49 protein-coding genes and 1 pseudogene (1 of these 50 running past the window's edge) are annotated in these 57671 nt (G+C 60.6%); 27 read left to right on the forward strand and 23 right to left on the reverse strand.

The annotated features are described in order from the left end of the window. Nucleotides 1-55 precede the first annotated feature (55 nt). On the reverse strand, nucleotides 56-517 hold the full coding sequence (locus tag RCH09_RS14050) for a hypothetical protein (protein ID WP_326941745.1): 462 nt from the start codon (nucleotides 515-517) through the stop codon (nucleotides 56-58). A 13-nt stretch (nucleotides 518-530) separates the two neighbouring features. Continuing rightward, nucleotides 531-1708, reverse strand: a protein-coding gene (locus tag RCH09_RS14055; RefSeq protein WP_326941746.1) for an IS3 family transposase whose coding sequence is annotated in 2 segments (ribosomal slippage) — nucleotides 531-1441 and nucleotides 1441-1708 — 1179 coding nt in all. Because the reading frame shifts where the segments join, the coding sequence is not laid out codon by codon here. A 389-nt stretch (nucleotides 1709-2097) separates the two neighbouring features. Between RCH09_RS14055 and RCH09_RS14060 the strand changes: the two genes are divergently transcribed. The 3 genes from RCH09_RS14060 (at nucleotide 2098) to RCH09_RS14070 (ending at nucleotide 6212) form a co-directional block, all read left to right on the forward strand. Beyond that, nucleotides 2098-2496 (forward strand): DUF2946 domain-containing protein, encoded by a 399-nt coding sequence (locus RCH09_RS14060; RefSeq protein ID WP_326941747.1) that lies wholly within the window; start codon nucleotides 2098-2100, stop codon nucleotides 2494-2496. Nucleotides 2497-2595: 99 nt separating this feature from the next. Then, complete coding sequence (locus RCH09_RS14065) at nucleotides 2596-4905, forward strand: TonB-dependent receptor (RefSeq protein ID WP_326941748.1); 2310 nt, start codon at nucleotides 2596-2598, stop codon at nucleotides 4903-4905. Further along, nucleotides 4905-6212: a PepSY-associated TM helix domain-containing protein gene (locus tag RCH09_RS14070; RefSeq protein WP_326941749.1), complete on the forward strand. Its 1308-nt coding sequence runs from the start codon at nucleotides 4905-4907 to the stop codon at nucleotides 6210-6212. The genes RCH09_RS14065 and RCH09_RS14070 overlap by 1 nt, the downstream gene beginning before the upstream one ends. On the opposite strand, the gene RCH09_RS14075 is transcribed toward RCH09_RS14070, so the two are convergent. Both RCH09_RS14075 and RCH09_RS14080 read right to left on the reverse strand, forming a co-directional pair. Further along, on the reverse strand, nucleotides 6206-6850 hold the full coding sequence (locus tag RCH09_RS14075; protein ID WP_326941750.1) for a general secretion pathway protein GspB: 645 nt from the start codon (nucleotides 6848-6850) through the stop codon (nucleotides 6206-6208). The genes RCH09_RS14070 and RCH09_RS14075 overlap by 7 nt on opposite strands. Nucleotides 6851-6853: 3 nt before the next feature. Continuing rightward, nucleotides 6854-8515: an AAA family ATPase gene (locus tag RCH09_RS14080; RefSeq protein WP_326941751.1), complete on the reverse strand. Its 1662-nt coding sequence runs from the start codon at nucleotides 8513-8515 to the stop codon at nucleotides 6854-6856. 377 nt (nucleotides 8516-8892) lie between these two features. Here RCH09_RS14080 and RCH09_RS14085 point away from each other — a divergent pair, with 377 nt between their 5' ends. The 3 genes and pseudogenes from RCH09_RS14085 (at nucleotide 8893) to RCH09_RS14095 (ending at nucleotide 13673) form a co-directional block, all read left to right on the forward strand. Further along, complete coding sequence (locus RCH09_RS14085) at nucleotides 8893-11094, forward strand: sensor histidine kinase (protein WP_326941752.1); 2202 nt, start codon at nucleotides 8893-8895, stop codon at nucleotides 11092-11094. Nucleotides 11095-11193: 99 nt separating this feature from the next. Then, nucleotides 11194-12622 (forward strand): annotated as a pseudogene (locus RCH09_RS14090) (FAD-binding oxidoreductase). Between the two features lie 64 nt (nucleotides 12623-12686). Beyond that, entirely contained in the window at nucleotides 12687-13673 is a 987-nt protein-coding gene (locus RCH09_RS14095) for a Gfo/Idh/MocA family protein (protein WP_326941753.1), read from the forward strand. A 154-nt stretch (nucleotides 13674-13827) separates the two neighbouring features. On the opposite strand, the gene RCH09_RS14100 is transcribed toward RCH09_RS14095, so the two are convergent. Beyond that, nucleotides 13828-14223, reverse strand: a complete 396-nt coding sequence (locus RCH09_RS14100; protein ID WP_326941754.1) for a PRC-barrel domain-containing protein — start codon at nucleotides 14221-14223, stop codon at nucleotides 13828-13830. 196 nt (nucleotides 14224-14419) lie between these two features. On the opposite strand from RCH09_RS14100, the gene htpG reads away from it, so the two are divergent. Together htpG and RCH09_RS14110 are read left to right on the forward strand one after the other, a co-directional pair. Continuing rightward, nucleotides 14420-16333: a molecular chaperone HtpG gene (gene htpG / locus RCH09_RS14105; protein WP_326941755.1), complete on the forward strand. Its 1914-nt coding sequence runs from the start codon at nucleotides 14420-14422 to the stop codon at nucleotides 16331-16333. A gap of 147 nt (nucleotides 16334-16480) precedes the next feature. After that, on the forward strand, nucleotides 16481-17815 hold the full coding sequence (locus tag RCH09_RS14110) for an OmpP1/FadL family transporter (protein WP_326941756.1): 1335 nt from the start codon (nucleotides 16481-16483) through the stop codon (nucleotides 17813-17815). Here the strand turns inward: RCH09_RS14110 and RCH09_RS14115 are convergent. The 3 genes from RCH09_RS14115 to RCH09_RS14125 all read right to left on the reverse strand — a co-directional run bounded on the left by RCH09_RS14115 (nucleotide 17812) and on the right by RCH09_RS14125 (nucleotide 20108). Then, nucleotides 17812-18834 (reverse strand): 2-dehydropantoate 2-reductase, encoded by a 1023-nt coding sequence (locus RCH09_RS14115; protein ID WP_326941757.1) that lies wholly within the window; start codon nucleotides 18832-18834, stop codon nucleotides 17812-17814. The genes RCH09_RS14110 and RCH09_RS14115 overlap by 4 nt on opposite strands. After that, the gene (locus RCH09_RS14120; protein ID WP_326941758.1) at nucleotides 18835-19284 is read right to left on the reverse strand and encodes an Mpo1 family 2-hydroxy fatty acid dioxygenase; all 450 of its coding nucleotides are present in this window, start codon (nucleotides 19282-19284) and stop codon (nucleotides 18835-18837) included. 62 nt (nucleotides 19285-19346) lie between these two features. Beyond that, complete coding sequence (locus RCH09_RS14125; protein ID WP_326941759.1) at nucleotides 19347-20108, reverse strand: YoaK family protein; 762 nt, start codon at nucleotides 20106-20108, stop codon at nucleotides 19347-19349. 320 nt (nucleotides 20109-20428) lie between these two features. On the opposite strand from RCH09_RS14125, the gene RCH09_RS14130 reads away from it, so the two are divergent. From RCH09_RS14130 to RCH09_RS14140, 3 genes are all read left to right on the forward strand, one after another. Continuing rightward, nucleotides 20429-20926: a DNA-deoxyinosine glycosylase gene (locus RCH09_RS14130; protein WP_326941760.1), complete on the forward strand. Its 498-nt coding sequence runs from the start codon at nucleotides 20429-20431 to the stop codon at nucleotides 20924-20926. 16 nt (nucleotides 20927-20942) lie between these two features. Then, nucleotides 20943-21770, forward strand: coding sequence for a spermidine synthase (locus RCH09_RS14135; RefSeq protein ID WP_326941761.1), 828 nt, complete (start codon nucleotides 20943-20945; stop codon nucleotides 21768-21770). A 115-nt stretch (nucleotides 21771-21885) separates the two neighbouring features. After that, the gene (locus RCH09_RS14140) at nucleotides 21886-23688 is read left to right on the forward strand and encodes a GspE/PulE family protein (protein ID WP_326941762.1); all 1803 of its coding nucleotides are present in this window, start codon (nucleotides 21886-21888) and stop codon (nucleotides 23686-23688) included. Nucleotides 23689-24003: 315 nt separating this feature from the next. Here the strand turns inward: RCH09_RS14140 and pstS (RCH09_RS14145) are convergent, their stop codons facing one another. Next, nucleotides 24004-25047, reverse strand: a complete 1044-nt coding sequence (pstS, locus tag RCH09_RS14145; protein WP_326941763.1) for a phosphate ABC transporter substrate-binding protein PstS — start codon at nucleotides 25045-25047, stop codon at nucleotides 24004-24006. Between the two features lie 676 nt (nucleotides 25048-25723). On the opposite strand from pstS (RCH09_RS14145), the gene RCH09_RS14150 reads away from it, so the two are divergent. Next, nucleotides 25724-25927 (forward strand): recombinase family protein, encoded by a 204-nt coding sequence (locus RCH09_RS14150; protein WP_326941764.1) that lies wholly within the window; start codon nucleotides 25724-25726, stop codon nucleotides 25925-25927. 344 nt (nucleotides 25928-26271) lie between these two features. Beyond that, nucleotides 26272-26769, forward strand: coding sequence for a hypothetical protein (locus RCH09_RS14155; RefSeq protein WP_326941765.1), 498 nt, complete (start codon nucleotides 26272-26274; stop codon nucleotides 26767-26769). 79 nt (nucleotides 26770-26848) lie between these two features. On the opposite strand, the gene pstS (RCH09_RS14160) is transcribed toward RCH09_RS14155, so the two are convergent. The 5 genes from pstS (RCH09_RS14160) to RCH09_RS14180 form a co-directional block, all read right to left on the reverse strand. Then, nucleotides 26849-27892, reverse strand: coding sequence for a phosphate ABC transporter substrate-binding protein PstS (gene pstS, locus RCH09_RS14160; RefSeq protein ID WP_326941766.1), 1044 nt, complete (start codon nucleotides 27890-27892; stop codon nucleotides 26849-26851). Nucleotides 27893-28386: 494 nt separating this feature from the next. Continuing rightward, nucleotides 28387-29571, reverse strand: coding sequence for a DUF1501 domain-containing protein (locus tag RCH09_RS14165; protein ID WP_326941767.1), 1185 nt, complete (start codon nucleotides 29569-29571; stop codon nucleotides 28387-28389). A gap of 27 nt (nucleotides 29572-29598) precedes the next feature. Further along, nucleotides 29599-31137: a DUF1800 domain-containing protein gene (locus RCH09_RS14170; RefSeq protein WP_326941768.1), complete on the reverse strand. Its 1539-nt coding sequence runs from the start codon at nucleotides 31135-31137 to the stop codon at nucleotides 29599-29601. A 173-nt stretch (nucleotides 31138-31310) separates the two neighbouring features. Continuing rightward, nucleotides 31311-31676, reverse strand: coding sequence for a hypothetical protein (locus RCH09_RS14175; RefSeq protein WP_326941769.1), 366 nt, complete (start codon nucleotides 31674-31676; stop codon nucleotides 31311-31313). 92 nt (nucleotides 31677-31768) lie between these two features. Further along, the gene (locus RCH09_RS14180) at nucleotides 31769-32653 is read right to left on the reverse strand and encodes a sugar nucleotide-binding protein (protein ID WP_326941770.1); all 885 of its coding nucleotides are present in this window, start codon (nucleotides 32651-32653) and stop codon (nucleotides 31769-31771) included. 12 nt (nucleotides 32654-32665) lie between these two features. Here RCH09_RS14180 and RCH09_RS14185 point away from each other — a divergent pair, with 12 nt between their 5' ends. The 3 genes from RCH09_RS14185 to RCH09_RS14195 all read left to right on the forward strand — a co-directional run bounded on the left by RCH09_RS14185 (nucleotide 32666) and on the right by RCH09_RS14195 (nucleotide 35727). Further along, the gene (locus tag RCH09_RS14185; protein ID WP_326941771.1) at nucleotides 32666-33694 is read left to right on the forward strand and encodes a CDP-6-deoxy-delta-3,4-glucoseen reductase; all 1029 of its coding nucleotides are present in this window, start codon (nucleotides 32666-32668) and stop codon (nucleotides 33692-33694) included. Between the two features lie 188 nt (nucleotides 33695-33882). Further along, a complete protein-coding gene (locus RCH09_RS14190; RefSeq protein WP_326941772.1) occupies nucleotides 33883-35085 on the forward strand; it encodes an acetylornithine transaminase in 1203 nt (400 codons plus the stop codon). Nucleotides 35086-35106: 21 nt separating this feature from the next. Continuing rightward, complete coding sequence (locus tag RCH09_RS14195; RefSeq protein WP_326941773.1) at nucleotides 35107-35727, forward strand: FMN-binding negative transcriptional regulator; 621 nt, start codon at nucleotides 35107-35109, stop codon at nucleotides 35725-35727. Nucleotides 35728-35738: 11 nt separating this feature from the next. On the opposite strand, the gene RCH09_RS14200 is transcribed toward RCH09_RS14195, so the two are convergent. The 6 genes from RCH09_RS14200 to aceE form a co-directional block, all read right to left on the reverse strand. Continuing rightward, nucleotides 35739-36794, reverse strand: coding sequence for a response regulator (locus RCH09_RS14200; protein ID WP_326941774.1), 1056 nt, complete (start codon nucleotides 36792-36794; stop codon nucleotides 35739-35741). Between the two features lie 135 nt (nucleotides 36795-36929). After that, nucleotides 36930-37613 (reverse strand): hypothetical protein, encoded by a 684-nt coding sequence (locus tag RCH09_RS14205; protein WP_326941775.1) that lies wholly within the window; start codon nucleotides 37611-37613, stop codon nucleotides 36930-36932. Nucleotides 37614-37648: 35 nt separating this feature from the next. After that, complete coding sequence (gene lpdA / locus RCH09_RS14210) at nucleotides 37649-39451, reverse strand: dihydrolipoyl dehydrogenase (RefSeq protein ID WP_326941776.1); 1803 nt, start codon at nucleotides 39449-39451, stop codon at nucleotides 37649-37651. A gap of 94 nt (nucleotides 39452-39545) precedes the next feature. Continuing rightward, a complete protein-coding gene (locus RCH09_RS14215) occupies nucleotides 39546-40112 on the reverse strand; it encodes an MFS transporter (RefSeq protein WP_326941777.1) in 567 nt (188 codons plus the stop codon). Nucleotides 40113-40208: 96 nt separating this feature from the next. Continuing rightward, nucleotides 40209-41537, reverse strand: a complete 1329-nt coding sequence (aceF, locus tag RCH09_RS14220; RefSeq protein WP_326941778.1) for a dihydrolipoyllysine-residue acetyltransferase — start codon at nucleotides 41535-41537, stop codon at nucleotides 40209-40211. Between the two features lie 100 nt (nucleotides 41538-41637). Further along, entirely contained in the window at nucleotides 41638-44334 is a 2697-nt protein-coding gene (gene aceE / locus RCH09_RS14225) for a pyruvate dehydrogenase (acetyl-transferring), homodimeric type (RefSeq protein ID WP_326941779.1), read from the reverse strand. A 262-nt stretch (nucleotides 44335-44596) separates the two neighbouring features. Here aceE and folD point away from each other — a divergent pair, with 262 nt between their 5' ends. The 6 genes from folD to RCH09_RS14255 all read left to right on the forward strand — a co-directional run bounded on the left by folD (nucleotide 44597) and on the right by RCH09_RS14255 (nucleotide 50429). Continuing rightward, the gene (gene folD, locus RCH09_RS14230; protein WP_326941780.1) at nucleotides 44597-45442 is read left to right on the forward strand and encodes a bifunctional methylenetetrahydrofolate dehydrogenase/methenyltetrahydrofolate cyclohydrolase FolD; all 846 of its coding nucleotides are present in this window, start codon (nucleotides 44597-44599) and stop codon (nucleotides 45440-45442) included. Between the two features lie 4 nt (nucleotides 45443-45446). Further along, nucleotides 45447-47525 (forward strand): M3 family metallopeptidase, encoded by a 2079-nt coding sequence (locus RCH09_RS14235; RefSeq protein ID WP_326941781.1) that lies wholly within the window; start codon nucleotides 45447-45449, stop codon nucleotides 47523-47525. 14 nt (nucleotides 47526-47539) lie between these two features. Beyond that, a complete protein-coding gene (locus RCH09_RS14240) occupies nucleotides 47540-48148 on the forward strand; it encodes a glutaredoxin family protein (RefSeq protein WP_326941782.1) in 609 nt (202 codons plus the stop codon). A 10-nt stretch (nucleotides 48149-48158) separates the two neighbouring features. Next, nucleotides 48159-48581 carry a DNA polymerase III subunit chi gene (locus tag RCH09_RS14245; protein WP_326941783.1) on the forward strand — a complete coding sequence of 141 codons (423 nt, stop codon included), beginning with the start codon at nucleotides 48159-48161 and terminating at the stop codon, nucleotides 48579-48581. Beyond that, nucleotides 48578-48985, forward strand: coding sequence for a hypothetical protein (locus RCH09_RS14250; protein WP_326941784.1), 408 nt, complete (start codon nucleotides 48578-48580; stop codon nucleotides 48983-48985). The genes RCH09_RS14245 and RCH09_RS14250 overlap by 4 nt, the downstream gene beginning before the upstream one ends. A 127-nt stretch (nucleotides 48986-49112) precedes the next feature. Further along, nucleotides 49113-50429 (forward strand): D-amino acid dehydrogenase, encoded by a 1317-nt coding sequence (locus RCH09_RS14255; protein WP_326941785.1) that lies wholly within the window; start codon nucleotides 49113-49115, stop codon nucleotides 50427-50429. A gap of 192 nt (nucleotides 50430-50621) precedes the next feature. Here the strand turns inward: RCH09_RS14255 and RCH09_RS14260 are convergent, their stop codons facing one another. Then, complete coding sequence (locus RCH09_RS14260; RefSeq protein ID WP_326941786.1) at nucleotides 50622-51131, reverse strand: Lrp/AsnC family transcriptional regulator; 510 nt, start codon at nucleotides 51129-51131, stop codon at nucleotides 50622-50624. Nucleotides 51132-51276: 145 nt separating this feature from the next. Here RCH09_RS14260 and RCH09_RS14265 point away from each other — a divergent pair, with 145 nt between their 5' ends. From RCH09_RS14265 to RCH09_RS14275, 3 genes are all read left to right on the forward strand, one after another. After that, nucleotides 51277-52428 (forward strand): branched-chain amino acid ABC transporter substrate-binding protein, encoded by a 1152-nt coding sequence (locus tag RCH09_RS14265; protein ID WP_326941787.1) that lies wholly within the window; start codon nucleotides 51277-51279, stop codon nucleotides 52426-52428. An 80-nt stretch (nucleotides 52429-52508) separates the two neighbouring features. Further along, nucleotides 52509-53282 carry an SDR family NAD(P)-dependent oxidoreductase gene (locus RCH09_RS14270; protein WP_326941788.1) on the forward strand — a complete coding sequence of 258 codons (774 nt, stop codon included), beginning with the start codon at nucleotides 52509-52511 and terminating at the stop codon, nucleotides 53280-53282. Between the two features lie 117 nt (nucleotides 53283-53399). Further along, nucleotides 53400-54401, forward strand: coding sequence for an MBL fold metallo-hydrolase (locus RCH09_RS14275; RefSeq protein WP_326941789.1), 1002 nt, complete (start codon nucleotides 53400-53402; stop codon nucleotides 54399-54401). 75 nt (nucleotides 54402-54476) lie between these two features. Here RCH09_RS14275 and RCH09_RS14280 read toward each other — a convergent pair whose 3' ends face one another. Beyond that, entirely contained in the window at nucleotides 54477-54785 is a 309-nt protein-coding gene (locus RCH09_RS14280) for a c-type cytochrome (protein ID WP_326941823.1), read from the reverse strand. A 159-nt stretch (nucleotides 54786-54944) separates the two neighbouring features. On the opposite strand from RCH09_RS14280, the gene RCH09_RS14285 reads away from it, so the two are divergent. Further along, entirely contained in the window at nucleotides 54945-55181 is a 237-nt protein-coding gene (locus tag RCH09_RS14285) for a TIGR04438 family Trp-rich protein (RefSeq protein ID WP_326941790.1), read from the forward strand. Nucleotides 55182-55191: 10 nt separating this feature from the next. Here RCH09_RS14285 and ilvD read toward each other — a convergent pair whose 3' ends face one another. Continuing rightward, nucleotides 55192-56865, reverse strand: a complete 1674-nt coding sequence (gene ilvD / locus RCH09_RS14290; RefSeq protein WP_326941791.1) for a dihydroxy-acid dehydratase — start codon at nucleotides 56863-56865, stop codon at nucleotides 55192-55194. Between the two features lie 93 nt (nucleotides 56866-56958). On the opposite strand from ilvD, the gene RCH09_RS14295 reads away from it, so the two are divergent. After that, nucleotides 56959-57671 carry the 5' portion of a LysR substrate-binding domain-containing protein gene (locus tag RCH09_RS14295; protein ID WP_326941792.1) on the forward strand. It continues 181 nt past the right edge of the window, so the window shows 713 of its 894 coding nt (coding positions 1-713); it begins with the start codon at nucleotides 56959-56961; its stop codon lies off the right edge, out of view.

Genomic DNA, 57671 nt, shown 5'->3' on the forward strand with positions numbered 1-57671 from the left:
GGAAAGCCGCCTTGAATCGGTTCACCATCATGTTCGATGAGCGTATGCCGCAACATTAATCGATTTCCCGATTACACAAAATCGCGGACACCCTCCCTTCGCCTCTCGTGGCAGCTCGGTCCAAAGCTGCCTTGCACGCAACGCAGCGACTCTTAAGTTCCTCTCTCGACATCGAAGCGTGATCGCGGGAGATTATCTCGAGTGCAATTCTGAACGCATTGATGTTGCTGTAGACGTACACCACGCCTTCAGCGGTCTGTGCACCGAGCAACCCGAGCTTGTCGATCGACTTCTCGTACACGACGTCCTTCGGACGCTCGATCGGCCTCAAAGCCTCTAGGCTAGGCTTCTGGAGTTCGGTTGCGCTAACGATTGAATTCAAGATATCAGAGAGCAATGGCCAAGCATCCTCGTAGGATGCAAGCTCTCCCGCTAAGCTCGCGGCAACTGTAGTTCCGTCGCGAAAGCGCTTGTAGCTCTCGGAGACGAGTGCGTTTATGACCGCGACCACAAGCATGACATTGTAGTGGTCAAGTAAATTCAGACATAGCGATAGGTTTTTTTGCTGTCATTTTCCGTTCGAAGGCGGAGGGCGACAGGTTGCCCAATACGGAATGTAATCTGGTGCAGTTGTAGAAGCCGACGATGTAGTCGGTAACGTCATTTTTAGCTTCCGCCTGATTGGCATAAGTGCGTTGCCAGACCCGCTCCATTTTGAGGTTCAGGAAGAAGCGTTCTGCAACTGCGTTGTCCCAGCAATTTGCTCGGCGGCTCATGCTGCAGATGAAGCCCTGCTCGGTCAGGAGTGCCTGGTATTGCTTGCTGGCGTATTGGCTGCCACGGTCGCTATGGACGATTAATCCTGGTGCTGGACGGCGCTGCTGAATCGCCATCTGCAGTGCCTTGCAGACCAGTTCGGCCGGCATGCTCGGTGCCATCGCCCAGCCCACTACTTTGCGCGAGAACAGGTCGAGTACCATCGCCAGATACAGCCAACCAGTAGCTGTTCGAATATAGGTAATGTCGGTCACGAAGGCAATATTGGGCGCGTCCGGATTGAACTGCCGCGCCAAGATATTTTCGGCAATCGGCAGGGTGTGATTGCTGTCGGTGGTGTGAACGAACTTGCGCTTCCAGACCGGCTTGAGGCCAGCCCGACGCATCAGACTGCGTGCCTTGTAGCGGCCAATATCAATGCCTTGTGACGCCAGGGCGCTGACCAGGCGCCTGCTGCCGTAGCTTTGCTGGCTGGCGGTGAAAGCGGCCTTCAGATGTACGCCAACCTTGCATAAAAGTGGTTTAGCAGGACGGGACTGGGCGCTGTAATAGCCGGCGCGGCTGACCGACAAAACCCGGCAACTTTGCTCAACGGGGACGGCCTTCTTTTGCAGTTGTGAAATCAGCGCGTAGCTCACTTCAGTTCCCGGGCAAAGAAGGCCGAGGCCTTTTTTAAAATATCGACATCGCCTCGCAATTGACGGTTTTCATGTTCCAACTGGCGAATACGCTGCTGGTCTGCCGTCAACGGATTACCGATGCCTCGCTGGCCGCTTTGCTCAGCGTCATATTGCTTGATCCAGCGACGAATCGCGGTCTCGCCGATATCCATGCTCTGACTGACCTGTGTAGTCGTCAGTCCTTGTTCCTTGATCATACGAACGACTTCCAGCTTCAGGCTGATGTCGAATTGCCGGCGTTGCTTTGTCATTGATTTTTCCTCTGGTGGTGGAGTTTCCCACCTATCGAGGTGTCTGCACAAATTAGACCACTACACATAACCTGTGATCAGCGCGACGATGAGGGTTTCTGACATGCTCGCCTGAAGTATTCGATGGTGCCTAACTTGGTCTATAACGCCAGCTGTCAATTTACCATGGAATCTTGCTAGATAGCATTGAAATACTGACTCCTCGCGGAGGTGCGTCAGTCCTATGAATGAATGCTTTTGACCAGTTCACGCCTTTTACACCCACACCGCAAGTTGATATTCAGGGCTATTGAAGGACAACCAAATCTGAACGCCGCGTTCATCCAGGTCGGCTTATGCACAAGCAATCCAGTGGCATCGACGCCCCACTCGATGCTACACTCCCGCCGATGCGCCGCCCCACCCCCTTCCGCTACCTGACCGCCTGGATCGCCTGCTTCGCGATCCTGCTGGCGGCATTGGCGCCGAGCGTGACGCATGTGCTGGCCGCTGCCAAGGGCGGCAATAACGCGTGGATGGAGATCTGCTCCACCACCGGTACCAAATTCATCAGCAGCGCCGTCGCGCAAAAAACCAATCCCGCCGCACCGTCCGACCAGTCGATGCAACACGGCCATTGCCCGTTCTGCCTGGCGCATGCCGATATGACGGTCCTGCCGACCACCCATTTGTTCGTGCTGCCGTTGCTGGCCAGCGCCGAGATGTTCCCGTCGCTGTTCTATCAGTCCCCCCGTCCGCTGTTCATGTGGACCGCCGCGCAGTCGCGCGCACCGCCGTCGATTTCCTGAGTTAGCCCCCGATTGCTGTCATTCCGTCCGGCCCTGCCGGTGCGGGTAATGACGGCGCATCCCAATCAGACTTCTCAGTCAATTCACGCCGGAATTCTCATGAATCATCGCATCACCCCCCTTACCGCGGCCATTCTGGCCGCGTTCTCCAGCCACGCCATTGCGCAGCAAAGCGCTCCCGAAAAATCGCTCGGCAGCGTTACCGTCACCAGCGGCCGTCCCAGTTCATTGCCGTCGCAGATCCCCACCACGATGGAGGGCATCACCGGCAAACAGGTCGAGGCAACCATCAACGCCACCGACAGCGAAGACGCGCTGAAGTACTTCCCCAGCCTGCTGGTCCGAAAGCGCTACATCGGCGATTACAACCATGCGGTGCTGTCGAGCCGCGCCTCCGGTACCGGCAACAGCGCGCGTTCGGCGGTGTATGCGGATGGCATCCTGCTGTCGAATTATCTCGGCAATGGCGCGACCTACGCGCCGCGCTGGGGCCTGGTCACGCCGGAAGAAATCGAGCGCGTCGATGTGCTGTACGGCCCGTTCTCGGCGGCCTATCCGGGCAACTCGGTCGGCGCGGTGGTCGACTATGTCACGCGCATGCCGACGCAATTCGAAGCCCATGCCAAGGTCAGCGCCTTCAGCCAGCCCTTCAAGCTGTACAACACCGACACCACGTATCACGGCCACCAGAGCAGCGCGTCGCTGGGCGACCGGAGCGGCGCCTGGTCGTGGTGGCTGAACGTGAACCGCACCGACAGCCACGGCCAGCCATTGACCTTTCCGACCCGCGCCATCAGCACCAGCGCGCCGGCGACCAATTCGGTAGAGGTGACTGGCGCGGTGGCGGGGCTCGATCGCACCAATACGCCTTGGCTGCTGCTGGGCACGGCGACCGAATATCACACCGTCCAGGATCACGCCAAAGCCAAGCTGGCCTATGATTTTTCACCGACCATCCGCGCCAGTTACACGCTCGGCGTCTGGGAAAACACCTCCGAAGGCCGTCCGCAAACCTACCTGCGCAACAGCGCCGGCGCGCCGGTGTATGCCGGTCCGGTCAGCATCAACGGCAAGGGCTACACGCTGCTGCCGAGCGACTTCAATCTGAGCAATGAATCGCTGGAACATGTGATGCACGGCCTGTCGCTGAAATCGACCACGCGCGGCGCCTTCGACTGGGAAGCCGCGGCCAGCGTGTATGTCTACAACAGGGACCAGTTGCGCGCCGCTACCACTGCCCTGCCCGCAGCGACCAGCGGCGGCGCCGGCACCATCCAGGATCAGGACGGCACCGGCTGGAACACGCTGGCGCTGAAAGGCATCTGGCGACCGGACGGCGTCAAGGGCGCGCACATCGTCGACTTCGGTTATCAGCAGGAGAACTACCGGCTGCATATCCTGAAATCGAACATCGCCGGCGACTGGCGCAGCGACAGCGCCGGCACGCTCAGCAATGAAGTCGGCGGCAAGGCGCAGTTGCGCAGCCTGTACGGGCAAGACCGCTGGGCCATCACGCCGCAGTGGCAAGCCGTGTTCGGCGTGCGGCTGGAAAACTGGACGGCGTCCAATGGCTACACCCGTTTTTCGGCCACCAGCACGGCCAACACCAGCTACGCCGACCGCTCGGAAAATTTCATCTCGCCGAAAGCCGCGCTGTCGTATCGCTGGTCGGACGACACCGTGTTCAAGGCGTCGATCGGCCGCGCGGTGCGCATGCCAACGGTGAGCGAACTGTATGGCGCGACCTCGACCACCAATTCGCAGTACATCAACGACCCCAACCTGAAGCCGGAAAAATCCTGGACCACCGAACTGACCGCCGAAAAGGATCTCGGCGATGCGCGCATGCGGCTGACGTTCTTTACCGAGAACGTGCACGACTCGCTGTATGCACAAACCACCTTTGATCCGGCCGCCAACAGCAATATCAGCCGGGTGCAGAACGTCGGTCGCATCAAGACCAATGGGGTTGAGATGGCGCTGTCGGGCACCGATGTGATCCGGCGCGGCCTCGACCTGTCCGGCAGCGTGACCTGGGCCGATTCGCGCATTCGCGACAACGCCGGCTTCGTCAGCGTCCCCGGCGACACCATCGGCAAATACCAGCCGCGCGTGCCGGAATGGCGTGCCACTGCCGTGGCGACGTATCGGTTCGGCGAGCGCTGGAGCGCCACGTACGGCGCACGTTACAGTGGCCCGCAGTATTCGACGCTCAACAACGCCGACGTGAATGGCTTTGCGTACCAGGGCGCCAGCAAATACTTCACCACCGATCTGCGGGTGCGCTATCAGATCGCCAGGCAGTGGACCGCGTCGTTCGGGATCGACAACCTGAACAACTACCAGTACTGGAATTTCCACCCGTATCCGCAGCGCAGTTTTGCGGCTGAATTGCGGTTCGACCTGTGATGACGACACCGACCTTGACGACCTCGCTGCGCGCGCGTCGACACAGCCTGCTGGTGCGCATCCATCTGTGGTCGGCCTTGATCGCCACGCCGCTGGTGGTCATCGCCGCATTGACCGGCCTGCTGTATCTGTTCACGCCACAGATCGAAGCAGTGCTGTATGACCACCTCGATCATGTGGCCGTTGGCGGCGTGCCGCTGGCGCTGGACCGGCAGGTTGCCGCCGCCGTCGCGGCAGCGCCACCCGGTGCGACGCTGCAAGCAGTGGCGCCGGCGTTTGCCGACGGCGACACCACCGCAGTCAGCTTCGCGCCAGCGGCAGATGGTCATGCAGGTCACGCCGCGACGCCACCGAAGGCAGGTGCACTGGTGGTGTACGTGGACCCGGCCAACGCGCGCGTCACGGGACAGCTGGCGCGACACGAGCGCTTCGGCAACTGGTCGAAGAACCTGCATTCACGCCTGCTGCAGACCAATGGCTGGCGCTGGATCATCGAACTGGCGGCCAGCGTGTTGCTGGTCATGCTGCTGACCGGCGTCTTGCTGTGGTGGCCGCAACCAGGCAAAACCGGCATGCCGCAGAAGTCGGCAACGGGCCGAACGGCATGGAAGCAATGGCATGGTTTCATCGGTGCGGCGCTCATGCTGCTGACGCTGATGATCGTTGTCACCGGTCTGACCTGGAGCGAACATGCCGGCGGTCAAATTCGCGCGCTGCGCGACCTCAGCGGCCAGGGACCAACCCCGCCGCCGCGTCATTTGCAATCCGGTATGACGCCAACGGCCGCGCCCCTGACGTGGCAGGCGGCTGCCGACCTCGCCCGCGCCCGCGCACCGGAAGTGGCGATCGAATTGCGGCCGCCCGTAAACAAGCAGGGTGTCTGGCGCGCCAATGCGACCACACGCGGGGCGCCGCTGCGTCAATTCGATTTGCGCCTTGACGCCTTCAGTGGCGCCACGCTGTACTACGCCGGATGGGATCAGCAAACCCTGTTCGGCAAGGCCACGGCAATCGGCATTCCGTTTCATCGCGGCGAATTCGGCTGGTGGAATCAGGCGCTGTTGCTGCTGTTCGATCTCGGCGTATTGTTTTCGGTGGCGTCCGGCTGGGTCATCTTTTTCGGGCGCTGGCGTGCCGGTGCGGCGCTCATGCCACGCTGGTTGCCGGGGACATTGACGTCGGTGCCGTTGGCTGGCTGGATTGCGCTGCTGGCGCTGTGCGCACTGATGCCTTTGCTGGCGATCACGGTCGTGCTGGTGGCATTGCTGGAGTTGGGCGGGGCAGGAATCCGGCGCGGCGTTCAGTAACTGATCCGGAACCGGTATCCCTTGAAGCGCAGGGTTGCCGCTTTCGGCTTCAGGTTTTCCAGCACCAGTCCGGGCGCGATTTCATCGCCCTCGTGCACCAGCCGCTTGTCGAGCAACAGCATGCGGTCGGCCGGATTGTCGGAATACATCGAGCCGCCAACGGCCAGCGGCGGCAACTCGCGCCGCACGTTGTCGGGCAGGTCGGCCATCGCGATGACACTGGACTGCGGCGCCGTGTCGACAGGCTTCGTGTCGGGTGGCTTCCTGGCAGGCTCCGGGACGGCGACCCTTGCTACCGCGACCGGCCTGGCAACCGGCTCCGGCCTCGGCGCCAACTTGGGCAAGGGTGGTGGCAACGGCAATTCATTGGCGACGCTGGCGGCCAGCGGCGGCGCTGCCGGCATGGGTCGGGCCGCAACCAGCTGCACCGGCGCGGACACCGGGCTGTTCATCTGCCATGCCAGTGCGGCGATCGCCAGAACCAGTCCCGCCAGTACGATCCAGAGCGCGCGGCGCTGCCACAGGGTGGCCTGGTGCGGCGCTGTCCGGCCCGGCTGCGGCTGGGTGTGAAGACCGGGCAACTCGCCGAGGTGCCGCTCGCTGTCGGCTTTCTTGAGGGCGTCGAGAATGTAGGACATGAATTATTTTCCCGTCGTCGCATCGGCTGCGAGCGTGTCACGTTGCAAATGGGGCTCGGCCACGCCACCGGCGGCAGCCAGCCGCATGAACGTCTTTGGCCCGGCAATGCCATCGGCCTGCAATCCCTGGCTCTGCTGGAACTGGCGGATGCTCGCGCCGAGGGCATCGCCGTATGGCTGATCCGGCGCCGGCGCCGCTGTCGCATTGATGGTCGCAATCCGAGCCGCGAGCCAGTCGACTTCGGGGCCGCGGTCACCGGTGCGGACTTCCTTGTGATACCCGGCCGGGCCACGCCACAAGGTGTGGTATTCGCCGGCCCAGCGCCGTTCCAGCGCTGCCAGCGTCACTTTTTCATAGACGCCGCCAATTTGCAGTAGCGCGTTGTCGGTCTCCAGTCCGGCCAGCAGGGCGTAGTACTCCTTCTTTTCGTCGTCGCGCAGGGTCAGGATGACCGGCCGGTCAAGCTCGCGGATTTCATCCAGCCCCTTGCTGCTGACGAAGCAGTACACCTGCTGCTTGAGCAGTGCCCGGCACGGATCGGTGCCAGCGACTGTCAGCTGCCAGAATCGTCCGAGCCGTCGATAGGCGGTCGCCAGATCGCGCACGTCGCTGCTCAGGACGATGGGCTCGACCGGCTTGGGCGGTGTTGCAGGCGCCACCACCGGCGCCGGCTTTGGCTCGGCAACGGGCGGCGCCACTACCGCCGGGGTTTTCCGCGCGATCCGTGACGTCACAGGTTGCCGTTCCAGCGCCAGCACGGCGCCCGCGACAATCAATGCGCCCACCACCACGCCCGCCACCGACTGGTGCCAGGGCACGCCGGCGATCAGGCGCGACTGCACATCGAAGCTGAATACTTCGCGCGCTGCGGTCTCGATCGTGCGGGCATCGACATCCTGCTTGCCGCCGGCGTACGCGCCCAGCAGTGCGCGGTCACAGAGCAGGTTGATGCGACGCGGTATGCCGCGCGCGCGCTGATGGATACGGCGCATGGCGCTGCGGCTGAAGGGCGACGCGCTTTTGCTGCCGGCCACCGCAAGCCGGTGCGCAATGTACAGCGCCGTCTCGTCGACCGACAGGGCATCGAGGTGAAAGCGCGCGATGACGCGTTGTGCCAATTGCTCCAGTTCCGGCTTGGCCAGCATCGTGCGCAGCTCGGGTTGCCCGATCAGGATGATTTGCAGCAGCTTGCGCTCATTGGTTTCGAGATTGGTCAGCAGTCGCAATTGTTCCAGCACGTCGGCCGACAGGTTTTGCGCCTCATCAATGATCAGGACGTTGTTCTGCAATACCGCATGCGTCTTCAGCAGGTAGGTGTTGAGCGGATCAATGAAGTCCTTGACGGTGGCCACGCCGCTGTCGCGCGGCGCCACCCGCACGCCGAACTCGTCGCAGATCGATTGCAGCAATTCGATGACGGTTTGCTTCGGATTAAAGATGTAGGCGACATTGCAGCGCGCCGGGATTTGTTCCAGGAACAGGCGGCACACGGTGGTCTTGCCGGCGCCGATTTCGCCGGTCAGCAGCACGAAACCGCCGCCGCCGTTCAGGCCGTACAACAGGTGCGCCAACGCCTCGCGATGCCGCTCGCTCATGAACAAATAGCGCGGATCGGGGGCGATCGAAAAGGGGATTTGTTTTAGGCCAAAGAATCGTTGGTACATGTCCCGAAGGCTAGCACAAAGCGCTTTGCCACCGGTTGCTTTCAGTGCGGAAAATGCGCCAGTGTGGCATTGGCTTGTCCCTGCGCAGCACTGACCCGGGCACGCCGTTCCGGAACTGCCACGTCGCTGCGGATCACGGCGTCGGCCGTCCGCGTGCAGCGGGCCAGCGGTACGCAGGCGAACCGGCGATCCGCGCGAAACCGGAAACCACCACGAAAAAACCCTGGACAGGTGCCTGCCCCAAAGAAATTTGATGGCGCAGGGCATGAACAGTGGGCTATGATCGGCCATGGATTTTTACCAAGTATTAACTTTTCTGACTAACCACGCACGCGGATCCTGCGGCGGCGGCATGAAGTAATGCGATGGCGAATTTGATGGCAGCCCAGCCCAGATTATCGAAGCAAGCGCACGCCGGACTGATTCCGGTGCGGGCGTTGCTGATCGGGCTGGTACTGGTGTGCCTGGTTCCCGGCATCATTGCCGCCTTGCTGCTGTTCTTCCGGTTGTACGACGATGGCCGCATCCAGCTCGAAAAATCCACGATCTACACCGCCCGCACGCTGGCCCAGAGCGTCGACAGCCAACTGCTCAAGGTGCAGGGCGCGGCCCAGGCGCTGGCATTTTCAAACGCGCTCGCAACCCACGATTTCGCATCGTTCCATCGCGATGCCCGGGCTTTGCTGGCGGCGTCCGATATCGGCTCGAGCGTGATCGTCGCCGAGCTCGACGGCCAGCAAATCATCAACACCCTGCTGCCGTATGGCTCGCCGTTGCGGCGCTATACCGACCTGACCCAGATCAATCAGGTGCGGGCGACCGGATTGCCGGTGGTGTCGGGCATGTACATCGGCGCAATTACAAGGACAACCAAGGTCAATGTCACGGTTCCGGTCATGGCCGAAGGAAAGATCGCCTACGTCCTGAGCATTGGCGTGCCATCGCAGCAACTGACCAAAATTCTCCATGATCAGCAACTGCCACCGGACTGGATTGTCGCGATTTTCGATCGCGGCGGGACGATTGCGGCACGTTCCGCGGCAGCCGAGCAGTTTGTCGGCACCCAGGGCGTGCAGAAACTTACGCAACGCATGCGCGTGTCCGCCGAAGGCAGCATCGAATCCACCACGCGGGACGGCATCCCGGTATTGAGCGTCTACAGCCGCGCGCCCGTGTCGCACTGGGGCGTTGCCATCGGCATTCCAATCCGGATACTGGAAGCGGAACTGTCGCGCACCAGCACCCTGCTGGGCGCCAGTATCGCAATCCTGCTGGGCCTTGGACTTGGCCTGGCGGCCATGCTGGGGACGCGGATTGCCCGCTCGGTCAAGGTGCTGATCCGGGCCGCCAACGCCCTTGGTGAAGATCGTCCGATCCCGCCCGGCAAGGTGCATTTCCTGGAAGCCGACAATCTGGCGCGGGCGATGGATCACGCAGCGCGGCTGCTCGCATTGCGGGCGCAGGCGCTGCTGCAATCGCACGCCATCATCGAGGAACGCGAAGGGGAGCTGCGCCGGGCGCAAAATGTTGCACGCCTGGGCAGCTGGACCTGGGACGCAGCCAGTGGCGCCGTAGTGACCTCCGAGGAAATCCACAACATTTTCGGCATGAGCGCGATGCCGCCGTTCGAGCAACAACTGGATACGATCTATCCGCGCGCCGCCTGGGAAAAAATCAGGGACAGCGCGCTGCGCGCCTTCACGACCGGGATCGGCTACGACCTTGATCTGGCGGCGCGCCATGCCGACGGCCATACGCTCTGGGTCAACACCCGCGCCGAAGCCGTGCGCGACCGCCTGGGGAACATCACCGGGCTGCGCGGCACCTTGCAGGACATTACCGAACGCAAGAACGTCGAGAAGGTGCTGCTGCAGTCACGGCTGGAATTGCGCAAACTGGCCGACCATCAGGAAAGTGTCCGGGAGGCCGAGCGCAGACGCATTGCGCGCGACATTCATGATGATCTCGGACAAAACCTGATCGCGCTGCGCATGGATGTATCGATGATCTCGCATCAGCTTGCCGCCACCCAGCCGGTGGCCGATCGCTTCGCATCGGTACTCAATCAGATCGATGTCATTGTCGACAGCGTCCGCGCCGTGATCAATGACCTGCGACCCTCCGTGCTCGACCTTGGCCTGCACGCCGGACTTGAATGGCTGGTTGAGGAATTCACGCGTCGCAGCGGCATCGGGTGCGCCCTGGACATCGACGATGACGACCTCGACATGGACGACCAACGCGCCACCGCCTTGTTCCGGATCGTGCAGGAAGCGTTGACCAACATCATCCGGCACGCCTACGCCAGCCATGTCGAAGTCACCGTGCGCAGGAACAGCGGTGACTTGCTGGTGCAGATTGCCGACGACGGCATCGGCCTGCCGGGCGAATCGGAGCGAAAGGCCAACTCCTTCGGTCTGATCGGCATCGAAGAACGCCTGCATGCGATGGCCGGGTCGGTCGTCATTGCCAGCGCCGCAGGCCGCGGCATGGTGCTGACGATCAGGATTCCGGTGATCGTGGCGGAACCGAACCAGACCACCCTGTTATATGGAACGACGGCCGCCAGTCACTCGTGAATTCCGCGGGCGCACGCCTCGAAATACATCCATCCTTGACTGTCGTCAAACCGAATGCCGGCTCATGTCCTAGACTGAACCAAGCTTCGGAGAGAGATCATGAATAACTTGTCTGCCCAAGTTGTCGACAGTTTCAAATCAATGCTGCGCGGTACGATGTTGCAGCCCGGCGATGACGGATATGACACGGCACGCAGCGTCTGGAATGCCATGATCGACCGGCGACCGGCGCTCATCGTGCGCTGCGCCGGTGTCGCCGATGTCGTGGCCGCGGTGAAATTCGCCCGGGAGCAAAAACTGGTTCTGTCGGTGCGCGGTGGCGGCCACAATATCGCCGGCAATGCAGTGTGCGATGGCGGCTTGATGGTCGACATGTCACTGATGAAATCGGTGCGCGTGAGCCCCCTCACCCGCCGTGGCTACGTCGAAGCCGGCGCCACGCTGCATGACTTCGACCACGAGGCGCAGGCATTCGGCCTGGCCACCCCGCTGGGCATCAATTCCACCACCGGAGTCGCCGGCCTGACGCTGGGCGGCGGATTCGGCTGGCTCAGTCGTCTGCACGGACTCACCGTGGACAACCTGCTTGCCGCCGAGATCGTGACTGCCGAAGGTGAACTGCTGCGCGTCGATGCCAGCTCGCATCCGGATTTGTTCTGGGCGGTGCGCGGCGGCGGCGGCAATTTCGGCGTTGTCACCCTGTTTGAATTCGCGTTGCATGCGGTCGGACCGCAGGTGCTGGCGGGCCTGATCGTGTTCCCCCATGCACAGGCAAAGCAGGTGCTCACGCAATATCGCGAGTTTGTCAACATGATGCCCGACCGATTAAGCGTCTGGGCGGTGCTGCGGCAGGCGCCGCCGCTGCCATTCCTGCCTGTCGAAGTGCATGGCCAGGATGTAATGATACTGGCGCTGTTCTATCCCGGTGACATTGACGAGGGCATGCGGCTGATTGCTCCGCTCAAGGGATTTGGCACCCCACTCGGCGAGCACGTCGGGCCGATGCCGTATCTGGCGTGGCAACAGGCGTTTGATCCGTTGCTCACGCCGGGCGCGCGCAATTACTGGAAATCGCACAACTTCAGCAAGCTGCCGGATGAAGCCATTGACACGGTGATCAGCTATGCGGCCACCCTGCCATCGCCGCAGTGTGAAATATTCCTTGGCCTGATGGGCGGCCAGGCCAGCCGCGCGAAGTCGGACGCGACGGCCTATCCGCATCGTGGCGCACTGTACGTGATGAATGTGCATACGCGCTGGATGGAGCCCGGCGAAGACAAGAAATGCATCGATTGGGCACGGGCGTTCTTCACCGCGTCGGCGCCCTATGCCAGCGGCAGTGTCTACGTGAATTTTCCTGACGGAAGACGAAGTCGGCCGCATTGACGCCGCCTATGGCAGCAACTACCAGCGGCTGGTACAGGTCAAGAATCGGTACGATCCCACCAACCTGTTCCGTCACAACCAGAACATCCCGCCGAATATCGATAAGTCGCAGCGATCCGCGCAGGACTCAATGCGTTCCTGAGCAGACAGGGTATCTTCCGGGTTGACCGCGTTTTTCTGCGCGGCTTGATCCGGGAGATAATGTCATGAACCAACCGATTCGCTGGGGCATCCTCGGCACTGGCATCATTGCCCGCAAATTTGCCGAGGCATTGCGGGACGTGCCCGATGCGCATCTGCAGGCCGTTGCCTCGCGCAACCTCGACACCGCACTGGCGTTTGGCCGCGACTTCGATGTCGCCAGCTGCCATGGCAGCTATCAGGCACTGGCGGACGATCCGCAGATCGACGTGGTGTACATCGCCACGCCGCACCCGATGCATGCTGCCAATGTCAGGATGTGTCTGGAAGCGGACAAGCCGGTACTGTGCGAGAAGCCATTCACCATGAATGCCCGTGAAGCGCGCGCGGTCGTCGCGCTGGCACGTGAGCGCAAGCTGTTCTTGATGGAAGCCATGTGGAGTCGTTTTCTGCCCGGCATCGTCGAGGCGCGTCGCCTGATCGATGACGGCATCATCGGCACGCCGCAAAACGTGCTTGCCGATTTTGGCTTTGTCGCCAATGTCGCGGCCGACCATCGACTGGTCAATTCGGCACTCGGCGGGGGCGCCTTGCTGGACTTGGGCATTTACCCGCTGTCGATGGCAGCGCATTTTCTTGGACCGATTGCCGCAGCGACCGCCATGGCCGAATTGGGCGCCACAGGCGTCGACGAGCAAACTGCGTTCACGCTGCGCCACAGCGCAGGCGGATTGTCGTCGTGCCTGTGTTCATTCCGCGCCACCACGCCGGGGCAAATTACCATCTCGGGCCCGCTTGGCCATGTGCGCATTGCCCGGCCCTTCAATCGTGCCGAGCATCTGACCATCGCCTTGCAGGGCGCCGACGTCCGCACGGTTGCGCTGCCGCCGACCGGCAACGGCTACCCCCATGAAATCATCGAGGTTGGGCGTTGCCTGCGTGGCGGACTGCTGGAAAGCCCGGTTATTTCGCTGGATCAGACGGTGGCGCTGCTCGATTGCATGGACGCCATGCGCGCCCAGTTTGGCTTGCGCTATCCGGCCGATCAATGATCCCGCAGCCGGCGACGCTTCAATGCATCAGAAGGTAGACGGCCGACAGCACGAGCACGGGAAAACCAACGATCCAGCCTGCCAGATATTTTGTCATGATCATTGCCTCTTCGATGTTATGGGGTGGGACGGCGTCGTCAAACCAGACGCCGGTTTATTTGGCCGCGTAGTACGACTCGTGGCCGTCGATCCATACCTGGTCGGCCATGTCCGGCCAGTGATTGGCGTCAAACCCAGGTGCATTCTCGAACCGTTCCATGTCGACATCCAGCGTAAAACGCTTGTTGACCGTATCCAGCTTCAGCGCACGCCAGGGCACCGCATACAGTTTTTCGCCGATCGACATAAACCCGCCGGCTGAGAGCACGGCATAGGCCACGGTGCCACTCTGCACGTCGAGCATGATTTCCTTGATGTCGCCCAGATGTTCGTCCTTGAGATTGTGGACGTGGTCGCCAATGAGGGTGTTCGCCCCCATCAGGCGTGGCCCCGGGCCGTCGCCAGGGGTAGATTTATAAATGCCATAGGTGTCGCGCGTTTCGTAGGACATCGCAGTCTCCAGTCGGTGAAATTGAGTTCGAACGATACGGCGCGCCCGATAGCGGGTCGGTGCGGCACCCCACACTGGCGCGGGGGTTCAAGTGGCGCGTTTCCGGTCAAAGTTTCCTGCGACCTTGAAATCCGCCAGTCCAGCCCCACAATGCATAGCTGGCAGTTCCCCAATTCCACTCATCCCCGAGGTAATAATGACAACAACCGAAAAGCAAACCCTGGGCTTCCAGGCCGAAGTCAAGCAACTGCTGCAGCTGATGATTCATTCGCTGTATTCCAACAAGGAAATTTTCCTGCGCGAGCTGATCTCGAACGCATCGGATGCGGCCGACAAATTGCGTTTTGAGGCAATCAACCACACCGAACTGTTCGAAAATGACCCCGACCTGAAAATTCGCGTCAGCTTCGACAAGACCGCCCGCACCATCACGATTGCCGACAACGGCATCGGCATGAGTCGCGACGAGGCGATCGAACACCTCGGCACGATTGCCAAATCCGGCACCAAGGAATTTTTCTCGAAGCTGTCCGGTGACCAGCAGCAGGATGCGGCACTGATCGGCCAGTTTGGCGTGGGCTTTTATTCCGCCTTCATCGTGGCCGACCGCATCACCGTCGACACCCGCCGCGCCGGGCATCCGGCTACCGACGGGGTGCGCTGGGAATCCGAGGGCGCCGGCGACTTTACCGTCGAAGCCATCGTCAAGTCCGAACGCGGCACCACCATCACCCTGCATCTGCGCGCCGACGAAGACGAATTCCTGTCGGACTGGAAGCTGAAATCGATCATCCGCAAATACTCGGACCATATTTCGCTGCCAATCCAGATGCAGAAAGAGGAATGGGACGAAGAGAAAAAAGAAACCGTCCTCAAGGACGAGCTCGAGACCATCAATCAGGCCAGCGCCCTGTGGGCGCGCAACAAGAACGAGATCACGCCGGAGCAGTACACCGAGTTTTACAAGCATGTCTCGCATGATTTCGAAGCACCGCTGACGTACACCCACAATCGCGTCGAAGGCCGCAGTGAGTACACGCAACTGCTGTACATTCCGGCCCGCGCACCGTTCGACCTGTGGGATCGCAACAAGCGCGGCGGCATCAAGCTGTACGTCAAGCGCGTCTTCATCATGGACGACGCCGAGCAACTGATGCCGGTCTATTTGCGCTTCACCAAGGGCGTGATCGATTCGAACGACCTGCCGCTCAACGTCTCGCGCGAACTGTTGCAGGAGTCGCGCGACGTCAAGGTGATCCGCGAGGGGTCGACCAAGCGCGTGCTGTCGATGCTGGAGGAACTGGCCAACAGTGAAGAGCCAGCGCAGAAAGACAAATACGCTACGTTCTGGAAAGAGTTTGGCCAGGTCCTGAAAGAGGGCATCGGCGAGGACGCCGGCAACAAGGATCGCATCGCCAAACTGCTGCGCTTCGCCTCGACCCACAATGACAGCGACGCCCAGGTCACCTCCTTTGCCGACTATATCGGACGGATGAAAGAGGGACAGGACAAGATTTACTACGCCACCGGCGAATCGTACCTGGCCGCGAAGAACAGCCCGCATCTCGAGATCTTCCGCAAGAAAGGCGTGGAAGTGCTGCTGCTGTCGGATCGCGTCGACGAGTGGATGCTGTCGTTCCTGACCGGATTCGAGGGCAAGGATCTGGCCTCGGTGGCCAAGGGCGGACTGGATCTCGGCCAACTGGAAGACGAGGCCGAGAAAAAGCAGCACGAGGAGACCGAAGTCCAATACAAGGATCTGGTCGAGAAGATGAAGGCCACCTTGGCCGACAAGGCCAAGGACGTGCGTGTGACCTTCCGTCTGACCGATTCGCCGGCCTGCCTGGTGGCCGACGAGCATGAACTGTCCGGCAATCTGATGCGCATGCTCAAGGCGGCTGGCCAGGACGCGCCGGATTCCAAGCCGATCCTCGAAATCAACCCGGATCATCCGCTGGTGCAGCGCCTGAAACAGGACGACGTGAAATTCGACGACTGGTCGAATATCCTGTTCGACCAGGCCATGCTGGCAGAAGGCGGCGCGCTGGCCGATCCGGCCTCGTTCGTCAAGCGCTTGAACGCCTTGCTGCTGGGCCTCGCCAGCAGCTGATTCGGGCCTGCCCGGCGCATCGATGGCACACGTCGTGAACGCGGCGTGTGCCATTTTTACGTCGGCGCGCCACACCCTGCGTTGGGTCAAATCCGATGTCGCTGGCGCCTCCCACAATGGCAATAAAACCATTCATGAGGAGACGTCATGGCACGCTATTTCCTTGCGCTCGTTCTGATGCTCGGTAGTGCGATGTTTGTCACAGGCGATGCGTACGCGGGCGGTTTTGCGCTCAATGAAATGAGCGCAGGAAGCCTCGGCAATGCCCACGCGGGCGGCGCCGCGCTGGCCGAGGATGCCAGCACGATTTTCTACAATCCGGCCGGATTGATGCGCTTTACCGGACGGCAGGCCAGCGTTTCGGTGTCGGCCATTCGTCCCTCCGCCGAATTTCGCAACAATGGCTCGACCTCGGCCATCGGCACGCCGGGGAGCGGCGGCAATGGCGGCGATGCGGGCGACTGGTCGGCCGTCCCTGCCCTGTTCTTTGCCACCGACCTTGCGTCGGGCCTGCGCTTCGGGGTCGGGCTACAGGCGCCGTTCGGTCTCAAGACCGAGTACGATGCCGGCTGGGTCGGCCGCTACCAGGCGCTGCGTTCGGAACTGAAAACCATCAATGTCAATCCGACCGTGGCCTGGCGTCTGACGCCGCAATGGTCGCTCGGTGTCGGCATCAGCGCGCAATACGCCGATGTGACGATCTCGCGGGCGATTGACTTTGGCACGGTCTGCATCGGCAGCCTGGGTGTGGCCAACTGCGCACCGGGCGGCTTTCTGCCGCAGGCGCGCGATGGCAGCGTCAAGGTCGACGGCAACGACTGGGCCTATGGCTTCAATCTCGGTGCGCTGTTCGAAGCCGATCGGGATACCCGGTTTGGCATGGCCTATCGCGCCAAAATCGACCATCACCTGAGCGGCAATGCCCGCTATACGCTGCCGACCGGTTTGCCGGCGCCGCTGGCAGCCTCGCCCACGTTTACCGATAGCGGCGCCAGCGCCGACCTCAAGCTGCCCGATACGGTCAGCCTGTCCGGCTACCGCGCACTCGATCGGCGCTGGGCCATCATGTCCGACATTACCTGGACACACTGGAGCCGCTTCAAGGAACTGCGCGTCAATTTCGACAATGGCGCGGCGTCCAGCGTGACGCCGGAAAACTGGCAAAACACCTTGCGTGTCGCCGTTGCCGCGAACTATCGGCTCGATGACAGATGGCTGTTGCGCGGCGGTGTGGCGTGGGATGAATCACCCGTCAAGGATACCTACCGGACCCCGCGCATTCCCGATGAAGACCGCACCTGGCTGTCATTCGGCGGCCGGTACGCCCTGTCGCCGGGCGCAGCAGTCGATATCGGTTACGCCCATCTGTTCGTCAAGGATGCATCGATCAACAAGGCCGAACCACCGGTCGGTGGCACCCTGATCGGCAATTACAAGAATGACGTGAATATCCTGAGCATCCAGTACAGCGCCGCGTTCTAGCGCGATGCCGGCGCCGCAGTCAACGCGTGCCACAGCGAGACGCCGTCGAACGCAGTGCGGTTGCCCGCTTCGCGCCGCCGCACCAGTTCCACCAGCCGGGCATTGGCTGGCGCAGTCGTGCCCAGCGATGCCGCCAGCGCGACGACAGCGCCGTTCAGATAATCGATTTCGGTACGTCGGCCCGCCTGCAGATCTTCCCACATGGATGAACGCGCCTCCGGATCGATGCGCAGCATCTGTGCCGCAATCCGCGTGAACAGCCAGTCCGGCAAACGCAACAGAATCGGCAACCGGCGCGGCGCGATTTTGGCGACCTGCGCCGGTTCGATGCCGGCCGCATCCAGCACCGACAATGCCTCGTCGATCAGCAGCGCCAGGCAGCGGCGAAAGGCGCGTTGCGACAACTGGGTCTTGAGCGGCAGGCCAGACAGGGCATTGATCGCGTTGTTCAGGTTCAGCAGCAGCTTGCCCCACTGGACCGCAACGAAATCGTCGCGCGCGATCAGCGGCAGGTGGGCGGTCGCGAACGCGGTGCTCCACGGATCAAGCAGCGGCGACGCCTCTACCATCAGCTCGCCCTGGGTGCCACGGTGCAGCCGGCCATCGTCGGTTTGCACCACGTTGAACGGCACCATGCCGCCCAGTACCACATGGTCGGGCAACAGCTGCTGCAACGTGGTGGCGTTACCGATGCCATTCTGCAGACTCAGCACCAGCGCGCCCGGCCTGGCATGCTGGCCGATCGCCTGCGCCGCCTGCACGGTATCGCTGCTCTTGACGGTGACCAGTATCAGGTCAGCATCGGCCAAGGCCTCGGGGTCGGTGCGATACGGCACCTGGTCCGGCGCAAGCCGAATGCGCCGTTGCTGCAAATCGGTCAGTACCAACCCATGCTCGGCGATGCGTTGCTGCATGCGGGCACGGCCAATCAGCGTCACCGCCGCGCCCGCGTGCAGTAGCGCGCCGCCGACATACGCCCCGATCGAACCACTGCCAAAGACGGCAATCCGCGCCGCCATTCAGTATCCCAGTCCGCAGCGGCGATACAGCAGGCCGAGCACGAACAACGGCCCGATCAGCAGAAACCGCAGATCGTCCAGGAACGACGGCTTCTTGCCTTCAATCTTGTGTCCGATGAATTGTCCGATCCAGGCAATGACAAACACCGCGCCCGACAGTGGCAAGACCAGCGCCGCCGGCAGCAGAGACAACAGGCCCAGCATCGCTGCCAGCATGACCAGCATGCCGGCCGCCAGCCGGGTCGACAGGCTGATGTAATAAATCAGCGACACGACCGTCGCGCCCATTGCCAGCAAGGGATGAATGGCCCACAACAAGCCCGTCACCGACAGCACGATGGCCGGGACGCAGATGACATGAATCACTTCATTGACGGGATTGAGATGGCTTTCAGCGTACTTGCCGATCAACACATCGACACTGCGCTGCGAATGGGTGACCTGTTCCATGCGGGTTCTCCTTGAATGTTGTTATTCAGGGATGGTAGAGCAGATTTGGTCGGCATGGTGCGTCAGCCTGGACGTCGTCGCCAGCGCAGCGCCAGATCATCGAACATCGGAATCGCCGCCATCACCAGCAAGGCGACTGCCAGCGGCAAGGTCGCGCTGAAACCCAGGCTCTTGAAGCCATAGGCGCCGACCACGCCGCCGAAGAAAAACATCGCAAGGATCGTACCGTGGATCGCCAGCTTGTCGCGGTCGGCCATGACGAAGTGCTCGACATCCTCGCGTTTGCTGCGATTCCAGTAAATCAGTTTGCCCAGCTCGATGCCAAGGTCAGTGACCAGGCCGGTCACGTGGGTGGTACGGATCTCGGCGCGCGAGAGTTTGGTGACAATGGCGTTTTGCAGACCCATGATGAAACACAGCAAAATCACCGTGGCGGGAAAGATCACGTAAAAATACGACTCCAGATTCGCCCCCAGCATGCCGAACAGCAGCAGCAGGACCGCTTCCAGCGCCAGCGACATCGCATATTCGCTGGCCATTTGCCGGTGGCGCGCCCAGTTGATCAGGATGGCCGTGGTGGCGGCGCCAGTCATGAACGCCACCAGCGCGCAAAAGCCGGTGAAGACCAGCGTCATGTTCCCCAGCACCAGCTCATCGGCGATCGACGACACCACCCCGGTCATGTGCGAGGTGTATTGCCGGATCGCCAGAAACCCGCCGGCATTGACCGCACCGGCCACAAAAGCCAGCACGGCGCCTAGCTGGCGGTTGGCGCGGCGCGTGCGCACAGTGCCGGTAAGTCGGCGCAAAAACAGGACGGGCATGGCGAACCTTGTTCAAACGTGGTGCGGGCAAGTGTAACTCCATGCCGGCCCGGCTTGATCGTCCGCCCCCGCCGTCAGTTCCATGCGCACAAAAAAAAGCCCACGGGCCGAAGGCGTCGTGGGCGATAACCATCCATCGGATGGACCGAAGAGGAGAATGAAAACTACCTGCGTACTATCGCCGCATGCGGCCGGCGCCACGCCGGTTCTTACAACTCATTACTTGCCCTACATGCGGCAGCATGCAAACACGTGCGCCATACACGGCGACATGTACGGCGACATGTACGGCGATGCAGCGCCCTGCCTATAATCGGCGCATGACCGATCCTGCTTCCGGCCCATTACTGGGCGGCTTTCCCCCGGTGCTCGACACCAACACCCGCATTCTGATCCTGGGCAGTTTTCCCGGTGTCGCGTCGCTCGCTGCGGGCCAGTACTATGCCCATCCGCGCAACCAGTTCTGGCCGCTGCTGGCGGCGGTACTTGAACAGGCACTCACGACACTGCCGTACGCGCAACGCCTGCAGGTGCTGCTCGACCATCGCATCGGACTGTGGGACGTGATCGACGGTTGCCAGCGCAACGGCAGCCTCGACAGTGCCATTCGCAATGCCCGGCCAAATGACTTCGCGCTGCTGCGGCAGCAGTGCCCGCAGCTGCATCGGGTCTGCTTCAATGGCAAGACCTCCGCCAAATTTGCAGCGCGCTTTCACGCCGCCGGCTTTGACACGATCACGCTGCCATCGTCGTCACCGGCGTACGCGCAATTGTCGTTCGCACAGAAGCTGGTGCACTGGCGCGGTATCATTGCCTGATTTCCCCCGGACATCCATGCTGATCAAACGCAAATCCATCGAAGCCAAGGCCAACCATATGGACGGCCCCGGCAAGAAGCCGGTGGTCGCACTCGCGGCCAAGCCGGCCCGCAAAATCAAGTACGCCCCGGTGACCCTGTCGGAACAGGATGGCGTGCGCTTCCTGCACTTCGGCACCGAATGGGTTCAAGGGGCCATGCGCCTGCGCAAGCCGGACTGGATCGAACTCGAATACGCGCAACAGATGATGGCGTGGATGCTGTTCATCGACGCGCCCGCGCATCTGGTGCAACTCGGCCTCGGCACCGCTGCACTCACCAAGTTCTGCTATCGCCATTTTCCCGAAGCGCGGGTGACCGCCGTGGAACTGAATCCCTCGGTGATCGCAATCTGCCACACGATGTTCAAACTGCCGCCGGACGATGACCGTCTCGGCGTGCGCGAAATGGACGCGGCCGATTTCGTCAATGATCCGCTCAATCTCGAGTCGATCGATGCGCTGCTGGTCGACCTGTACGACGCCACGGCAAAAGGACCGGTGCTGGAGTCGGCCGAGTTCTATGCGTCCTGCGCTGCCTGCCTGCGCCCGGACGGCATCATGACCGTCAATCTGTTCGGTGACCATCCGAGCTTCAACCGCAATCTGAAAGCGATACGCTTTGCCTTCGACGACGTGATCTGCCTGCCTGAAGTCCATGAAGGCAATGTCGTCTGTCTGGCCTTCAAGCGGCGTCCCACGCTCGACTTTGCCGAGCTGTACGCATTGGCCGCCGGGGTCGTTGCAACCACGCGCATGCCCGCCAAGAGTTGGGTTAACGGCATCAAGGAGTGGGTCGAGTCTTGAGACTGCGCAAGCTGCGCAACACCCGCGTCCCGTTGACGACAACCAGCGCTTACCAAATCCGCGGCTACCTGCTACGCTTGCCTGAAATCATCTTCTCCGGAAATGCCACCCTGCCATGCCAGCCAATCGGATCCAAAGTATCAAGGCGCCCGCCAAATTCGTCGATCTCCAGCAGATTTTTACCTGGCTGCTGGCCGACGGCATGGTTCCGAAAGACGAAGTCAAGACCTGCTATACCGCTGCGCTGGGCATCATGCGCAATGCACCGCTGACGATGCATCCGCTGACTGCGGTAGCCCAGTCAAAACTGGTCTCCGCGATCGCGCCGAAGCGGCTGCTGACGATCGATATCCTGACCGAGTGGATGGCGGCCAAGGTGCAGTTGCCGTTCTATCGGATTGATCCGCTGAAAATCGATTTCACCAAGGTGGCTGACGTGATGTCGGCCAGCTATGCGGCACGCTTCCATATCCTGCCCATCGAGATGAGTGCGACCGAACTGCTGGTGGCCACCGCCGAACCGTTCGCTACCGAATGGGAAGCCGAGATTGCCAAGATCACGCGCCGCCACATCAAGCTGGTGATTGCCAGTCCGCTCGATATCGTGCAATACACGTCGCAGTTCTTTACGCTGGCGAAGTCGATCAAGGGCGCGCACAAGAGCAATGGCCAGGACGTCGCCAGCCGCAACAATTTCGAGCAACTGGTCGAGCTCGGCATCGGCAACCGCCAGGTCGATGCCAACGACCAGCACATCATTAACATTGTCGACTGGCTGTGGCAGTACGCATTCGAGCAGCGCGCGTCCGATATCCATCTCGAGCCAAAACGCGATTTCAGCGCGATCCGGTTTCGCATCGACGGCATCCTGCATCAGGTCTATCAGGTGCCGGCCACGGTGATGATCGCAATGACCGCGCGCATCAAGCTGCTCGGCCGCATGGACGTGATCGAAAAGCGCCGTCCGCTGGATGGCCGCATCAAGATCCGCACGCCGCAGGGACAGGAAATCGAGTTGCGGCTGTCGACCTTGCCGACGGTGTTCGGCGAAAAGATGGTGATGCGGATATTCGATCCCGAAGTGGTCGTCAAGACCTTGCCGGAGCTCGGCTTTCCCACCGACGACGCCGAACGCTGGGACAACCTGACCAAGCGCGCACACGGCATCATCCTCGTCACCGGCCCGACCGGTTCCGGCAAGACGACGACCCTGTACACCACGCTCAAGGCGCTGGCCACCTCCGAGGTCAATGTCTGCACGGTCGAAGATCCGATCGAAATGGTCGAGCCGTCCTTCAACCAGATGCAGATCCAGCACGGCATCGACCTGACTTTCGCCGACGGCGTGCGGGCCTTGATGCGGCAGGATCCGGACATCATCATGGTCGGCGAGATCCGCGACCTGGAAACCGCCGAGATGGCGATCCAAGCCGCGCTGACCGGCCATCTGGTGCTGTCGACACTGCATACCAACGATGCCCCGTCGGCCGTCATGCGGTTACTAGAACTCGGTGTGCCGTACTACCTGCTCGAAAGCACGCTCATCGGCATCATGGCGCAACGACTGGTGCGCACCCTGTGCGATCAATGCAAGAGCGCCGATGGCGAGGTGTCGGACGATGTCTGGGACAGCATGACCGAAGGCTTCACCATTCCGAAGCCGGCTGCAGTGTATCGGCCGGTCGGTTGTCCGGAATGCCGCCACACCGGATTTCGCGGCCGTACCGGACTCTACGAACTGCTGACTGTCTCGCAGCCGTTTTCAAAGATGATCAAGGCCGAAAGCGACATCCATGCATTGAAACTGCAGAGCATTCGCGATGGCATGAAACCGCTGCGGGTCGCCGGCGCCCTCAAGGTCATCGATGGAGTGACGACCGCGGATGAAGTCCTGAAGGTTACGTCTTCTCTGACCTGAACCCTGCCCTTTGGCGCCAGCGCTGCCCTGCGTCGACCGATCAGCAATGCCAGTGCCATGCTGAACGGATGATGCAACTGCGGATCGCCCCGGACCGCCTTTAGTGCATCACGCCCAACGCCAGCGCGCACGACGCCGACTTCCCGGAGAAAAAATCGACACCGGCTGAGATGGCGCCCTTCTGGCTTCAACCGGCGCATGAATTGACCGGGGCTCCCCGGCCCGCACACGGATCCAAAGCAAACGCCACCTGCGCAACCGGTGAAGCATTGCGTTGCCCATCCAGCCAGGCTGAAACAGAGCAACACTGACGAACTAGTTGACGTACAGCGATATTGGCAGACGCTGCCCTTTGCTATCGACCACACTCGAGATCTCGTGGAACACGCGACCCTGAACCCGATCCGGCAAGCGTACATAAACGAGGCCATTGGCGATCTCGTCGCCTTTCAGAAATGCCCAGACGAAAAACTGCAATGCTGCCGCGGTGCGCTCCGGTTGCGCGGTAACGCGGGGCACAACGACGTAGGTGCCTGCGGTAATCGGCCAACTCCCGGGACCCGGTTTGTCGGTCAACATCTCCTCAAAATTTCCGGTCTTCCCCCACCCGCTTTGCGCCAGTGCGGCGCGAAACGAATTCGCGTTGGGCCGCACGAACGCGCCGTCATGGTTTTTCAGCTGCACATAATTCAGGTCGAACTCGACCACATACGCATAGTCCGCATAGCCAATTGCACCGACGGTTTTTTTGGTGGTCGCGACCACTTCGCCCGAACCATTGACGGCCACCACATTCGACGGCCACGGAATGATCGAATTGGTGCCGAATTTCTGCTTCCACTGTGGACTCACCTTGGTCAGGAAGTCGGTAAGCGTAAAGGTGGTGCCGGAGCCGTCGGAACGGCCAATCGGCACGATGGCAATCTTTGGCAGTGTCAGCGTCGGGTTGGCAGCGACGATGGCGGCGGCGTCCCAACGCAGGATGACGCCGGTGTAGATACCGGTCAGGATGTCAGGTGTCAGTCGCAACTCACCGCGAGCAACACCCGGCAGATTCACGAACGGCACGACACCTGATATCACCGTCGGGAAATCCATCAAGTTTGCCGCTTTTAACTCCGCGACGGACATCGGTGCATCACACGCGCCAAAATCGACTGCAGCGTCCTTGATCTTCTTGATTCCGGAATTGGATCCAATGCCTTGATAGGCCAGCGTGATGCCGGTTTTCTTGCCGTACTCGGCAGCCCATTTGGTGTACAGGAGCGCGGCGGCTCGCGAGCCGGCGCCGTTGATTTCGGCCGCATGGCCGACGCCAGCAAGCAGCGCGCAGGCTAGAAAAAACAAACGCTTGAACATGATATTTCCTTCACTCTAAAAGTTGTCGGGTTGCGAGGTACGGGCTGAGAGGTCAACCCTGCCCGCAGGTAAGTTGTCTTCGCGCCCCGGCCTCACGACTTCGGCGGCGGCTTTCTGGTCTATCACGTGCTTAACATCACTCGCACGGACTCGACGGCGCCCCCTGGCGTTGTCCATGAAGGGCTCGCACCGCGCTCGACCCACTGCTGTGCAGTGCTTACAGTGACGACCAGCAACTCGGCAGCAGCTCGGGTAGTGAAAATCGTGTCATCGCTTATCTTGGCCATGGAACTATTCCCTATCGTGTTTTTGCTGAATAACGATTTTTTGCAGATTATCATGATTTACTTAAAGCAATAAAGCATATTCGCGTAAATCATTTTTTGTGGTTTTTTTATGAAGAAAATTCGCCGGCTTTTCTTGTTAAGACGGCAAGTTGGAAATTTTTTCGTCAATATCATCAAAATTCGCCATGGAAACTTCACCTGCTGAGACGGGGACAGCGTTTGCTATCGGCAGTCTTTTTAGAAGTAAGTCTCTCTTCAGGGCATGCAGAGCCGATTTTGGAATGGCAAATCTAGGCATGCAAATGCGGTCGAGGGTGCGGGGTGCGGGATGAAAGCAAAAGATCGATTCCTGCGTGCGGCGGGCATCTCAAGCACAGCGACAATCCACAATGAGCACCCGGCTGGCCGCACTCATGAGCATGTTGCGCGCCGGCGAAACGGTGGTCATCTGGCGGCTGGACCGGCTGGGGCGGTCGCTTAAGAACCTGATTGAGCTGGTCGAGCGGCTGGACGCCGCCAAGGCCGGGCTGCCCGCGGCGCATGGGCGGACGGCCGAAGCGGCTCGATCCGGCCAAGCCCGCGCTGGGCCCTGAACGATGGCGGCAGGGTGGCGTAAGCAGATATCGGACGAATCGCTGCTGCAATTGCTTCAGCTGCGCGACCGTCTGAGTCACTCCGGTGGAATTCAGGTCGGCGCGGATAAATACCGGCCCATTCGCAGCCAATGCTGGTTTGGGAGGGACTTCAATCGCATGTATTCCTGGCGGAGAATCGGCTGGAATGCAGGTCGGCCCCGTTTCGATTGCTGGTCGTTTCACTTACACCTGCTCACACTTGATGTGCGCATATTCGTCAACAGGGTCAACGACATTCAAAGGGCGGCGTTACTGGTCCCAAGGCAAGCTATTCCAGCTGCTCTCAACGCAAAGGAAATACCATGAATAAGTTACTCGCTGCCCTGATCGCTGGTTTGTTCGCTACTTCAGTTTTCGCACAAGCTGCTGCACCTGCCGCTCCTGCCGCTCCTGCAACCCCGGCTGTCGTAAAAGCCGAAGCCAAGGCTGACAAGGCCAACACCAGCGCCGTTGCTGCCGAAGTCAAAACCGATGCGAAAGCAGATGCATCCGTTGCCAAAACCGAAGCAAAGTCGCACGCAAAAAAATCGAAAGCACGCGCCAAAGCAGCAAAAGCAAAAGCTGAAGCCAAAGCAGACGTAGCCGCCGCAAGTCCGGCTGACAAGCCAAAAGCTGACGCCAAGGCCGACAAGACAGACGCCAAAGCCGACGCCAAAGCTGACAAGGCCGTAGTCAAAGCCGATGAAAAAACAGCGAACGCAAAAGTTGATGCCAACGCCGACAAAATGAAAGCCAAAATTGACACCAACACGACCAAAGCCGAAGGCAAGGCAGAAGTCAAAGCCGCAACTGGCAAGTAATTGAGAACCAATCCAGCCACTATGGCTGGAACAAAAAAAGACAGGCATAGCCTGTCTTTTTTTTCGTCTGGAAGGCGCGCTAGTTCACGACCAGGGATAGCGCAAGACGCTGCCCCTTGCTGTCGACCACGCTTGAGATCTCATGAAACACGCGACCCTGCACCCGATCCGGCAAGCGCACGTAATCAAGGCTGTTGGCGATGTCGTCACCCTTCAGGAACGCCCACACAAAAAACTGCAATGCCGCCTTGGTGCGCTCCGGTTGCGCCGTGACGCGCGGCACGAAGACATAGGTGCCGCCGGTAATCGGCCAGCTCGCGACGCCGGGCTTGTCCGTCAACATTTCCTCAAAATTGCCGGTCTTTTCCCAGCCGCTTTGCGCCAGCGCGGCCCGAAACGAGTTCGCGTTGGGGCGCACAAACGCGCCATCGTGATTCTTCATCTGGACAAAATTCAAATCGTGCTCGATCACATATCCGTAGTCGACATAGCCAATCGCACCGACGGTTTTCTTTGCCGTCGCGACGACTTCGCCGGAGCCTTTCACCGCCACCACGTTCGACGGCCAGGCAATGGTCGACTTGGTGCCGTATTTCTGCTTCCACTGCGGGCTCACCCGGGTCATGAAATCAGTCAATGTAAAGGTGGTGCCTGAGCCGTCGGAACGGCCGACCGGCACAATGGCAATCTTCGGCAAAGCGAGGGTTGGGTTGGCGGCGAGGATGGCATCATCATCCCAGCGCAGGATCGTGCCGGAATAGATGCCAACCAGGATCGCCGAAGTCAGGCGAAGATCGCCGCGACCAATGCCCGGCAGATTCACGAATGGCACCACGCCGGAAATCACGGTCGGAAAATCGATCAGGTTTGCCGCTTTCAAGCCATCACCTGCCATGGGCGCATCACTGGCGCCAAAATCCACTGTGCTTTCCTTGATCTTCTTGATCCCGGCAGAGGATCCGACGCCTTGGTACGCCAGCGTGACGCCGGTTTTCCTGGCGTATTCGGCGGCCCATTTGGTGTACAGCGGAGCAGCGGCAGTGGATCCGGCACCGCTGATTTCGACGGCCTGGCCGGTACCGGCGAGCAGAACGCAAGTCAGAAAAAACAGAGGTTTGAACAAAGGGATTTCCTTTAAAAAGATAAATGTCCGGAAGTACGGCGGCACCCGACGGCAAACACGGCCACAGAGTTGATGCCAGCCGCAGCGTCCACCACCTGGCCAGATCATCAGCGCCGGGGTGCACTACCCTGTCGCTGCAATGGATTGCCTCGATGACCGGCATGGCATGGTCGAGGGCCGGCTGGATCGCGCTCCCGTCGGTACTGGCCCGGTCGCGCACGAATGCATTTTGCGAAGGGCATTGTGTCTCGAAGTTGATGGCATCGACGTACGGAAAGTCGAACGAATTCGCCCCGCACAAAATTACTGTATAGAAATACTTGTTTTAGGACAACAAGATTGTAATGGCCATTTGTGACAGTCGTGTGATGCGACTGTTAATTCGACGTGGCAGGCTTCCTGCGGACAGCCAGCGTCACCATGGGTAGCCGACAACTCATCGCGACGGAACTGCTTGTCGCAGCAATAACGAGCGGCGAAGCTGCCATTCCGGTTCAAATCAAGCCGATGTCGCGCGCCTTGACGCCGGCAAAAATGCGCTCGACCTGGCCGCTGTTGAGCCCGTACTGGCGCGCAAACAAGCCGCCCAGCAGCGCACGGTATTCGTTCATGACCGGGTAATCGCGATTCTGGAACAGGGTGGTCTGCTCAATGCGCATTTGCTCGCCGAGGATCTGCCCGCCGCGAATGCCGCCACCCAGCACCCAGTAGACCGAGCCGTGGCCATGGTCGGTGCCACGGTTGCCGTTTTCACGAAAGGTCCTGCCAAACTCGCTGACAACCACCGTGACCGTATTGCGCCACTCCGGCCCCATCTCCTGCGCGAAACCCGCCAGTCCGCGCCCGAGTTCCTCCAGCCGACCGGCCAGATAGCCTGTCGCGCCGCCCTCGCCGACATGGGTGTCCCAGCCGCCGACATCGACGAAACCGATGTTGTATTTCTCTTTCATGAGCCGGGCAATGCGTCGTGCTTCCAGTTCGAAGCCTTTGGTGGTGATGGCATTGCGGTTGGCGGCTTCCATTTCGCCGGCCACTTCCCGCATCACGTCATCGCGCACGACAAACCCTTCGGTGACCTGTTGCGCCAGCGGCGTACCGGCGTACATGCTGGCGATCATTTTGCTCTGCCGCACATCAATGCCCGGCTTGCCAATCGACTTCAGCGCCGTGTTTGGCACCGCAACCTGCCCCTGGAAAATCAGCGGCAACTGGTCCGTAAACGCCATCCCATTGGTGCCATTGAGCGTCGCGGCGAGCCGGTTCAGGAATCCGGAGCGGTAATTGCGGGTGCCCGTTGCCGGCTGTCCCAGTTCGATCGTGTCCTGCGTTTCGAAATGGCTGCGCGAGATGTCATCGGTGCCGGCAAAGGGGATGAAGGCAACCTCTCCCGCCTTGAACATCGGATGAATGCTGTCGCGCAGCGCCGGGTGCAAACCCCAGTCGCTGTTGAGCGACAGCGCACTGCGCAGATCGTCACTCGGTTTGGCGATGGCGATGTTCGGACGCGCCTCGTAATAAAACGGACTCGCTACCGGCACCACGACATTGGCGGCGTCGTAACCGCCGCGCAAAAACACCACCAGCAAGCGTGCATCAGTGGCGGGCGTCGCCCACAGACCACCCGCAACCGACACCAGCGGTGCGGCCGCAAGTGCATTGAGAAACGTTCGGCGATCCATGTTGATTCCTTTTTTTCAGCGGTACATTCAGCGGTACATCCAGTCGGGCGACGACAGCAAAAATGTATTCCATTCCTGCGGCGAGGCAGCCTGGTCGAGTGCCTGTCGGGTGGCTGGGCTCAGGCCTTTTTGCAAATGCTGGTAAAACAGCGCGTTGGCCAGCTGCGGAAACGCGGCCCGCTCAACCGGTTGCGGCCCGTCAGTCTTGAACAGTCCGGCGCTGCCGGAACCAATTGCCCTGGCAATTTCAAATCGCGTCGTCATCTGGCCGGGACTGGCCCAGGCGCTCTCGGTCATCGGATAACCATCCGGCGTCTGATGCCCGTACAACGGCTCGGCCATGCGGTTGAGCCAACCCAGCATCGGGCCCGCATTTAAAATCGGTTTCTCGTCGTAGGCCAGCCGCACTATCGAGACGACATAGTGCACCGGGTCCTTGAACTGATGGCCCAGCGAGGCGGAGAATTCCGCCGACTTGAGCAGCGCATCCATGGTGGCGGCAATATCGCCATCGGTGCGCTGAAAGGTTTGCGCCATGCGCTCGACCAGTGCGGCCGGCGGTTCATCCGCGACAAAATACTGCGCCAGCTTGCGGCTGATGAACCGGGCCGTGGCCGGATGACGGCTCAGCCGGTCGATCGCTTCGTCCACCTCGGCCAGGCCACGGCCCTGCATGGACTTTCCGAGAAACTGTTTGCTGCCGTAATCATGCCGGTTGGGGTTGAATTCGAACAGGCCCTGATGGACGTACTGCGCTTGCAGCTCACGCTTGACGTTCGGCGCAGGCGCTCCGAGATTGACGCCGACGCCAGTCAGAATCCGCGCCAGTTCCTGCACATCCCGTTGCGCGTAGCCGCCGTTGACGCCCAGCGTGTGCAGCTCCATCAGCTCGCGCGCGTAGTTTTCGTTGATGTGATTCGCGGCGTTCTGTTCGTTGTCGAGGTAGCGCAACATGGCGGGATGATGCACGGTCGCGGCAAGCAGGTCGCGGAACTTGCCCAGTGCATGCGGCCGAATCGCCGTCTCTTCAAAATCGCCCACCATCGCTCGCAGGTTGTGTTTGCCCTGATGCACATTGAAGTGGTTCATCCAGAACCAGGTCAATTGTTCCTGCAACTGATTGGGCGAGTACAGGTCGCGCAGCAGCGACCGCGTAGCGGCTTCGCGGGCGAGCCGGTTGAGTTCCTGCTGATAGTTTTGTTGCGCGCTTTTTTTATCGTCGTCGATGGCGATGGCGTCAGCGCGCTTGCGGGTTTGTTCGAGCTCGAGCACCAGTTCGGCAAGCGGGCGCTGGCTGATCGTCATGGCCGCAATCTGCGCCTGGATTGGCCCCGGAAGCAACGTCGACGCTGGATGGAGCTGCTGCTGCAGGTATTGCTCAAGACCGACTGCTTCGGCCCGTTGCAACGCCGCGCCATTGATGCCCCATGTCACCCGATTGAGTACCTTGACGGTCTCGGCGTGCTGGGTGGAGGTAACCGGAGCAATGGGAGCGCAGGCTGCGAGCGACACCGCCAGGCCGAGTGACAGGAGTCGAATGGAGCGGGGAGCAGAACGCAGTTGCATCTGAAAATCCTTGAATGACGTTGGCTATTCCTGATGGCTCCGACATCAAACCACAAGCGACCGGCCAGAACGCATTCGGTTTTGTAAGTCCATGTAAGCAAACGGCGCCTGCAACGAAAAAAGACAGGATCAACCTGTCTTTTTCAGTGCACCGCCCGGCTATCGGAGGCGGTTTATTTCTTTGGTTCTGTCGCGGCCGGCTTCTTGTTCGAAGGCGCTCTTTGCGGCCCCAACATCTTTGGATCAACCATGCCATCCTTGTTTTTCGGCATGGCATCGAATCGTGTTTCATGGAATTTCATGAACTCTTCTTTTGAAATCAGGCCATCGCCGTTGGTGTCCATTTCTTTCATCATGCCCTGCATTTCCATTCCGTGATGATGATGCATCGGCCTGTGTTCGCCGACCGCCTTGGCGCCCATTGGCGGTGCTCCGGCTGGCGCATCTGCCATTGGCGCAGCAGTATGGCTGGCGGCGAAAGAGAGCGAGGTGGCGCACAGCAGTGCGGCGCCGATGACAGCGGTCGTGATGTTTTTCATGGGAATCCCCTAGGTTGCAAGTCGTGGATGAAGTAACAATGTCATCGTGCCAGATAACCAATTGAATACCGTGCGTTGGCGAACACAGCCGATCACATCGTGCCCAATACCGTCGCCACAGTCGGGTAGCGCAATTGCACGCCCAACTCCAGCTTCATGCGCCGGTTGCTCATGCGACGCGACTCGGACATGAACGACAGCAGCAGCGGCGACACTTGCGATTGTAATGCCGCACGCGACAGGCGTGGCGGCCGCGGCAGCTTGAACGCATCAGCAACGGCGTCGAAGTAGTCGCCCATTTTCATGTTGGAGTCATCCGCGGTGTGATACACCCGATTCGGCTGGATTCGATATAGCGTGGTAGCAATGATGCGCGCCAGATCATCGGCATGAATGTGATTGGTGAACACGTCATCGGCGTCTTGCAACGCCGGCGTGCCTTTGCTCAGGCGCTCCAGTGGCAGGCGGTCATGGGCGTAAATTCCCGGCACCCGCAGGATCGCCAATCGTCCGGCACGCCTGCGCGCCCAGCCGCGCAGCACGTTTTCGGCATCGACCCGGCGCCTTGCCCGGGCACTGGCCGGCGCGACCGCACGGGTTTCGTCGATCACAGCACCGCCGCAGTCGCCATACACGCCGCTGGTGCTGACATAAACCACGCTCGTGCGCTCGGGTAAAATGGCGCACAAATTGCGTGTGCGGCGGTCGTGATCGCCATCGGCTTGCGGTGGCGCGAGATGCACCACCAGCGGTGCCAGCCGGGCCAGTCGCGCCAGGCTGTGTGGCAAATCCAGGTTGGCCACGATGGGAATTGCACCGGCTGCACGCAGCTCGGCGCAACGCGCTGGCGCGCTGGTGACGGCGAAAACGCGAAAGCGCTCGCGCAACAACGGCAACAGGCGCATGCCGACATCGCCGCAGCCAACGATCAGCAGACGCGGGCGATGCCATTTTTTGAGATGCAAACTTTTTTTCATGTTCGGAATTGTATGACTTTCCAGATTACGGTTGCCCCCAGCGGTCGGCATTTCACTTGCGATAGCGATGAAACAGTATTGAGCGCCGCATTGCGTGCCGGTATCGGCCTGCCCTACGGCTGCAAAAATGGCGCCTGTGGCAGCTGCCGCGGCAAGGTCCTTGGCGGCACGGTGGTGCACGGAGCGCATCAGGTCAAGGCCATGTCGCCGGCCGAGGAGCTGGAGGGCGCCGCGCTGTTTTGCTGCGCCATCCCGCAGACCGACCTGCACATCGAAGTGCGCGAAGTCGCCGGCACCGAAGAATTTCCCGTCAAGAAAATGCCGTCACGGGTGGCGGCGATCGAACGGCTGACCGATGATGTGATCGTGCTCACGCTGCAATTGCCGGCCAGCGAGAAACTCAAGTTCCGCGCCGGCCAGTACATCGAGTTCCTGCTCAAGGACGGCAAGCGGCGCAGCTACAGCATGGCCGGCGCGCCGCACCTGAGCGATCAGATCACGCTGCATGTGCGGCACCTGCGCGGCGGCCTGTTTACCGACCATGTCTTCAACACCATGAAAGAGCGAGAGATCCTGCGCCTCGAGGGACCGCTCGGCACTTTCTTCCTGCGCGACGACTCGGCGCGCCCGGTCGTGCTGCTGGCCTCGGGCACCGGCTTCGCCCCGATCAAGGCGATCATCGAGCAGGCCATCGAAGATAACACCGGCCGCGCCATGGTGCTGTACTGGGGCGGTCGACGGCCGCAGGACCTGTACATGCAGGCGCTGTGCGAGGAGTGGGCGCACACCCTGCCCTGGTTCCGCTACGTACCGGTGATCTCGCATGCCGAGCCACAGGATCAGTGGCATGGCCGCACCGGCCTGGTCCACCAGGCGGTCATGGCCGATCTGCCCGACCTGAGCGCCTACCAGGTGTATGCCTGCGGCGTGCCGGTCATGGTCGACGCGGCCCGGCGCGACTTTGTCAACGCGTGCCACTTGCCGGCGGAGGAATTTTTTGCCGATGCGTTCACCAGCCAGGCCGATCTCGACAATGTCTAAAAATATTTTGACGCACTGCGCAAAAGGCTCTACGATCAAGCGATGCACATGACACCACAACACGCGCGACGCCGGTCCCAGCTGCCCTCTTCAGGCAAGCCGTGCAGGTGAGTGTTCGCTAATCTCGCAGCCACAGGCCGACCCTGTGGCTTTTTTTTCGCCCTGCTTTTCACCCGGAGCCGCTGCACATGGAATATAACCACGCCGACACCAACGCGCTGATGTTCATCACGAACCGGCCCGACATCGTCTTCACCGAAGGCCACGGCATGTGGCTCACCGACAGCACCGGCAAGCGCTATCTCGACTACCTGCAGGGCTGGGCGGTCAACTGCCTCGGTCACGCGCCGGCCTGCATCAGCGATGCGCTGGCCGTGCAATCGAAAAAACTGCTCAATCCGTCGCCGGCGTTTTTCAACGCACCATCGATTGCGCTGGCCAATCTGTTGACCGCCAACTCCTGTTTCGACCGCGTGTTTTTCGCCAGCAGCGGCGCCGAAGCCAATGAGGGCGCAATCAAGCTGGCCCGCAAATACGGCAGGAAATTTCCGCATGCCGACGGTGCCAATCGCTTTGAAATCATCACGTTCGATCACAGCTTTCATGGCCGCACGCTGGCGACCATGTCGGCCAGCGGCAAACCCGGCTGGGACACGATGTATGCGCCGCAAGTCGCGGGATTCCCGAAGGCCGAGCTCAATGACATTGCCAGTGTCGAACGCCTCATCAACAACCATACCGTCGCCGTGATGCTGGAACCGGTGCAAGGCGAAGGCGGCGTAATCCCGGCCACGCGGGAATTCATGCAAGCGTTGCGCGCGCTGACCCGGGAGCGCGGCATCCTGCTGATCGTCGACGAAGTCCAGAGCGGCATGGGTCGCACCGGGACGCTGTTTGCCTACCAGCTCTCGCACATCGAGCCGGACATCATGACGCTGGGCAAAGGCATCGGCGGCGGCGTGCCACTGGCTGCGCTGCTGTGCCGCGAGGAGATCGCCTGCTTCGAACCTGGCGAGCAAGGCGGCACCTATAACGGCAATCCGCTGATGACAGCGGTTGGCGTGGCAGTGATCGAGACCCTGCTGGCGCCCGATTTTCTGCCAACGGTACGCGAACGCGGCGAATGGCTGCGCCAGGGTCTGCTGGCCTTGAGCGAACGCCATGGACTGCAGGGCGAACGCGGCGAAGGCTTGCTGCGTGCGCTGCAATTGGGTAAGGACATCGGTCCGCAAATCGTCGAAGCCGCGCGCAAGCTGGAACCGGTCGGCCTGCTGCTCAATTCGCCGCGCCCGGATCTGCTGCGTTTCATGCCGGCGTTGAATGTGAGCCACGCCGAGATTGACCAGATGCTGGCGATGCTCTCCGATGTGTTGCGCATGCTTGGGCACTAAAGCGCGCCGATAAGGAATCCAATGTACATCCCAAAACACTTCGTCCAATCCGATCCGGCGGTGCTGCTGGATGTCATGCGGCGCCACGATTTTGCAACACTGATCTCGACCATCGATGGCGCGCCGTTCGCCGCGCATGTGCCGCTGCTGGTGAGCATGGCCGATGGCGTCACCACCATCGCTGGCCATGTCGCGCGTGCCAATCCGCACTGGCAGGCAATGCTGTCGGACCCTGCTGCCCTGGTGATTTTTCATGGGCCGCACACGTATGTTTCGCCCACGCTCTATGAGGACGCAAATATGGTCCCGACCTGGAATTACATCGCCGTGCATGCCCGTGGCAACGTGGTGATCGACCATTCCGATGCGGGCAAACTGGCCATCCTGAGCGCCTTGATCGCACACAACGAGCCCGGCTATCAGGCCCAATTCGACCAGATGGACAACGAGCGGCGCACAGCCATGCTCGGCGCCATCGTTGGCTTCACGATGCGGGTCGATCAACTGGAAGGAAAGTTCAAGCTCGGCCAGCACCGCCTGACGGGGGAAAAACCGGCGATGCAGGGCACGCACGAGACCGGCGGCGAAAATCAGCAAGCGATAGCCGGATGGATGAAGCGACTGGGCTACTGGCCTGCCTGAGGCGGGACAGCTTACGGGATGGAGGAAAGCTTTGGCGCACCGGGCGGCTCGCTGCCCCAATGTTGCTGGTAGATCCGTTCGGCCGCATCGGCGTGACGCAAAAACAGGTCGACCAGAGCGGGATCGAAATGCCGGCCCCTTTGCTCGACCACAAAGTTCAGCGCGCGCGCCCACGACCATGCGACATGGTGCGGTTGCGGCGCCGTGAGCGCGTCAAATACATCGACCAGCGCAACGATGCGCGCTGCCAGCGGAATCATTTGCCCGCGCAAACCGGCCGGATAACCGCTTCCGTCAAACTTCTCGAATTGAAAGGTGGCGATGTTGGCGACCACTTGCAGAAAATCCGCTGCCCGCTCGGGGTTGCGCAGAATCACGTCGGGAATCGCCATGCTGTCGGCATGGTGCATGGGCGCGGCCAGGACGATGGTGTCGACTTCGTCTGCGGGCAAGCCAAGCTGTTGCGCGATCAGCCCCGCATAGTGCGGCACGCAGCGGGTCTGCAACCCGGATTGCGCGCTGGCGAGCGCCTCCTGCCGACGCGCGAGGTCGGCATCGCGTGCGCGCAGGGCCCGGGTGGCCTGTTCGACGCGCGCTTCAAAAGCCTGCACGTGATACTGGTTGATCAGGTATTGCCGCCGCAGATTGAGCAAATTGCGGCAGCGGGCGCGGCATTCGAGTGGATCGAACGGCCGCATCAGAAAATCCGTTGCGCCGGCCTCGAAGGCGCGATTACGTAACTCGCGATCAGTGATGACAGTAATCATCACGATCGGCAATTGTTCATATGTAAACAGCGCACGCAGGCGTTGAATGGTTTCGATGCCGTCAAGTTGCGGCATCTTGAAATCGGTCAGGACCAGGTCGATCGAGGTCGCCCGGGCGTGATTGATGGCCTCCAGCGGATTCGAGCACGCCAGGATATGGATGTTGCTGTCGATCCCCTTGATCACTTCGCCAAGAATCAGACGACCGACACTCTGGTCGTCAATAATCAGCACGGTCGGCGACCCGGCAAACTCTGGATTGGGCAGCCCGGAAATCGGGCGGGAATTGGCGGAATTCACGTTGGCGAACCTTTCAAGTCAATTTGATCCAGATTGCAAGCGAATTGCTTCAACAGTAATGATTAAGATCAATGTCCGCAAGAAATCCACCGCCGATGTTGCGTCATTAATTGAAAAGATCGTGTTCCAGTGCGCTCAATCGAACAGGTTGCCGCAATTGGTCGCTTTCATGTGATTGCCATTCTGTACGCGATCCAGCCCGTCATTGGCGCCGGCGCCCTCCTGCGTGACGCAATAGGTTCCCGACGACGACGTGACTTTGGTGACGCGCCGGCCGTCCGCCAGCACCCGCTCCTGCATGCTCGGCATCAAGCGATGCACCACACCGGCGGCGGCAATGCCTTGCGCCAGCCTTGACGTCACCGAATCGGGCGCGCGCTCGGGCAGGTGGCGGAATTCGTTGCGCAGGTCGCGGTCGATCTTGCCAACACTGCGCAAGGCGCTGGTGGCCAGGTCGCTGGCCGGCAATGGCGGCGGCAGCGTCGTCGTGGCGGACTCGGGCTCAGCAGGTGTTGCCTGGTTGCGTGGCTCCGCCGTCACGCTTGCAGGGTGATCCTGCGTTACCGCCCGGACCATCGTCACTGGCGTGCGCCGCTGCGCCGCCGCGGCCCGTTCCGGTAGCGGCGGTGCGGCCTCCGGCAGCAGCATGGTCATCACCTGGCCCACGGCCTCGCGGACCGGCTGACGGCGCGACGCCTCGATGAGCAGGCCGATCAGCAGCAGATGCAATCCGATGATCACCACCAGCGGCATCACGCCACGGCGCTGCCGCGCAGTCCACCCTGCCGCAACAGCATTCACGCCGAATCCCGGGGACATGCGTCAGCGCTCCGCATCAATCGCCCCGGGCGCCACTACTTCTTTGGCGGTATGTACAGATCGGTAATGGTTCCAAGCGCCATTTCAGCGGCAAACATCGGCGTCTCCGACAGCGTCGGATGGGCATGCACGGTGAGTGCGATATCCTCCAGATCAGCGCCCATTTCCATCGCCAGCACCAGCTCGGCAATCAGCTCACCGGCGTTCACGCCAACGATGCCGGCGCCGATCAGTCGCTTGGTCGCCGGATCCCACAGCAACTTGGTCACGCCCTCGTCGCGGCCGACGGCTTGGGCACGACCACTGGCGGCCCACGGGAAATTGACCTTTTCAAATGCGATCCCCTGCGCCTTGGCTTCGGCCTCGGTCACGCCCATCCATGCCAGTTCAGGATCGGTGTACGCCACCGAGGGAATCGTCAGCGCGTCGAACTGCACCTTGTGGCCGGCAATGACTTCAGCGGCCACCTTGGCTTCATTGGTCGCCTTGTGCGCCAGCATCGGGTCGCCGCAGATGTCGCCGATCGCGAAAATGTGGGCGACGTTGGTGCGCTGCTGCTTGTCGACCGGGATGAAGCCGCGTTCATTGACGGTCACGCCGGCCAGCTCTGCACCGACATCCTTGCCGTTCGGGCGGCGGCCGACTGCCATGAGGACCATGTCGAACAGTTGCGCATCCTTCGGCGCATTGTCGCCTTCGAAGGTTGCCAGCAAGCCGTCGGGCCGGGCTTCCAGCTTGGTGACCTTGGTTTTCAGGTGGATCGCGGCATAGCGCTTTTCGATGCGCTTTTGCAGCGGCTTGACGAGGTCGCGATCGGCCGCCGGGATCAGGCCGTCGGCGAATTCGACCACGGTGATCTTCGTGCCCAGTGCGTCATAGACGCAGGCCATTTCGAGCCCGATGATGCCGCCGCCAATGACCAGCATGCTGCCCGGGATCTGGCGCAGTTCCAGCGCGCCGGTCGAATCGACCACCCGTTTGTCGTCGTACGGAAAACCCGGGATCTTTGCCACCGATGAGCCGGCCGCAATGATCGCGTTCTTGAAGGCGACCACCTTGCTGCCATCGCTGGTTTCCACCGTCACGGTGTTGGCCGAACTGAACACACCGCGGCCTTCGATGACCTGCACCTTGCGCGCCTTGGCCAGGCTGGTCAGGCCGCCGGTCAGTTTCTTGACGACGCCGTCTTTCCAGCCGCGCAGCGTATCGAGCTCGATCTCGGGCGCCGACATCTTGATGCCGAAGTGCGACATCTCCTCCGCTTCCGTAATCACCTTGGCGGCGTGCAGCAATGCCTTGGAAGGAATGCAGCCAACGTTCAGGCAGACGCCGCCCAGGGTCGGGTAGCGCTCGATCATCACGACCTTCTGGCCGAGGTCGGCCGCCCGGAATGCGGCCGTGTAGCCACCCGGCCCGGCGCCCAGCACCAGCGTGTCGCATTCGATATCGGCTTTGTCGGCAAAGCTGGCGGCGGCCGGCGCTGCGGGCGCGCCTGGCGCCGGTGCGGCAGCAGCTGCGGTTGCAGCAGGTGCTGCGGTTGCAGCAGGTGCTGGCGCAGCAGCGGCAGGCGCAGCGGCGGCAGGTGCAGCTGCACCAGCCTCGGCCGCCTCCAGCACCAGCAGCAGCGAGCCCATGCCCACCTTGTCACCGGTCTTGACCTTCAGTTCCTTGATGACGCCGGCATGGCTGGATGGAATTTCCATGCTGGCCTTGTCAGACTCGACCGTCACCAGCGACTGGTCGACCTTGACGGTGTCGCCCGCCTTGACCAGCACTTCAATGACTTCCACTTCCTTCAGATCACCGATATCAGGCACGTTCACGTCGATCAAACTCATGGCTTCTGGCTCCGTTGTCAGCGTTCGCGCATCGGCGAACGGTTACTGCGCTATGGGGTTACTTGCATCGGGGATAACTTGCAGCGGCCTGCAATCACTGCATCGCAAAACTGTAAATCTGAAACGGCGCCGATGAACTCTTGTCGAATTCGGCGCCGGCGCGCACGCCGACTTCGGCGATCTCACGCGCACTGCCAATCTGGTCGTACACCGCGTACATCGCACCCAGGGCAAAATTGCGACCGCTGCCAATCCCCCAGAAGCGATCGAAACTGAACACTTCGCGGTACGAATACACCCCAAAAATGCCGTGCGGATTGGCCACCAGCGAGGTGATCTGGGAGGACTCGTACGGGTCGTCCTCATCCTCCTTGGTATTGAGGAAAAAATTCTCCTTCAGCAGCTGGTGCACTTTGGTGAACGTTTCGAACACCTGGTCACGCGTGTGCAGCTTGCAGTCTTCACCCATCTCGCTGAGCAGTTTGCGCATCACCGGAAAATGCGCAGCGGTACCCGCCACCGTGACGTACGAATCGCCGATCTGGAAAATCTTGTTGTTGGCTTCATAGGCGTTCGACAGCCGCGTATCGCCAAACGTCACCAGCGAATCGCAGGCGATGGCGATTTGCTTGTCTTTCTTTACAACGACACAGGTAGTCATGGGAAAGCTCCATCAGGTCTGTCGGTTGCCGGCGGGCGACGAGAAAATGGTCGCGGCCATTTTCTCATTGCCGGGCGGGCGTCCGGTTGCGACCAATTACAGCAGCGTGCGGCGCAAATCGGCCAGTGCCTCGGTCAGATACACCGAGAAGCGTGCGCCCATGGCGCCGTCGATGACGCGGTGATCGTACGACAGCGACGTGCCCATGATCAGTCGCGGCTGGAACTGCTTGCCATCCCAGACCGGACGGATCGACGACTTCGACAGGCCGAGAATGGCGACTTCCGGCGCATTGATGATTGGCGTGAAGTAGGTGCCGCCGATGCCGCCAAGCGATGAGATCGTGAAGCTCGCGCCCTGCATGTCCGGGCCCTTGAGCTTTCCGTCGCGCGCCTGGCTCGACAGCTCGGCCATTTCGGTGGCGATCTGGATCAGGCCCTTCTTGTCGACGTCCTTGATCACCGGGACCATCAAGCCGTTCGGCGTGTCGGCGGCGAAGCCGATGTTGTAGTACTGCTTGAGAATCAGGTTTTCACCGCTGGCATCCAGCGACGCATTAAACGCCGGGAATTTCTTCAGGGCCGCGACGCTGGCCTTGATGACGAATGCCAGCATGGTCAGCTTGACGCCGGACTTGGCCAGGGCGGTATTGGAGGTTTTGCGGAACTCTTCCAGCTCGGTGACATCGGCGTCGTCGAACTGCGTCACGTGCGGAATCATGACCCAGTTGCGATGCAGGTTCGGCCCGCTGAGTTTCTTGATGCGCGACAGCGGCAGCAATTCGGTGCTGCCGAATTTGGCAAAATCCAGCGATGGCCAGGCCAGCAGATTCAGACCCGTGCCGGAACCATTGCGTGGCGCCGCGCCGGCGCTACCACCGGCGATTGCCGCCTTGACGAAATTCTGCACATCTTCCTGCAGGATGCGTCCTTTCGGACCGGTACCGCCAACCCTGGCGAGATCGACACCGAGTTCGCGCGCAAATTTGCGAATCGATGGCGACGCGTGGGCCACCTTGCCGTCCGGCGCCGGTGCCGGTGCAGCCGCAGCTGGCTTGGCCGGTTCCGGCGCTGCCGCCGCTGCAGCAGGTGCCGCCGCCGCTGCAGCGGGTGCGGCTGCCGGCGCAGCGGGTGCTGCCGCCGGCGCGGCCGGAGCGGCGTCGGTTGCTCCCGCCGGCGCTGCCGCGGCACTGGTTTCCAGAATCAGGATCAGCGACCCTTTGGCGACCTTGTCGCCAACCTTGACTTTCAATTCCTTGATCACACCCGCCTGGCTGGACGGGATTTCCATGCTGGCCTTGTCGGACTCGACCGTAATCAGCGACTGGTCAACCTTGACCGTGTCACCGACCTTGACCATCAATTCGATGATCTCGACTTCCTTGAAGTCACCGATATCGGGGACATTAATTTCACTCAAACTCATGGCGCTGGCTCCGTGTTTCCGATCGCCGAACCGCTGCCGCCACCCTCAAGCTGCAGGGCGAACGGCGGGCTGACGATCAGGGAAGATTGATCGTGGTTGATTACAGGGTGACCGGATTCGCTTTTTCCGGATTGATACCGTACTTGGCAATAGCCTGCGCGACGATGGACGTGGCAATCGCACCTTCATCAGCCAGCGACTTGAGTGCGGCCACCGTCACGAAATAACGATTGACCTCGAAGAACTCACGCAGTTTGACACGTGAATCTGAACGACCGAAGCCATCGGTGCCGAGCACCTTGTAGCTGCGACCCTTCGGCACGAAGGCGCGCACCTGTTCGGCGAAGGTGCGCATGTAGTCGGTAGCCACCACGATCGGACCCTGCGAATCCTGCAGCGACTGCGTGATGTGCGCAGCGCGCGCGGTCTCGGTCGGATGCAGCATGTTCCAGCGCTCGACATCCTGGCCGTCACGCGCCAGCAGCGTGAAGGAGGGCGCCGACCAGACATCGGCGCCGATGCCCCAGTCGTCCTGCAGCAGATCGACGGCGGCGATGGCCTCGCGCAGGATGGTGCCGGAGCCCATCAGTTGCACACGCAATTTGGTGTCCTGCTTGCCCTTCTTGAGCAGATACAGGCCTTTCAGAATGTTGGCTTCCTGGCCTTCCTGCAGGCCCGGGTGGCTGTAATTCTCATTCATCAGGGTGATGTAATAGAACACGTCTTCCTGCTGCTCGATCATGCGCTTCAAGCCGTCATGCATGATTACCGCGACTTCGTGGGCGAAGGTCGGATCGTACGGCAGGCAGTTCGGAATCGTCGACGCCAGCACATGGCTGTGGCCATCTTCATGTTGCAGGCCTTCGCCATTCAATGTGGTGCGCCCAGCGGTGCCACCCAGTAGGAAGCCGCGCGCACGCATGTCGCCGGCGGCCCAGGCCAGATCGCCAATGCGTTGCAGGCCGAACATCGAGTAGAAGGTGTAGAACGGCAGCATGATGCGGTTGTTGGTCGAGTACGAGGTCGCCGCAGCGATCCATGAACTCATCGCGCCCGCTTCGTTGATGCCTTCCTGCAGGATCTGGCCGGCCTTGTCTTCGCGGTAGTAGCTGACCTGGTCCTTGTCGACCGGTTCGTACAACTGGCCTTGCTGATTGAAGATGCCGATCTGGCGGAACAGGCCCTCCATGCCGAAGGTGCGCGCCTCGTCGACCAGGATCGGGACCACGCGCGGACCCAGCGTGGGGTCGCGCAGCAGGATCGAGATAATTCGCACATAGGCCTGCGTGGTCGAGATCTCGCGACCCTCGGCTGTCGCATCCAGCACGGCCTTGAACGCGGACAGTTCCGGCACGAGCATGGTTTCGTCGGCCTTCATCCGGCGCTGCGGCAAATAACCACCGAGTGCCTGGCGGCGTTCGTGCAGGTATTTCATTTCCGGCGAATCATCCGATGGCTTGAAGAACGGCACGGCGGCCAGTTCATCGTCGGCAATCGGAATGGCGAAGCGGTCGCGCATTTCGCGGATGGCTTCGTCGTCGAGTTTCTTGGTTTGATGCGCGGTGTTGCGCGCCTCGCCCGATTTGCCCATGCCAAAACCCTTGACGGTCTTGACCAGCAAGACGGTCGGCTGACCCTTGTGTTCCTGGGCGATCTTGAAGCCGGCGTAAATCTTGTGCGGATCATGGCCGCCACGGGTCAGGCGCCAGATGTCGTCATCGGTCATGTTGGCGACCATTTCGAGCAGCTTCGGATGCTTGCCGAAGAAATTCTTGCGCACGTAAGCGCCGTCCTTGGCCTTGTAGTTCTGGTATTCGCCGTCGACGGTTTCCATCATCACGCGTTGCAGGATGCCGTCCTTGTCCCTGGCCAGCAATTCGTCCCAGCCCGGACCCCAGATTACCTTGATCACGTTCCAGCCCGCGCCACGGAAATCAGCTTCCAGTTCCTGGATGATCTTGCCGTTGCCGCGCACCGGCCCGTCGAGTCGCTGCAGGTTGCAGTTCACCACCATCACCAGGTTGTCCAGCATTTCGCGCCCGGCCATGCCGATCGCACCCATCGACTCGGGCTCGTCCATTTCGCCGTCGCCGCAGAAGACCCAGACCTTGCGGTTATCGGTCTTGGCGATCGCGCGGGCATGCAAGTATTTGAGAAAGCGGGCCTGATAGATTGCCATCAGCGGGCCGAGGCCCATCGACACGGTCGGGAATTGCCAGAACTCCGGCATCAGCTTTGGATGCGGGTACGACGACAGGCCGTTGCCATCGACTTCGCGGCGGAAGTTGAGCATCTGTTCTTCGGACAGTCGGCCTTCAAGAAACGCGCGGGCGTAAATGCCGGGCGACGAATGCCCTTGCAAATACAGCAGGTCGCCGCCATGGTCTTCGGTCGGGGCGTGCCAGAAATGGTTGAAGCCGATGCCCAGCATATTCGCCAGCGAGGCGAAACTGGAGATGTGGCCGCCGAGGTCGCCGTCGGCGCGGTTGGTTTTCACCACCATGGCCATGGCATTCCAGCGCATCCACGAGCGCAGCCGTTCTTCGAATTCGAGATTGCCGGGGCAGTGCGCGCCCAGATGATTGGGGATGGTGTTGACGTAAGCGGTGTTGCTGGAGAACGGGATGTGCGCGCCGCGTCGCCGCGCCAGATCGACCATGCGCTCCATCAGATAGTGCGCGCGCTCCGGCCCTTCGTTTTCAATGACGGCTTCGAGTGCGTCGAGCCACTCCTTGGTTTCAATCACATCGGGATCGTTGGCGGCTTGCGCCATGACTTGATCAAGCTGGGCTGACATGCGTTGTCTCCTGTTTTTTTGGCTGCATTGACGTGTCGCGTCACTGGGCATTCTGCAACAGTTTGGCTGCGACGGATATTTGTTCCAGCGGATTTTAGCAGCAGTTTTCGTATTTTTCAAATAGCGGTAGCACTTCCCATAATGCGGAATAATGCTGCGCGGCGTCATTTCCGGGAGGCACAGAATTCGCTGTGACGCGGGCCCTCTGTCACGGCAGCGGGCCTTATAATCCCGGATTCATCGCTTACTGAAATCACTCCCCATGCCAGCCCAATTGATCAGCGGAACCCAGCTCTCCCAACATTTGCGCGAGGACATTGCGCGCCGCGCCGCCGCCCTGACCGCGCAAGGCAAGCAACCCGGCCTTGCTGTCATCCTGGTCGGCGAAGACCCGGCCAGCCAGGTCTACGTACGCAACAAGGTCAAGGCCTGCGGTGACGCCGGCTTTCATTCGGTGCTGGAGAAATACGATGCCACGATGGCACAGGCCGATCTGCTGGCACGCATCGATGCGCTCAATCGCGATCCGGCGATTCACGGCATCCTGGTGCAGATGCCGCTGCCAAAACATATCGATGCCAACAAGGTCATCGAAGCCATCTCGACGCGCAAGGATGTCGATGGCTTTTCGGTGCTCAGCGCCGGCGAGTTGATGACCGGCCTGCCCGGCTTTCGCCCCTGCACACCGTACGGCTGCATGAAGATGATCGAGAGCACCGGCGTGCCGATCAAGGGCAAGCACGCTGTCGTCATCGGACGCAGCAATACCGTCGGCAAACCGATGGCGCTGCTGCTCTTGCAAGCCAACGCTACCGTCACCATCTGTCATAGCAACACACCGGATCTGGCGCTGCACACGCGCCAGGCCGACATCGTGGTCGCCGCCGTCGGCCGCCGCAATACCCTGACCGCCGACATGGTGAAACCCGGCGCCATCGTGATCGACGTTGGCATGAATCGCGACGACCAGGGCAAGCTCTGCGGCGATGTTGATTTCAGCGCCGTGCAACAGGTGGCCGGGTGGATCACCCCGGTGCCGGGTGGCGTCGGACCGATGACCATCACGATGTTGCTGGTCAATACCCTCGAATCCGCTGAAAGGATCTGACCTCATGTCTGCCATTACTGCCAATCCCCTGCTCGACTTTTCCGATCTGCCGCGCTTCGATGCCTTCACACCCGCTGACGTCACACCGGCGATCGAGAGCCTGATCGCCGAATGCAGTACCGTGGTGCAGCGACTGGAAGCGCCCATGACCGAAATCACATGGGACAACTTCGTCGAGCCGCTTGATCTGGCGACGGAAAAACTCGGGCGCGCCTGGGGCATCGTCAGCCACTTGAACGGTGTCATGGACACGCCGGAGCTACGCGCCGCGTACAACGAGAATCAACCGAAAGTCACCGAGTTCTGGACCGCGCTGGGGCAGAATCTGGCGCTGTTCGACAAGTACAAGGCACTGCGCGAACGCGCCGATTTCGCCAGCCTGACGCCGGCACGGCAAAAGATCATCGATAACGCCGTGCGCGATTTCCGCCTCGGCGGCGCCGAGTTGCCGGCCGAGCTCAAGCCGCGCTTCGCCGAGATCCAGGAACAGCACGCCGAAATTTCAACGCGCTTCTCCGAGAACGTACTCGACGCGACCAATGACTACGCCTTGCTGATCGCCACCGAGGCCGAGCTGGCGGGATTGCCGCAGGACGTCAAGGACGCAGCCCGCGCCGCGGCCGAGAAGGATGGCAAGCCCGGCTACAAGTTCACGCTGCACTTCCCGTCGTTCTATCCGATCCTGCAATACGCCGACAACCGCGCGCTGCGCGAGCAGGTCTATCGCGCCAATGTCACCAAGGCCTCCGAACTGGGCGCCAAACCGGAGTGGGACAATACGCAGAACATTCTCGATCTGCTGCGCCTGCGCCGCGAGGAAGCGCAACTGCTCGGCTATGCCAATTACGCCGAGGTCTCGCTGGTCGCAAAAATGGCGCATACGCCACAGCAGGTGATCGATTTCCTGCGTGATCTGGGACAACGGGCGCGCCCGTTTGCTGAACAGGATCTGGAGGAATTGCGCAGCTTTGCACGCAGCGAGCTGGACCTGCTCCAGCTGGAATCGTGGGACGTGGCGTACGCCTCCGAAAAACTGCGCGAGCAACGCTATGCGTTTTCGGAGCAGGAGGTCAAACAGTATTTTCCGCAATCCAAAGTCACCGCAGGGTTATTCCGCCTGGTGCAGAATCTGTTCTCGGTCGAGATCAAACCGGACCACGCCCCGGTCTGGCATCCCGATGTCAAATTTTTCCGCATCGAGCGCAATGGCGCCCTGCTCGGCCAGTTCTATCTCGATTTCTATGCACGCAATGGCAAGCGCGGCGGCGCCTGGATGGATGACGCCCGCAGTCGTCGCCGCACCGGCACCCAGGTGCAGACGCCGGTGGCGTACCTGACCTGCAATTTCACCGAGCCGACGCTGATGGACGGCGTGCTGAAGCCGGCGTTCTTCACCCACGACGAAGTCATCACGCTGTTCCACGAGTTTGGCCACGGCCTGCATCACATGCTCACGCAGGTCGATGAAATCGGCGTCTCGGGGATCTCCGGCGTCGAATGGGATGCGGTGGAACTGCCATCGCAATTCATGGAGAATTTTTGCTGGGAATGGGATGTGCTGGAACACATGACCGCGCATGTCGATACGGGTGCCGCCTTGCCGCGCGCCCTGTTTGACAAGATGACCGCGGCGAAGAATTTCCAGTCGGGCCTGCAGACGCTGCGGCAAGTGGAATTCTCGCTGTTCGACATGCTGCTGCATCATGACTTCGACGCCACCGATGCGGATGCCGTCAACGCCCTGATCGCCCAGGTGCGCACGCAGGTCGCGGTGCTGGTGCCGCCGGACTTCAATCGCTTCCAGCATTCGTTCAGCCACATCTTCGCCGGCGGCTATGCTGCGGGTTACTATAGTTATAAATGGGCGGAAGTGCTGTCAGCCGATGCCTATGGCGCCTTCGAGGAAGCGCGCGCAACAGAGGGCGACGCTGGTTACAGCGCGGCCGGTGAACGCTTCCTGCGTGAGGTGCTGTCGGTCGGCGGCTCGCGCACGGCGCTCGATTCGTTCAAGGCATTTCGTGGTCGCGAACCGACCATCGATGCCCTGCTGCGCCACAGCGGCATGGCTGACACCGCAAGTTGATCAGGAGAGTCGGAATGAAACGCATCCACAAGCTAGTGTCTGTTCTTCTGCTGCTTGGCAGTGCCAGCGTATCGGCCCAGCAAATGTATAAATGGGTCGGCGCCGACGGCAAAGTCAATTACACCGATACGCCACCGCCGGCATCGGTCAAACGGGTCGAAAGCAAGGAGGTTGGCAGCGCCCCCGAAGCGACCAGCCCGTTGCCGTATGAACTGGCACAAAGCGCCAAGGCCAGCCCCGTCACGCTGTACACCACAGCGGCCTGCCCGGCCTGCGACGACGCGCGCGCATTGCTGACCAAACGCGGCATTCCGTTCGCTGAAAAGACCGTGACCACCAGTGCCGACGCCGAACGCCTGAAACAGGCCGGCGGCAATGGCACGATACCAATGCTGCTCATCGGCCGGGTCAAGCAGATCGGTTTTGAAGCCGGTGCCGTCAATACGGCGCTAAGCGCTGCCGGCTATCCGGAAAACAGCGTACTGCCCACTGCCTACCGCAATGCCGCCGCCACCGCAGCGGCGCCGGTCGCCGTCAAGCTCGCCAGGGAAAATGCCCAGCCCGCCCCGGCTGCGGCGGTCAAGGCGCCTGCGGTCGAGGCGCCCGCCGGCTTTCGTTTCTGAGCCAGTTGCAATGACCAGGATTGATTTTCACAGCAACATTCCGGACAAGATCAGCTACGCCTGCCGCCTGGTGCGCAAGGCGCGCGCGGCCGACTGTCAGATCGTGCTGGTCGGGGACCGCGTCCAGCTGGCAGCGCTCGATGCCGCGTTATGGACGTTCTCCGAACTCGATTTCGTCCCGCACGTGCTGGCCGATGATGCGCTGGCAAACCAGACCCCGGTGATTCTTGCCGACGCCTCCAATGACGCATTGCCGCACCATCAGATCCTGATCAACCTCGGGATGCAGACGCCGCCGCATTTCGCCCGCTTCGAACGGCTGTTCGAAATTGTCTCGACAGATGCCGATGACATCGCCGGCGGCCGCGACCGTTACCGGTTTTACCAGCAACGCGGCTATCCGCTGACCCACTCTGTCGCCGACAAATCATGAACCACTCCGCCGACAATGGCATTCCACTGCTTACGGAAGTGCTGACGCCTGCGGCAATTGAACGACCGCCCGCGCCAGCGCCGACCTTCAGCGTCGACTTCGACATTCCCGAACTGCTGGTGGTTGCCGAAGCGCCGCCCGACACGCCTGCCCTACCGCAATTGAACGAGGTGGAATGGGAACAAATGCAGGCGCAGATCAGCGAACGCATTACCCGCCAGGTGCTGGGCCGGATCGATTTCGTGCTGGAACAGCGCGTCCGCGACAGCCTCGCCGACGTGTTGCAGGTTGCGGTCGAGGGCCTGGCGCAGGAGATTCGCACCGGCTTGCACAGGACACTGGAAGACGTGATTGCGCGCGCGGTTGCGCAAGAAATTCTGCGTTTGCATAAATCAAAGGATTAGCTGAAATTCTTTGATTAATCGACATACTTTTCAGAATACGTTGTTTTACGAATATTTAAGCCGCATCTTTGCACACCTGATCCATCGGTAACTTCCTACAATTCGGTATCGAAAATGGGAGACTGTCATGAAAGTTATCGTATTGGGTTCAGGGATCATCGGCACTGCATCCGCCTGGTTTTTAAACAAGGCAGGCCATGATGTCACCGTGATTGATCGTCAACCGGGCGCCGCCCAGGAAACCAGTTTCGCCAATGGCTGCCAGATTTCCGTCTCGCACGCCGAGCCATGGGCCAATCCGGCCGCGCCAATGAAAGTGCTCAAGTGGCTGGGCAAGGAAGATGCGCCATTGCTGTATCGCTTCCGCCCGGAATGGCTGCAATGGCGCTGGGGTATCAACTTCCTGCGCGAATGCACCCCGGGCCGCACCGCCGATAACATCCGCCAGATCGTCGCGATTTCCGAATACAGCCGGCAAACGCTGCAAGCCGTGCGCGCCGAAACCGGCGTCGATTACGACTGCCTGACGCGCGGCATCCTGCACTTCTACACCGACCACAAGGATTTCGAAGAGTCCCTGCCTGCCGCGAAACTGATGCGTGACCTGGGTTGCCAGCGTGATTCGATCGGCGCGGACGAAGTCGTGCGCATCGAGCCGGCACTGGCGCGCATCCGCGACAAGATCGTCGGCGGCGACTTTACCGCCAGCGATGAATCCGGCGATATCTACAAATTCACCACCGGACTGGCCAGGAAATCCGAAGAAGCCGGCGTCAAGTTTCAGTTCAACACACAAATCACCCGCTTGCTGACCGAAGGCACCGGCGCCTCCGCCAAAATCAGCGGCGTCGAAATCATCAATGAGCATGGCCGTCATGAAGTGCTGCGCGCCGACGCCTTCGTAATGGCGCTGGGCAGCTTCTCGGTGCCGCTGGTCAAGCCGCTGGGCATCGATCTGATGATCTATCCGGGCAAGGGTTATTCGGCCACCTACGCGATCACCAATCCGGACGTCGCCCCATCGGTTTCACTCACCGACGATGGCTACAAACTGGTGGTTTCGCGACTCGGCGACCGCCTGCGCGTAGCGGGCACCTGCGAATTGAATGGCTACGGCCGCGATTTGAATACCACACGCTGCGAAGCCATCACGCGCCGCACCCGCGAACTGTTCCCGGACGCCTGTGACTTTGACAATCCGGTGTACTGGACCGGATTGCGCCCACTGACACCGTCGAACGTGCCCTACATAGGCAAAACCAAGTTCAGCAACCTGTTCCTCAATACCGGACACGGCACGCTCGGATGGACCATGGGTTGCGGTTCGGGTCGCGCCATCGCTGACATCATTTCCGGCCGTCAGCCGGACGTCGACTTCGCCTTCACCGGCATGCCGCGCAGCACGAAGGCAACACCAGCCAGGGTACTGCCGGCAGGCGCCTGACATCCCTGCACGACGACTGTTGTTTAAAGTCACATGAATCGAGGCCGTTAAGTGAAACTACTTACCGGCCTCAATTTTCGTTGTGGGGCGCGGCTTGCAGCGCGATTTGCCGCTGCAGGCCGCATCAGTGCTGGCGCCGGGTTTTGTCATCCAGGCGCGGACCCGCGCGTTGTGGGATGCATAAGGCGGTTTTCATTTGCTGGAACGGACCTGAATTTCAGTCGCTTTTTCATCAAAGGCAATACGCGTGGCAAACTTGGCGCGCTTCATCGGGAAACGGGATTGAAAATGGCGCACGTTGCCGGAGCCGGAAATGACCCGTCGCACAAACTGGTAATAGCCGTCCATATCGATCACATGCACCACCAGGAAATAGTCAAAGTCGCCGGAGACAAAGTAGCATTGCATGACCTCGCTTTCCTTGCCCATGCGCGCCTCGAATTCCTGCATGTGCTCGTCGGATTGATTGGTCAGCGAGACCTCGAGGAAAGCCAGCATGCCGTACCCCAGCGCGAACGGATCGACCATCGCGACATCGGCGCTGATGATGCCGGCAGCACGCAACTCACGCAGTCGGCGCAGGCAGGTTGGCTGCGAAATATGCACCTTCTCGGCAAGCGTTCTGGTCGGCGTCTGGTTGTCCTTTTGCAGCAGGTTCAGCAGCTTGCGATCGACTTTGTCGAGGACATAAAATTTGGACATATAAAAATTGCGTAAATGATAAAAAAACCGCAGAAAAACGCTATGCGAGCAGGTTGTTAGTGTTGTACCGTCATCCTTGTTCAGAAATCTGAATCAGGGAGTGTTGCAGTAACCTTGTTTTTTTTCAATCCTCAGGAGGCTATTTATGCAGTTCAAGACAAAAATGATTCCATTGGCTGGCGCGATTGCCTTTGCATTGGCAGGATCCGCCGCAGCACAGGAACAGGTCGTCAAAATCGGTCACGTTGGTCCAATCTCGGGTGCCATTGCGCATCTGGGCAAAGACAATGAAAATGGCGCGAAAATGGCAATCGATGAACTCAATGCCAAGGGCGTCACGATCGGCGGCAAGAAAGTCAAATTCGAACTGCTGACAGAAGATGACGCAGCTGATCCAAAGCAAGGTACCGCAGTCGCACAGAAACTGGTCGATGCCAAAGTCAATGGCGTGATCGGTCACCTGAACTCCGGCACCACCATCCCTGCCTCGAAAATCTATTACGAAGCCGGTATCCCGCAAATCTCGCCATCCGCCACCAATCCAAAATACACGCAACAAGGCTTCAAGACCGCCTTCCGCGTGGTGGCCAATGACGGTCAACTGGGTGGCACGCTGGGTCGCTATGCAGTGCAGATCCTGAAGGGCAAGAAAATTGCGGTCATCGATGACCGTACCGCCTACGGCCAGGGCGTCGCAGAGGAATTCATCAAAGGCGCCAAAGGCAAATCGCCAAGCGTCGAAATCGTTGCCACGCAATACACGACTGACAAGGCAACTGACTTCAATGCGATTCTGACCTCGATCAAAGCAAAGAACCCTGACGTTGTGTTCTTCGGCGGCATGGATGCGGTTGCAGGTCCGATGCTGCGTCAGATGAAACAACTCGGCATCAATGCCAAGTTCATGGGCGGCGATGGTATCTGCTCCGAGGCATTGGCAACACTGGCAGGCGATGGCATGGCCGACAATCAAGTCGTCTGCGCTGAAGCCGGTGGTGTTGAAGACGCACAGAAAAAAGGCATGGACGACTTCAAGGCAGCCTACAAGAAGAAGTTTGGCATCGATGTGCAGATCTACGCACCGTACGTCTATGACTCGGTCATGACCATGGTCGATGCAATGGTCAAGGCCGGTTCCGCCGACCCGGCCAAATATGCGCCAGTGCTGTCGAAGATCCAGCACAAGGGTGTTACCGGCAATATCGCATTTGATGACAAGGGCGATATCAAGGACGGCACACTGACCCTGTACACATACAAGGCCGGCAAACGCGTTCTGCTCGCAGTCACCAAGTAAAGACAGCTGTTGTTGCATGAAGCGCCACGCCCTTCGGGTCGTGGCGCTTTTTTTTCGTGCCTGATTTACTGAAAGTTCTCATGTCCAAAAAAGTAGCGGTCATTACTGGTTCGTCCTCCGGCATCGGCGCCGCCACCGCCATCCTTTTTGCCCGCAACGGCTACGATGTCGTCATCAACTATTCCCGCAACCCGGCGCCCGCAGAAGTGGTTGCCGAAGCATGTCGCGCGCTTGGCGCAGCGGTCATCGTGGTGCAGGCCGATGTCTCGAAGGATGCCGATTGTCGCGCGCTGGCAGCGGCTGTCGATGCCAAATGGGGGCGCGCCGATGCGCTGGTCAACAATGCCGGCACCACCAAATTCGTCGCGGCCAAGGATCTCGAGGGATTGTCCGCGCAGGATTTCCAGGATATCTATGCCGTCAACGTGATTGGCGCCTATCAGATGATTCGCGCTTTCGCGCCCCTGATGATGCGCAATCCCGGCGCCGGCATCGTCAATGTGTCATCGGTGGCTTCCGTGATGGGAACCGGGTCCAGCATTGCCTACATGGCGTCGAAAGGCGCATTGAACGCGATGACGTTTGGCATGGCACGCGCGCTGGCGCCGGCGATCCGGGTCAATGCGGTCGGTCCTGGCATGGTCGAAACCCCGTGGTTGCAGCAAGGGCTCGGTGCCGAACGCTACGAGGCCAGTCGCGCCCACTTCCAGAACGTGACGCCGCTGGCCGCCACGATCCAGCCGGAAGACGTTGCCGACGCCTGCTTTTGGCTGTGCAATGGCGCGGCCAAGACCACCGGGGAATTCATCCTGATCGACAGCGGCTTTGCCAAATTCCCGACGCTCGGACGTTGATCGCGTTCTGAAAGTGGTCGCCAGCACAACTTTGCATGATCGCCTATGCTGTGCGCTGTTATCCGGCCTTTGCCACTTTCAGTACTTTTCGATCAATCGCTTTCGAGGACCCTAACCATGCATCGAACCACCCGTCATTTGGCCAAACGTACCCTGTTGTCCCTGGCACTTGCCAGCGCCACACTCGGCACCCTGCTTGCACCGATTTCCTCCATCGCAGCGAGCCCGGCGCAACTGAAAACCCAGGTACCCGGCTTCTACCGGATGGCGCTGGGAGATTTCGAGATTACGGCCCTGTATGACGGCTATTTCGAAGCCGAACAAGGCCTGTTCAAAAACACCACGCCACAGGAAATGCAGAAGCTGCTGGCGCGCGCTTTCGTCAACAAAAAAGGTTTTCAAAGTGCTGTCAACGCATACCTGATCAATACTGGCACCAGCCTCGTTCTGGTCGACACAGGCTCGGCAAAATGTTTCGGCCCGACGCTGGGCGCACTTCCGGAAAGTCTCAAGGCGGCCGGCTATGACGCCAGCCAGATCGATACGGTGGTAATTACCCACCTGCATCCGGACCATGCCTGCGGCCTGATCAGCGCCGACGGCAAACTGGCCTTTCCGAACGCAACGCTGCGCACCGCCAAGGCCGAATCCGATTTCTGGATGAGCGAAGCCGTTGCCGCAAAGGCACCGAAAGACGCCCAGGGATTTTTCAAGATGGCGCGTGAATCGGTTCAACCCTATATTGACGCGGGCAAATTCAAGCCCTTCACCGGCAATGAAACGATCGCGCCCGGCATCGCCGCAGTCCCGACGCCAGGCCATACGCCCGGACATACCAGCTACAAGATCAGTTCAAGGGACCAGAATTTGCTGATCCTGGGCGATCTGATCCACAGTTATGCGATGCAGTTTCCGCGTCCGGGCATCGCCATCGCCTTTGATGTCGATAGTGCAAAGGCAATTCCAATGCGTAAAAAAATCTTCAGCGAGGCGGCGCAACAACAGACCCTGGTGGCCGGTGCGCATCTACCCTTCCCAGGCATTGGGCAGATTCGCGCCGAAGGCAGTGGCTATGCCTGGGTGCCGGTGCAATACGCGCCCTACGGTGTCGGTCGATAAAGACGTCCTTGCGCCCATAAAAAAACCGCCGGTGGAATACACCCGGCGGTTTTTTTTCAATCCATGTCGATGCGATTACTTCTGCTGCAGCACCCATTTCACCAGCGTGCGCGCTTCAGCTTCGTTGACCTGCGCATTGGCCGGCATTGGCACCGCACCCCAAGCGCCGCTGCCACCCTTGAGCACTTTTTGGGTCAGCTTGTCTTCCGCATCCTTTTGTCCCGCGTACTTTGCCGCGACGTCTTTGTACGCCGGGCCGACAACTTTGGTCGCCACCGCATGGCACGCCATGCAGTTCTTTGCCTTGGCGAGTTCAAGACTTGCGAAAGCTGCATTGGATGCCAAGGCCGCCAATGCAAAACACACCAAAAGGGAACGTTTCATCAAGATCTCCATGTGAGGGGTGGTGCAGATTCTACCGTGATTCGGTCAATCCGCCTGTACCCGGATGGAGCCAACAACGCCACGTAACATGCCCGGTTGACGGGTTTGGTTGACCGTTACTTTCTTTAACACTATTCTTGCGAGGAAAAGGAAACTCCCATGCCCATCATCATCCTCATCGTCGTCCTGTCGCTACTGCGATATTTTGAAATCGGGCCGGTCGCCAATCTGTCGTGGTGGTGGATCGCCGGCCTGTTTGGCGTGGCGTTCCTGTGGTTCGAGTTCTTCGAACGGATGCTCGGGCTCGACAAGCGCCGTGCCCACGATGAGATGGACAAGGCGCGCGACGCCCGCGTCAAGAAGGCTTTCGAGAAAAAACCCGGCAGCCGTCGCTGACCCTACGGCATCACCCGGTGACAGCGCCCTTGCTGGCCGACGATGTCAAGGCGGCAAACTTCGACAACACCCCGCGCGTATAGCGCGGCGCTGGCGCCTTCCAACCGGCACGTCGCCGTGCGATTTCCTCGTCCGGCACATTCAGCTGGATCAGCAATTGACGCGCGTCGATCGTCACTGAATCGCCTTCGTGCACCAGCGCGATCGTCCCGCCTTCGAAGGCTTCCGGTGACACGTGACCCACCACCATGCCCCAGGTCCCGCCTGAAAAACGGCCGTCGGTAATCAGGCCGACCGACTCGCCCAATCCCTTGCCGATCAAGGCCGCAGTCGGCGCCAGCATTTCCGGCATGCCCGGTCCGCCTTTTGGGCCGAGATAGCGCATGACCAGCACGTCACCCGGCTTGATCTGATCGGCCAGAATCGCCTCCATGGCCGAATACTCGTCTTCAAACACCCGCGCCGGTCCCGTGATGACAGGATTTTTCAGGCCGGTGATTTTGGCGACGCAGCCTTCCGGCGACAAATTGCCCTTCAGGATGGCCAGGTGCCCCTGCTTGTAGAGCGCTGTTTCGATCGTGTGGATCACATCCTGGTCGGCCCGTGGCACATCCGGCACATCGGCCAGTTCCTCGGCCATGGTGCGCCCGGTGATGGTCATGCAGTCGCCATGCAACAGCCCGGCGTTGAGCAACAGCTTCATCACTTGCGGAATACCGCCCGCCTTGTGCAGGTCGGTCGCGACATACTTGCCCGACGGCTTGAGGTCGCAGATGACCGGCACCTTGCGCCGGACCATTTCGAAATCGTCGATGGTCCATTCGACTTCCGCTGCGTGCGCAATCGCCAGGAAATGCAGCACGGCGTTGGTCGAGCCACCCGTGGCCATGATCACCGACACGGCGTTTTCAATCGATTTGCGGGTAATGATGTCGCGCGGTTTCAGGTCCCGCTTGATGGCTTCGACCAGCACGCGCGACGACTCTGCCGCGGAGCCGGTTTTCTCGTCGTCGGGATTGGCCATGGTGGAGGAAAACAGCAGCGACATGCCAAGTGCTTCGAAGGACGACGACATGGTGTTGGCGGTGTACATGCCGCCGCACGATCCTGACGACGGACAGGCATTGCGCTCGATGCCATCGAAATCTTCCTGCGACATGCGCCCGGCGGAAAATTCACCGACCGCTTCGAAGGCCGAGACGATGGTCAGGTCCTTGCCCTTCCAGTTGCCCGGCTTGATGGTGCCGCCGTAGACATAAATGCTCGGCACGTTGGTGCGGGCCATGGCGATCATGCCGCCCGGCATATTCTTGTCGCAGCCGCCGATGACCACGCAGCCGTCCATCCACTGCCCGTTGACCGCGGTCTCGATGCAGTCGGCAATGACTTCGCGCGAAATCAGCGAGTACTTCATGCCTTCGGTGCCCATCGACATGCCATCGGAAATCGTCGGCGTACCAAATACTTGCGAATTGGCGCCGGCTTCCTTGATGGTCCGGATCGCGATATCGGCCAGCTTCTGCAGCCCGGAATTGCACGGGGTGATGGTCGAATGACCATTCGCAATGCCCACCATCGGTTTGTCGAAGTCGGCCTTTTCATAACCCATGGCGTAGTACATCGAACGGTTCGGGCTGCGCGAAATGCCCTGCGTGATGTTTTTCGAGCGGCGATTGAACGTCATCATGTTCTCCAGATGCGAATAAAAACGCTACCTTGCCTTGCGCATCGCGTACTGTCAAATATATGATTCACGCAAGATTGAGAGGTTTTGCATATGATTGAACTGCGCCCGTTGCGTTACTTCGTCGCCGTTGCCGAAGAGCTTCACTTCGGCCGTGCGGCCGTGCGACTGCACATGACGCAGCCACCGCTGTCGCAAACCATCCAGGCGCTCGAAAGCACGCTCGGTCATGCCTTGTTCGTCCGGTCCAATCGCAGCGTCGCCTTGACGCCGGCCGGCACGGCGCTACTGACCGAAGCGCGCCGCCTGCTGGCGCAGGCGCATGCGCTGCCGGAACTGGTGCGGCAAGCCGCCAGCGGTGCCTCAGGCCGACTGGCACTGGCATTCGTCTCTACCGCCGATTACAGCGTGCTGCCGGCATTCCTGCGCGAATTTCGCGAACATTACCCGCAGGTGCAGATCGAATTGCGCGAAGCCACCACCGATGTGCAGCTCGACGACCTGGCGCAGGGACGGATCGACGTCGGCTTGCTGATTCCGCCGTTGCCGGAAAAATCGCGCACCGAAATCGCCTGGCTGCCAGTCCTGTCGGAATCGCTGATCCTGGCTGCGCCAAAGGGATTGCCAGCCCTGGCCGGCAAGGGCGCGGTCGCACTCAAGGCGGTGGCAGATCTGCCGCTGATTATTTTTCCGCGCCGGATCGCGCCGGCTTTTCATGATGCGATCCTGGCCACCTTCCACGAGGCCGGATTGACGCCGCGCATCGGCCAGGAAGCGATCCAGATGCAAACGATCGTCGGGCTCGT

The organism is Actimicrobium sp. GrIS 1.19 (assembly GCF_035984655.1).
Lineage (GTDB): Bacteria > Pseudomonadota > Gammaproteobacteria > Burkholderiales > Burkholderiaceae_D > Actimicrobium.

Excerpts from the sequence above, each read along its gene's own strand:
- RCH09_RS14100 (WP_326941754.1), bottom strand. The coding sequence starts at position 14,223 with ATGTCCTACGAAACGCGCGACACCTATGGCATTTATAAATCTACCCCT.
- RCH09_RS14135 (WP_326941761.1), top strand. The coding sequence starts at position 20,943 with ATGCTGATCAAACGCAAATCCATCGAAGCCAAGGCCAACCATATGGAC.
- RCH09_RS14140 (WP_326941762.1), top strand. The coding sequence starts at position 21,886 with ATGCCAGCCAATCGGATCCAAAGTATCAAGGCGCCCGCCAAATTCGTC.
- RCH09_RS14180 (WP_326941770.1), bottom strand. The coding sequence starts at position 32,653 with ATGAAAAAAAGTTTGCATCTCAAAAAATGGCATCGCCCGCGTCTGCTG.
- RCH09_RS14080 (WP_326941751.1), bottom strand. The coding sequence starts at position 8,515 with ATGTACCAACGATTCTTTGGCCTAAAACAAATCCCCTTTTCGATCGCC.
- RCH09_RS14165 (WP_326941767.1), bottom strand. The coding sequence starts at position 29,571 with ATGGATCGCCGAACGTTTCTCAATGCACTTGCGGCCGCACCGCTGGTG.
- folD (WP_326941780.1), top strand. The coding sequence starts at position 44,597 with ATGCCAGCCCAATTGATCAGCGGAACCCAGCTCTCCCAACATTTGCGC.
- RCH09_RS14285 (WP_326941790.1), top strand. The coding sequence starts at position 54,945 with ATGCCCATCATCATCCTCATCGTCGTCCTGTCGCTACTGCGATATTTT.
- RCH09_RS14150 (WP_326941764.1), top strand. The coding sequence starts at position 25,724 with ATGAGCACCCGGCTGGCCGCACTCATGAGCATGTTGCGCGCCGGCGAA.
- RCH09_RS14185 (WP_326941771.1), top strand. The coding sequence starts at position 32,666 with ATGACTTTCCAGATTACGGTTGCCCCCAGCGGTCGGCATTTCACTTGC.
- RCH09_RS14240 (WP_326941782.1), top strand. The coding sequence starts at position 47,540 with ATGAAACGCATCCACAAGCTAGTGTCTGTTCTTCTGCTGCTTGGCAGT.
- htpG (WP_326941755.1), top strand. The coding sequence starts at position 14,420 with ATGACAACAACCGAAAAGCAAACCCTGGGCTTCCAGGCCGAAGTCAAG.
- RCH09_RS14255 (WP_326941785.1), top strand. The coding sequence starts at position 49,113 with ATGAAAGTTATCGTATTGGGTTCAGGGATCATCGGCACTGCATCCGCC.
- RCH09_RS14215 (WP_326941777.1), bottom strand. The coding sequence starts at position 40,112 with ATGACTACCTGTGTCGTTGTAAAGAAAGACAAGCAAATCGCCATCGCC.
- ilvD (WP_326941791.1), bottom strand. The coding sequence starts at position 56,865 with ATGACGTTCAATCGCCGCTCGAAAAACATCACGCAGGGCATTTCGCGC.
- RCH09_RS14260 (WP_326941786.1), bottom strand. The coding sequence starts at position 51,131 with ATGTCCAAATTTTATGTCCTCGACAAAGTCGATCGCAAGCTGCTGAAC.
- RCH09_RS14125 (WP_326941759.1), bottom strand. The coding sequence starts at position 20,108 with ATGCCCGTCCTGTTTTTGCGCCGACTTACCGGCACTGTGCGCACGCGC.
- aceF (WP_326941778.1), bottom strand. The coding sequence starts at position 41,537 with ATGAGTTTGAGTGAAATTAATGTCCCCGATATCGGTGACTTCAAGGAA.
- RCH09_RS14280 (WP_326941823.1), bottom strand. The coding sequence starts at position 54,785 with ATGAAACGTTCCCTTTTGGTGTGTTTTGCATTGGCGGCCTTGGCATCC.
- RCH09_RS14175 (WP_326941769.1), bottom strand. The coding sequence starts at position 31,676 with ATGAAAAACATCACGACCGCTGTCATCGGCGCCGCACTGCTGTGCGCC.
- RCH09_RS14085 (WP_326941752.1), top strand. The coding sequence starts at position 8,893 with ATGGCAGCCCAGCCCAGATTATCGAAGCAAGCGCACGCCGGACTGATT.
- RCH09_RS14095 (WP_326941753.1), top strand. The coding sequence starts at position 12,687 with ATGAACCAACCGATTCGCTGGGGCATCCTCGGCACTGGCATCATTGCC.
- RCH09_RS14270 (WP_326941788.1), top strand. The coding sequence starts at position 52,509 with ATGTCCAAAAAAGTAGCGGTCATTACTGGTTCGTCCTCCGGCATCGGC.
- RCH09_RS14265 (WP_326941787.1), top strand. The coding sequence starts at position 51,277 with ATGCAGTTCAAGACAAAAATGATTCCATTGGCTGGCGCGATTGCCTTT.
- RCH09_RS14050 (WP_326941745.1), bottom strand. The coding sequence starts at position 517 with ATGCTTGTGGTCGCGGTCATAAACGCACTCGTCTCCGAGAGCTACAAG.
- RCH09_RS14110 (WP_326941756.1), top strand. The coding sequence starts at position 16,481 with ATGGCACGCTATTTCCTTGCGCTCGTTCTGATGCTCGGTAGTGCGATG.
- RCH09_RS14060 (WP_326941747.1), top strand. The coding sequence starts at position 2,098 with ATGCGCCGCCCCACCCCCTTCCGCTACCTGACCGCCTGGATCGCCTGC.
- RCH09_RS14130 (WP_326941760.1), top strand. The coding sequence starts at position 20,429 with ATGACCGATCCTGCTTCCGGCCCATTACTGGGCGGCTTTCCCCCGGTG.
- RCH09_RS14190 (WP_326941772.1), top strand. The coding sequence starts at position 33,883 with ATGGAATATAACCACGCCGACACCAACGCGCTGATGTTCATCACGAAC.
- aceE (WP_326941779.1), bottom strand. The coding sequence starts at position 44,334 with ATGTCAGCCCAGCTTGATCAAGTCATGGCGCAAGCCGCCAACGATCCC.
- RCH09_RS14245 (WP_326941783.1), top strand. The coding sequence starts at position 48,159 with ATGACCAGGATTGATTTTCACAGCAACATTCCGGACAAGATCAGCTAC.
- RCH09_RS14115 (WP_326941757.1), bottom strand. The coding sequence starts at position 18,834 with ATGGCGGCGCGGATTGCCGTCTTTGGCAGTGGTTCGATCGGGGCGTAT.
- RCH09_RS14120 (WP_326941758.1), bottom strand. The coding sequence starts at position 19,284 with ATGGAACAGGTCACCCATTCGCAGCGCAGTGTCGATGTGTTGATCGGC.
- pstS (WP_326941763.1), bottom strand. The coding sequence starts at position 25,047 with ATGTTCAAGCGTTTGTTTTTTCTAGCCTGCGCGCTGCTTGCTGGCGTC.
- RCH09_RS14075 (WP_326941750.1), bottom strand. The coding sequence starts at position 6,850 with ATGTCCTACATTCTCGACGCCCTCAAGAAAGCCGACAGCGAGCGGCAC.
- lpdA (WP_326941776.1), bottom strand. The coding sequence starts at position 39,451 with ATGAGTTTGATCGACGTGAACGTGCCTGATATCGGTGATCTGAAGGAA.
- RCH09_RS14065 (WP_326941748.1), top strand. The coding sequence starts at position 2,596 with ATGAATCATCGCATCACCCCCCTTACCGCGGCCATTCTGGCCGCGTTC.
- RCH09_RS14155 (WP_326941765.1), top strand. The coding sequence starts at position 26,272 with ATGAATAAGTTACTCGCTGCCCTGATCGCTGGTTTGTTCGCTACTTCA.
- RCH09_RS14250 (WP_326941784.1), top strand. The coding sequence starts at position 48,578 with ATGAACCACTCCGCCGACAATGGCATTCCACTGCTTACGGAAGTGCTG.
- RCH09_RS14170 (WP_326941768.1), bottom strand. The coding sequence starts at position 31,137 with ATGCAACTGCGTTCTGCTCCCCGCTCCATTCGACTCCTGTCACTCGGC.
- RCH09_RS14195 (WP_326941773.1), top strand. The coding sequence starts at position 35,107 with ATGTACATCCCAAAACACTTCGTCCAATCCGATCCGGCGGTGCTGCTG.
- RCH09_RS14275 (WP_326941789.1), top strand. The coding sequence starts at position 53,400 with ATGCATCGAACCACCCGTCATTTGGCCAAACGTACCCTGTTGTCCCTG.
- RCH09_RS14235 (WP_326941781.1), top strand. The coding sequence starts at position 45,447 with ATGTCTGCCATTACTGCCAATCCCCTGCTCGACTTTTCCGATCTGCCG.
- RCH09_RS14070 (WP_326941749.1), top strand. The coding sequence starts at position 4,905 with ATGACGACACCGACCTTGACGACCTCGCTGCGCGCGCGTCGACACAGC.
- RCH09_RS14205 (WP_326941775.1), bottom strand. The coding sequence starts at position 37,613 with ATGTCCCCGGGATTCGGCGTGAATGCTGTTGCGGCAGGGTGGACTGCG.